This window comes from Paraburkholderia sediminicola, assembly GCF_046026675.1.
GTDB lineage: Bacteria > Pseudomonadota > Gammaproteobacteria > Burkholderiales > Burkholderiaceae > Paraburkholderia > Paraburkholderia sediminicola_F.
Genome location: NZ_JAQQEY010000003.1, coordinates 1 through 57,671, shown reverse-complemented (window position 1 = coordinate 57,671; position 57,671 = coordinate 1). Strand labels below are relative to the sequence as shown.

The following is a 57,671-nucleotide window of genomic DNA, read 5'->3' as shown; positions in this document are numbered from 1 at the left end:
TCAATTTCATAGACGGTTCGGCGCGCGGCCTACCGCCCGCCCACAACGTCTTCTTTCAGGCCAAGTCACGCGACACCTTTGCGCCTGTTGGGCCATACATTGTGACGGCAGACGAGATTGCCGACCCGCAGAAACTTCAAGTCCAGCTGTGGGTGAACGAAATGCTCAAGCAGGACTTCAACACGGATGATATGGCGCACGACATCGCGCGCTGCATCGAGTGGGTCAGCGCCATCCATGCCCTCGAACCCGGAGACATCGTCGCGACCGGCACAAACCATCGAGGCTTGAGCGCCCTCCACGACGGCGACCGGGTCGAACTCGAAATCGAGGGGCTGGGGCGTCTGCGAATTCACGTCCGGGACGATCTGAAGCGCACCTGGTCCAGAGACACGCGGCTCGAATGCAGCATGAAGTACGTCGCCGAGACGGGCCAGAAGGCGCCGCCTACCGGCGTCATCGCGAGGCAACTGAGTGGCAGGTATGCGCAGACCTGATCCGGCGCCCGAGACAAGCACGTCGGTCGACGGTCGGGGGTCTTACTCATCAACACCGCGCAGTGTAATATCTCCACCCTGTGGTCCGGACGGCCTGACATCCCAGCTGGCTCCCGGGGCTATGGTGCAAATCCCGGCTCGCAGCCATTCACGCCGGAAATCCCGTACATGACGTACCCAGCAATTTGCGGCACTGCCAGATGTCAGAACTCTATTCCGATTTTTCAGATCCGCACGAGGTGAATGGTTGACAGACAATGACCGCCATTTTGTCACGGCGCTGGCGCGGGGCCTGGCAGTGTTACGCTGCTTCACTACCGCCAAGCGGGAACTGGGAACCTCGGAGATCGCCAGGCTTTTGAAGTTGCCGCAGCCTACCGTCTGGCGTCTTTGCAGAACGCTGCAGGACGAAGGGTATTTGCTAACTGGCCAGAACGGCGACAAACTGCAGTTGAGTCCATCGGTGCTAGGCTTGGGCTATAGCGCGCTCGCGGCAGCACCGCTGTCCGATATCGCCAGGCCCGCGATGCAGGAAATCGCCAATCGCTTTGGCGCCGCGTGCAGCATGGGCATGCGCCATGGGCTGCAAATCGTCCTGACACAACGCTGCCAGGGGCAATCGGAGCTTGTCCTCAATCTTCACGTCGGTTCGCAGCTTCCTCTGGCGAACACTGCGATGGGCGCGGCCCACATTGCTCGCATGCGTGAAGAGGATCGCACGATGCTGCTCGAGCAGATACGCGTAGCCGATCCGGACAACTGGCCAGCACGCGAAGCCGTGATTTCCGGAGCACTCAGGCAGTTTGCGGAACAAGGGTTCATAGTCGACTCTGGAGACTTCCATCCTCGCATCAATGCGGCTGCCATCGCATTCGTCGCAAGCGACGGACAGATCTATTCGCTCAGTTGCGGCGCGCCATCGGAACAGATCAAAGTGGACACGCTGCGCAATGAGATTGGACCGGCTCTGGCAGTGCTTGCGAAAGCTCTCTCTCCACAGCGTTAAGAAGTGCCCTCCACCGCATTGACGTAGGCCGCAGCCAAGTTATCAATCTGCTGACACCCGCGAAAGCCCCGTGGTGGCGGAAGCGTCTCGTCTGCGCTCATTTCCATAACTCCGCGACGGCGATCTGGTATTTCACTTGCGGCGGGGCCCCATGAGCTTCGAGGTGCCTCTTCGTAAAATGAGCCTACGGTACCCTTCGCCGGTTCGCCCGGCTTGCGGAGGATCCGCGCGACGCGTCCAGCACGTGCATCGACGTCGGCCAGCAGGACGACGTCCATATTCGAAGTGCTGCGGAAAAAAATGGGCCTCCAGTCGGCGCCGCAGACTAGGACCAGTTACCGGTCGGCTAACCTGAATTACAATGAACGCGCGCCTTCTGCGCCGAACGTATGCGAGTTACGGGCGTTGCCCCACTGATTGTTTGGCCGTCTGTCACGCCTCGACGGTAATCTCCATCGAGTTCAAAGAATGCTCCCGGGCATTGATCCTGGCACGTCCGAACTGCACGTCCCGCTGCTCTCCAGCGAAGGCCTTATTGTCGGGACCGCAAGTCATCCGTTGGACATATCCAGGCCAGGAGCCGATTGTCTGAAAAGGATCGAGCGAATTGGTGACGAGCCATGCGTACTGCGCTATCGGCGCTGCGTGAGAAATGGTCCGACAGGCCATTGGCCCCTCCGCTCAGACGCACGACGCTGTTCTCCTTGGTGCCATTCACCGGCCGCTGCGCCCCCCGCAATTGTGTGGAACGACATGCGTAGCGTCAGCGAGTGCGATGAACTAACCGCGCGGGCGTCCAGGCTCTGCGTTTGCGTAGGCCGTATTTAATTTGTCCCTATTGCAAGGGTAAATCACCCGCGCGCTATGCATGACCCGGTTCGTCGCTAAACCTTGTCCAGTAGGCTTCTGGAACCGGGCGAAATGAACTGGTCACAAGCGGGACGGACGGTCAACTATGTTCACCGTACACGCCTCTCGGGGTTTTCCCCTTCAGAAATCATCTTGACAGCGTTCCTACCGTATTCGATCATTTGCTCAATTAAAGATCAAATGATCTAACTCTGAAGGTTCGCTCATTTTTTCAACGGAAGCGGCAGAAATAGAGAAAGGCATAAAACCGCTGCAAAGGCGCAATTATCACGGGAACCGGGCTCCGGCAGCAGTATGCGACGCATCCGATATGGGAACGGCGCACAGATGGTGATCGGTAGATGATCATCGTTTCGACTCCGTTCGGCAGGTTGCATCCAGGATCAGTTCCGGCAAGAACGGCCAACCAGGAAGGACAGAGAACATGGCACGAGAATTGGAAGGCAAGGTTGCCGTTGTAACCGGGGCTGCGTCGGGCATTGGGCTGGCCAGCACCGAGGCGCTGCTGACGGCCGGCGCTCGCGTGGTTCTGGTCGACCGCGACGACGCAGCGCTGGCGGCAATTTGCAGCGGACGCGGCGATGGAGCGATTCCGCTGGTCATCGATCTGCTCGACCCGAAAGCCTGCGCGACGCTTGCGCCGCGCGTCCTGGAGATGGCGGGGCAGATCGACATCCTGCATGCCAATGCGGGCGCTTACGTCGGCGGTGATCTGGTCGATGCCGACACCGCGGCGATTGACCGGATGCTGAACCTCAATGTCAACGTCGTAATGAAGAATGTTCACGACGTTTTGCCGCACATGATCGGAAGACGGACCGGGGACATTATCGTGACCAGTTCCCTGGCTGCTCACTTTCCGACGCCCTGGGAGCCGGTCTATGCGTCGTCCAAATGGGCGATTAACTGCTTTGTTCAGACGGTGCGGCGCCAGGTTTTCAAACACGGAATTCGCGTCGGCTCCGTCTCGCCTGGCCCGGTCATTAGCGCACTGCTCGCTGACTGGCCAGAGGAGAAACTGAGAGAGGCCAAGGAGTCGGGAAGTCTGCTAGAAGCTAGCCAGGTAGCCGAGGTGATAATGTTCATGTTGACGAGGCAACGCGGCATGACCATTCGCGACGTGGTCCTGATGCCCACCAATTTCGACCTCTAGACCGGGAAGATCGGATCCGTCGGCTTCCTCATGAACGGTCGAAACGGGAAGGACGTCCCGTTGGGCGCGCCCAGGAGTTCCGGACGCAGGCGAAAGGGAGTATCCGATAAGCGCGCTCTTCGGGCATGGAATTGCGCTGCGTGCCGTACTGCGTACTTTGCCACACGCAATCACCGATGAGCCCGAACGCAGGATCGTCACCAGCGGCTGCCTTCGCGTGGCCGCTTCATTGAGATGACTTTCGGGTCGTGACCGACGCCTTCGATGCGAGCAATGCGTCGGGACGAGTCCGACCTGAACTAAAATGCCCTCTGACTTCAAGACGCGCGCCCTATCCGAAATGACCGCTGCTGCGTCACGGGTGGTTGCCACAATCCCCAGGCTTCATCGAGTTTGAAGAATGTTTCTTGGCATTGATCTTGGCACGTCCGAACTGAAAGTCCTGTTGCTGGCCAGCGACGGACTTGTTGTCGGGACCGTGCGCCATCCGTTGGACACATCCAGGCCGAGGCCTCGATGGTCTGAGCAGGATCCAGAGGATTGGTGGCGAGCCACGCGGATTGCTCTATCAACGCTGCGTAAGCATTATCCCGACGCGTTCGCACGTATCCAGTCCGTTGGCCTCTCTGGCCAGATGCACGGGGCTGTTCTCCTCGATGCCAACGACAGGCCGCTGCGCCCCGCAATTCTGTGGAACGATATGCGCAGCGTCATCGAATGCGATGAACTAACGGCGCGCGCACCAAGGCTGCATGAAGTCGCAGGCAATTGCGCGATGCCGGGGCTCACCGCGCCAAAGCTGTTATGGGTTGCACGACACGAACCGGAGCACTTCCGGAAGCTGGCGTGCGTCCTGCTGCCGAAAGACTATTTACGTCTGCGATTGACCGGCGTAAAGCTCACCGATCCATCAGATGCGTCAGGAACCCTCTGGCTCGACATTGCGCGCCGCGTGTGGTCTGACGAGCTTTTGCAGGCTTGCGCCATCACACGCGCGCAGGTGCCCCCGATTGCAGAAGGGAGTCGAGCGGCCGGCGTTGTTCGTCGTAGCGTCGCGAGCGAACTTGGCCTGCCTGCAAATGTAATCGTCGCTGCGGGCGGGGGCGACACCGCGACGAGCGCGTTGGGCGTCGGAGCAGCGGAGGCCGGGGATGGATTCCTGTCGCTCGGTACGTCGGGAGTGCTATCCGTCGTCACAGATCAGTTTCGGCCGAGCCCACACCCGGGGATTCACGCGCTGTGCCACGCGATTCCGAACAGGTGGCACCGAACGAGCGTAGTGCTGTCTGCGGCCAGTTGCGTTCGTTGGCTATGCAATCTCACTTCGACCGACGAAACAAGTTTGCTGGGTGAGGTCGCGAGTGTCAGTGCCGACCGCCGCGCGAAAGCGCCACTTTTCCTGCCATACCTTTCCGGCGTGCGAACACCGCACAATGATCCGTACGCCCAGGGAGTGTTTTGTGGACTTGTCGATTCGACCAATCGCGCGACACTCGCCTATTCGGTGCTCGAGGGCGTCACGTTTGCGGTGTGGGACGGTTTCGACGCCCTGTATGCGGACGGTACACGTGAAACCGCACTCGCTCTTATTGGTGGAGGCGCACGCAGTGCGCACTGGGCACAGTTGGTCGCTGATGCCCTCGGGATAACGATACGGCGGCAGCCAGATTCACAGTCCGTCGCTGCGCTTGGAGCCGCACGCCTCGGCTGGCTCGCGGCCGGCGGCGATTTTTCGGTTGTAGTCCGTCCCCCCCGGGTACTGGAGGAATTCTTTCCTGACGCTGAGCGGCATTCGATACTGTCGGAGCGACTGGCATCGTTCCAGGCCTTGTACAGGCAGTTACGCCCGCTTTTCCCGCAATCGTAGACAGGATTAACTCCGTTACCTCGTGCGATCCGACTGTCCCGTGGATCTCGAGCCGTCCCAGACAAACGTTTGAGCGGTGCGAACCAGATTTCATCACAGACCGCGTCAGTAGGGGTGCGCGGTCCGGTGGCCACGGCAGCAGCCGACCCAAGGAAAGTAATATAACCACGCCAACCTGCCCACCGACATGTGCGCGTCAAATATCGCAGGCGTCGAAAAAAATCTGACCGCAATCTTGACTCTCGGGGGCCCATGGCAAACACAATTGGCCATAATGCGTCATTCGGTTACAGCGTCACCGGTGCATTCCAACGCCGGTTTGCGGTCAGATAACGGACCTCGACGGATCTGACGAGTTATATATCCAGATTCGCAGGACGGTCAGGAGCGCTTGCTGAAGTTTCGTAGAGGAGAACTACAACCGAAGGTGGCTGCATTCGTCGTTCGGCTACATACATTTGCCCGAGTCATCCGAAGTCTGCGCCGAATGTGGCGCTTCGATGAAGCTTCGTGGCGAGAACGTCTCCGAATAACTCGAGTATGGGCCGGCGAGTTTCCGGGCCCTGCCCTCTGCCACATTCGTCCGGGTTTTGCCTATTCATGTCGTGGACCACATCGCTCAGGCAGCCGCGCCCAGCCAGTCCATCGAACGTGGATCCAGCGACGCATTGAACCGTTACGCCCGATCACCAGCCGCACAAGTCACGCTGACTCGTCCTCGACGTGACCATACGGGCGACGGAGATTCGACCGAGGTCGGCACCGCGTCTGCGTAAGTGTCGCTTATGAAGCCGTGCGATTGCGCCCTGAGGTTCTCGTCAATTCCAGAATCTGAGGAAGGCCAGCGCACACAAAATTGTACCCATCCCGCCAATCCGGGTGGCGATCTGCGCGAACGGCATCAAGGTCATGCGGTTGGCAGCGGTCAGGATCGCGACATCACCGCCGCCACCGAGCCCGCTATGGCACGCATTGATGATCGCGGCCTCGACGGGATACATGCCGAGCCAACGGCCGCAAAAAAAACCCACCACAACAAGCGTGATGACGGTAGCTACGATCGTCGCGATGTTCGCCAGGGTAATCGCCGCCATCAGTTTGTCCCACGGCGTCCAGAATGCGCCGATCGCGAAAAGCAGTGGGAATGTGGTCATCCGCACAAAGAAACGATGCAACTGATGGGCGCCCGTATGCAGCGTCCCGGACACCCCGTTGAGCAGCTTGAGGGCAAGCGCCAGCAACAGCATTGCCACCGCGCCTGGAAAATCGGTCCACCGCTGGATCAGCATGCCGACGAGATAGAGCGCGATAGCCGTATAGCCTGCGTAACAGAGGCTGCGAATATCGAAGGTGTCGGTTTCCATCTTTGCTGACGTCGGGGGTTCTTCCGCCGAAGAGGCATCGATCCGCCCGTTACCCGTTAGATGAGGTCGCTTCTTCGCATACGCATTGAGCAATCCGCAGCAGATGATTGCACACAGATTCGCGAGCATGATCACGGGGATGACTCTTGAAAGCACCTCAGCTTGCGTAGTGTGCATGAGCAATGCATAGCCGATCGAAAGCGGAATTGCACCTTCGCCGAGACCGCCAGCCATAATCGGCACGGCGATGAAGAAAATAATTTCGTGAGCATTCAGGCCAAGGGCCAATCCGACGGCAAGCGCGGCAAGTGTGGCGACGATGGAGCCGAGCAGCAGCGGCGCGAAAATCTTCCCAAACCCTTTGATCAGTTGTTGCCGATTCATGCTCAGAATGCTGCCGACCACCACCGCCAGCACGAAAAGCGAAAGAGGATTGTCATTCTTCCAGAACGCCGCGATGGGAGCCACGAGCGGCTCCGGTATGAGCTTGTGATAGACGAGATAGGAGGGAACAAATCCAGCGAGAAGGACTGGACCACCGAGCATGCGCAATAGCGGAATTCGCGATCCCAATTCCGCAAGCAGGAACCCGAATACCGAAAGGACGGCAATCACGGTGGTCAGATCGCGTGGTAGCGATTTCGCATAAACGCCAATCAGCAACGCCGCGACGATGGCGATAAACGCTGGCACCGGTACAAGCCCGATCGACGCGCCGAACATGCCTGACAACAACTGTGGCGATTTGCGCCGACGAGCCCTGGTCTCCAGGGAAGCCCCCTCCCCGGGCTTGCACACCTTGGCGTTCAACATGATGTCTCCATGAATATTTATGTTCTGGCTTTGAATCCTGACTCTTCAACTGGCAAGAACGCTGTCCACATAACGCCGCGCTCTTGCCACGATGGGGGCGTCGATCATCAGCCCATCCACCTTCGTCACCGCGTCCCCTACCTCGGTAGCGCTGCGATGCGCCTCTATAACCCGCTGGGCCCACGCTAGCTGGTCGGCGCTCGGACTGAATCCGGCATTCAGAATTGCTATCTGGTTGGGATGAATGGCGACGCTGCCCGCAAACCCCAGCGCGCGCGACGCACGCACAACCTCCCTGTAAGCCTCGACGTCTGCAAATCCCGCAACGCTTCCGGCGAGACCAATTGCTGGCAATCCATACGCGCTCGCTGCGATCACCAGTTGCTGCGCAGGCCATCGCAATGCCTCAGTTGTAGGCTCAATACCCATTGCGGCACCGAAGTCCTCCGACCCGAAAGCGATGGCTGCGAGATTGTTCGAAGACTGCGCAATCTTCGCCACCGAAAGCAGCCCTTTGGGCGTTTCGATCGTGGGTATAAATTTCACGCCGCGCAGATCGGATGACACTCGCCTCCGCCAAAGCAATTCTGCATATCGCACGTCTTCGCCAGCTTCCACTTTTGGGAGCATGATGCCGGCGACCGCCTGCACAGGAATCGACGCGATATCGAGTTCGAGCAGATCGCGAGGCGCGTTGACCCGCACGATGACCGACGCACCCTGATCGCTGAGCGCGCGCGCGGTTCTGGCGGCAAGATGGCGAGCCTCTTCCTTGCGCTCCGGCGCGACCGAATCCTCCAGGTCAAGAATCAATGCGTCAGCGCCACGTTCCACGGCTTTGACGAAATATCGCCCGCCCGTAGCGGGCAAGAAAAGCAGGGATCGAAGCCGGCTTAGCGACATTCGACGATCCCCTCGCGAATAAGCGCGTCAATTGCTTCGTCACCGACGCCAGCCGCAAGCAGAATCTCACGGGAGTGCTCCCCCAGCTTCGGTGCCACATGTCGGATCGCGCCAGGCGTGCGGCTCATCCTCGGCGTAGGTTGATGCATCAAGACGGTCCCGTCAGTCCCGCCATCCTTTTTCACGAAAACTTGACGCTCGACGATATGAGCGTCTGCCACCAGCCCGTCGACGTCGTAGATTGGACCGACCGTGATACCGCTACTCCTGAAGTAGGTCAGACAGTCGTCCTGCGACCGCTTCGACACGAAGGCGTTGATGTGGGCGTCGATCTCCGCATCGCGTTCCAGCCGCCCTGCATTCGAACGCAGGCCAGGGTCCGACTCATAAAGATCGCCGCGTCCGATCGCAACGAATATGCGTTCAGCCATCTTTTCCGTCGAACCCGACAGCGAAATCCATTTCCCGTCGCCGCACCGGAACACGCCCCGGGGCGACGCGATCTTGGTGCGCGGGTCAGGCAGCGCGCCCGTTCTCGCCCATGTCGTTACCTGGGGCCCCATGACAGCGAGCATCGGCTCGAGCAAGGAAAGATCGATGACCTGACCGCGACCATCGCCCTGCTCGACCTGCCGCAGCGCCGCCATGGTCGCGAACGCTCCGGTCAAGCCGGCGACCATGTCGGCAAGTGCCATATTGGGCAGTGTCGGCGTGCCGTCCACCGCTCTGTGGCTGTTTGCGAAACCGCACATGCCTTCGATGAGACTGCCGAAGCCGGGCAGTCCGCGATAGGGTCCGGTCTGCCCCCATCCGGATACGCGGACGACCACGAGCCGGTCATATCGATCCAGCAGGTCGCAAGGCTCCAGCCCCATGCTTTCGAGCGTGCCCGGCTTGAAGCTCTCCACCAGCACGTCAGCATGGTCGAGCAGCGCCAGAAGAATCTCGCGCGCAGAGTCGGAGCGCAAGTTCAGGGACAGGCTTCGCTTGTTGCGACCGTAGACCTGCCACCACGAGTCGAATGCCTCATCGCTGCCGGGCGCACGTGAGAGCCAATGGCGCAGCGGATCGCCAGCGCCGAGCGCCTCAACCTTGATAACTTCAGCACCGAAATCCGCCAACTGAAGCGTCAGCATGTTGCCAGCCACCAGCCGACTCAGGTCAAGGACCCGAAGACCGGCCAGCGGTGCCTGCGTGTCGCGGGGCTTTGTCTCATTCATTGATATTGTCGCTTCTCGCATTCCAGGGCCACTCTCGTGTCGACTGCTTCCTGCAGCCGAACTGGCTTTCTCGCCTCGACCTATCGTTTCGCCGATACAATGAATCCGGAAACAACGATATGGCTCGCTGCGCCACCAGAAGACCCCGGCGTCACCAGCCGTTGCAGGATAGATCGAAACAATTTGCTACGTCAAATTATTTTATTTGCTATGACAAACACGATGGAAGAATCCGTGCCGGTCGCGGAGGTAATCCCCGACGACCTTCTCACGTTCCGGGTTTCGGTGCTTTCGCAGTTGCTCGCGCGTGTCGTCGAGGCATCGGTGTCGGAAAAGCTCGGCCTGTCGGCACGCCAGTGGCGTTTTCTGATGACGCTCAATCGCATCGGAAAGTCGACCTCAGGGGAAATCGCGCAATTCTCCCATCTTGACTACAGCCAGGTCAGCCGGGCCGGCGCCGAACTGGTCGAAAAGGAACTGGTCGTGTATGCGGTCGACGCCAAGGACAAACGCAAGTCATACGTCAGTCTGAGCGCCAAAGGCAAACGGGCTGTCGCGAAAGGTCTGGGCCGTGCGCTGGAGCGTCAGGCGCGACTCAAGGGCGCACTAACGGCGGACGAATATCAGCTACTCGGCTCTATCCTCACCAAGCTTACAACTGAGGCCCGGCAGATGCTGACGAACGAGAAATCCGAAATGAAATGAGGCCGTGCGCTGTCAGCTAGGAATGAGGGTAGATAGCTGAGGAAGCATTGGTCCGAGGCAGCCGTTGCCACACAAGCGTCCCTCTTGGCCGAACACTCCTAGTTCGTCCTTCTGAAATGGCAGGAAACCTTGACCATCCGCGCAATTTCTTCGGCCACGGCGGTGGCACCGTCCGCTCGATGCAGGACGTAATAGTCGACCGATGGCGGCGCAGGTTCCGTCTTGACGACCTGCAGCGTTCCTCGTGAGATGTCCTGTTTGAAATAGTCGAGCGGCAGCGCGCTGATACCTAACCCTGCTGCGGTCAACTGACCGATGACGGGCAGACTGTTGGTCCGAAGCGCCTCTTTCGTCGAAACACCATGTTCTCTTAGCCAGTCCTCGTGGAGTTTCGAAACGGCAGACGTTGGAGACTGCATCAATAGCGGGTACGCCGCTAACGCGGCCACCTTCTGGATGCCGCGCGGCATGCCGATCAGGGGACTCGCCATCCAGACAATCTTCAGATTCGAGAGGAACGTCGCCCGGTACCGCTTGTGCCAGTTGCCGCTACCCGGCACAACAATCAGATCAAGAGAGCCATCTTCGAGTCGATCCGTCAGGTTACCGCTCGCGTCGACGTCCGGATCGAGCACGAGGCGCGGAAATTGCGCTCTCACGTTTGCTACGAACTGCGGCAGCCACGTGAGCGCACAGAGCTCCGTTACCCCAATGTGAAAGCGTCCAACGAACGGATCGCCTTTATCGATCTGCGTGCCCATCCGCTCGACAACATCAAGCATCTCTGCCGCCGTTTCAACTAACGCCCGCCCCTGAACAGTCAGCACCGGTCGCTTCTGACTGCGATCGAACAACATAACCGCAAGCGCGCCTTCCAGTTCGATCACCCGCTTGGACACCGCAGATTGAGTGGTATGCAAATGCGCTGATGCCGCGCTGAAACTACCGAGTTTCGCGGTCCAGTAGAACGCTTCCACCTGCTTGAATGTCACGTTCATCGTACATGCTCCGTCAGGATTATTCTTCGTAGATATCTCCGAAAATATATCGCTTTTTGGCGTTTTTGTGGCGACCTAGACTCCGAATCATCGACTTGCCCCATTCCCGGTCTCGAGCCGGAAAGAACCAACGGAGTTCGCCATGCTTCAAGCTGGAATACGAAATTTGCACCGCGTGGAAGGAACCTCTCAGGCACTCCGCGAGCGCCTCGCCGGCCTCCCCACCGCGATCCTGAGCGACAGTATGTTCAGATCATTCGGCACCGCCCATCTGATCGCAATTCATTCGGCTGGAAAACTCGTGGGTAACGCCGTGACGGTCAGAACCCGTCCGGGCGACAATCTGATAATCCACAAAGCCTTCGACTCACTCGAAGCAGGCGACGTACTGGTCGTGGACGCAGGTGGATCGTTGGACAACGCCATCATCGGCGAATTGATCATGCAGATGGCCATCGAGAAAGGTGTGAAGGGCATTGTCGTCGATGGCGCCGTGCGTGACGTCGCGGCTTTCCGTGCCGCTGGATTCCCGTGCTATGCGCGTGGCGTGACGCATAAAGGACCGTACAAGGACGGACCTGGTGAAGTGAACGTCCCCGTTGCAATCGACGGCATGGTTGTTCACCCTGGCGACGTGATCATCGGCGACGAAGACGGTCTCCTCGCGATCCGCCCTGACGATGCAGAAAGCGTCCTGACCAAGGCATTGACCCTGATCGAGAAAGAGAGAGAAATCATGACACGTATCCGCGCCAACTCACTCGATCGTCAGTGGATCGAACCATTACTTCAACAGCGTGGCTATAAGGTCTGAGATGTCCGTTATGTTCCTTACCCCCTCCGATCGACTCAGCCGCATCAAGCCCTCGCCCAGTTCAGTTGCCCGCGCTCGCGTTCTGGAACTCATGCAACAGGGACGCCAGATACTCGACCTGACAATCGGCGAGCCTGACTTCGATACACCAGGCCACGTAAAGGCTGCGGGCATTTCAGCGATAGAACGAGGCGACACAAAATACACGGGGGCGGCCGGCACAATCGAACTCCGTCGTGCCATCGCCGGTAAATTGGAGCGTGAAAATGGTCTTCGCTTCGAGCCCGCGCAAATTTTTGTCGGCGCCGGCGCGAAGCAGGTTCTGCACAATGCATTCGCAGCAACGCTCAATGCCGGCGACGAAGTCATCATCCCCGCGCCCTACTGGGTGTCCTATCCCGACATGGTTCTGCTCAGCGACGGCGTACCCGTCGTGGTGCCGACGAGCGTCGACAACAGCTACAAGTTGACACCCTCTGAGTTGGAAGCCGCGATCACACCACGCACACGCTGGGTGATTCTGAATTCACCGAACAATCCAACCGGTGTGTCATACACGCGCGCCGAACGACGGGCTCTTGCCGACGTTATCCTGCGCCACGATGGCGTATGGTTAATCACCGACGATATCTACGAGCACTTTCACTACGACAGCGGCAGATCCATCTCGCCCGTCGAGGCCGCGCCTGAACTTATAGACCGTACGCTGATCGTGAATGGCGTATCGAAGTCGTATGCAATGACTGGCTGGCGAATCGGTTACGGCGCAGGCCCCGCGGCACTGATCAATTTGATGGTGACGTTGCAGTCGCAAACAACCTCCTGCGTATCGTCGATCAGCCAGGCTGCCGCTGTGCAGGCCCTCAATGGCCCGCAGGACTTCGTCGCTCAGTGTGTCGCCGAGTTCAAGGAGAGGCGGGACCTAGCGATGTCGATTCTCAACACAGTGCATCTGCTTCGCTGCGTGACGCCGAGCGGCGCCTTCTACATTTTCCCCTCATGCGCAGGCGTGATCGGGAAAAGAACGCCTGCAGGCCGTGTTATCGAAACCGACTTCGATTTCTCGATGTATCTGCTGGAGGAAGTAAGTGTGGCCGTACTGGATGGTGCCGCGTATGGCATGTCGCCTTCCATCCGGCTGTCGTTCGCGACCAGCATCGATATTGTCAAGACGGCCTGCCTGCGCATCAAGGAAGCGTGCGAAGCCTTAACCTGAATCGCTCACTGGATTGCTACGAACCATGAAGAAGATACTCTCTGTACTATGCGTCACAGTGCCAATGAGCGTGCTGACTGCAAGCCCGTCTCACGCCGACGAACTGAGCACGATCAAGGAACGCGGAACGCTGGTGTGCGGCACGCTCGGCACCGTCGATCCGTTCAGCTTTCTGGACCCAGGCACACGTGAGACGGTCGGCTACGACGTTGACATGTGCCGAGCGATCGCCAACGCGCTAAAGGTCAAGCTTCAGATCAAGTTGATCTCGGTCGATGCGCGAGTTCCGGAACTGGCGCAAGGCCGAGTCGATATTCTGGCCGCCAATCTCGGCTACACAAAGCAGCGCGCGGAACAGATCGATTACAGCGACGCGTACTTCGTCGGACCTTCCAAACTGCTCGTGCGCAAAGACTCGGGTATCACGACGTTTGAACAGCTGGCCGGCAAACGCATTGCCGTCGTCAAGGGTTCATCCGCCGAGCCAATCGTCAGAAAGATGTTCCCTTCGGCATCAATCATCAGCTTTCCCGAGCCGACGAGTGGCTTTCTCGCCGTTGTTCAGGGTAAAGCCGACGCACTGTGTGCGTCCGAACTCGCTCTGATCAAGATGCAGAGGCAGGCAGCCAGTGCGACTCCATTGAGCATTATTGCTAATCCGGTCTACGTCGAGTCATGGGGTCTGGGCATCCGCAAAGGCGAACCCGCGTTCAGGAAAACCGTGAACGACGCACTCACAGACCTTGAACGTTCCGGGCGCGCGACGACGATCTTCAACACCTGGCTTGGTGACGGCAGCCCGTACAAGATCAAGCGCAGTTTCACCATTGAACCCATCCGTGACTAGCGCCGCGTCGGCGCAAAAAAATATCAGGAACGGGAGGAGACCCAATGCACTACCGATTCGATTTCGGCGCTGTACTGCAAGGCCAATATCTTGACTGGCTGCTAAGTGGACTCGGTGTGACTGTGGAGCTCTTCGTGCTCGCATGGGCATTGAGCTTTCTGCTCGCGGTGGTTCTCGCCGTTCTGCGCCTCACGGGATTCCGGCCAGCCGAATGGCTGGTTGGTGCATATGTCGAATATCACCGCAACGTCCCACTGCTGGTCCAGTTGCTCTTCTGGTATTTTGCAGCGCCTGAACTTTTCCCGGCACCGGTTCGGGAGTTTCTCCGGCTTCACGGCAGCGAGTTCCCACTTGCACTCGTCGCACTGGTGTTGTGTGCGGCGGCTTATGTTTCAGAAGATCTCCGCAGCGGCGTCCGGGCTATCCCCCGCACACAGGTCGAGGCTGGACGCGCGCTAGGGCTGTCCTACCTGCAGGCGGCTCGTCTCATTGTTATTCCTCAGGCCGTACGGATCTCGGCGCCGTCGCTCATCAATCAGGCCTTACTGCTGTTCAAGAACACGAGCCTGGCCATGGCCATCGGTGTTGCCGAGTTAACTTACCAGGCCAAAGAAGTCGACAGTAATACCTTCAAAACATTCGAAGCATTTGGCGTCGCCACCGTCGCGTACTTGCTGGTCTCGTTTTCAATCATGTACGCGGGCAGCTTTGCCTCGAAACGGTTCGCGGTTGCGGGAGCGAGGAAATGATCGACATCATTCGTACCTATTGGCAAACGCTCCTGGTCGGCCAATATCCGCAGGGGCCGCTCGGTGGCGTTGCATTGACGATTCTGATGGCGGTCGTATGCATTGCCGTGTCTTTACCACTCGCGCTTGTGCTGGCGCTATGCCGCACCAGTATGTACCGTCTTTTGCGCTGGCCGGCTTTCGCCGTCATCCAGTTCGTGCGCGGCCTGCCCCTGATCATGTTTATCTTCTGGGCCTACTTCCTCCTGCCTGCGCTCATTCACCTGACTGTTTCAGGCGTCACAACACTTCTGTGCGCATTAGTCGTCTACCAGTCGGCCTATCTCGCCGAGGTCCTCCGATCCGGAATCGAAGCCATTCCGCATGGGCAGATTCAAGCGGCCCGTTCCCTTGGGCTCGGCTACTTTCGCACGATGCGTTTCGTGGTGATCCCTCAGGCGCTATTCAACGTCATGCCTAGCATTCTGAGTGAGTTCATTTCGACCATCAAGGAAACGTCGCTCGGCTATGTGGTCGGTGTTCAGGAATTGTCGTTCGCCGCCAATCAGGTCAACAACATGCTGATGGTCAAACCGGTGGAGGTCTACACGCTACTCGCCGGAATCTATTTTGTTGTGTGCTTTTGCCTGACACGCGCCGCACGACTCGTTGAGCGCAGCGTCAATCAGCGCAGGTCGGGACAAGGTCCAGTGACGACGAACCGTTTTATCAAATTGGCGAGCGTGCAAAATGATCAAGCTTGAAAACGTGGACAAGTGGTACGGCAGTTATCACGCACTGGTCGCAGTGACGGAGACCGTCAGGAGTGGCGAAGTCGTTGTGATCTGCGGCCCTTCCGGATCTGGAAAATCGACCCTTATCCGCACCGTCAACGGGCTGGACAATATCGACCGCGGATCGATCAGCCTGAACGGGCAAGCTGTCCATGCGAAGCAAACCAATCTGAATGCGCTACGCGCTCAGGTGGGTTTCGTATTCCAGCAGTTCAATCTTTTTCCTCACATGACGGTACTCAACAATCTTCTGCTTGCACCGACGACGCTGCGCAAAATGTCGCGTAAAGAGGCCGAAGCACATGCACACGGCCTCCTGGGCAAGGTCGGCCTCGGACACAAGGCAAATGTTTTTCCGGGCACGTTATCCGGCGGCCAGCAACAACGTGTGGCGATCGCGCGTGCATTGATGATGCGACCCAAAGTCATGTTGTTCGATGAACCGACCAGCGCACTGGATCCGGAAATGGTGGGCGGAGTGTTGCAGGTGATGAAGGGGCTGGCAAAGGAAGGGATGACAATGATGTGCGTCACTCACGAAATGGGCTTCGCGCGCGAGGTCGCGGATCGCGTCATTTTCATGGATGCGGGAGAAATACTCGAACGAGCATCGCCCCATGCTTTTTTCTCTTCGCCACAGCATCCACGCGCAAAGCGGTTTTTACAGGATGTTGCCGCGCATTGACCATCTCATACGCCGAGAATCGTCACGCGGGCGGCGTCCAAAGAAGATTCTCTGCACGACGGTGTATCGAGTCTACAAAATGCACCCGGCATCGGATTGCATTCGACCGTAATACACGGGTCCACCTGCGGGTGGAGCGTGACGCTGCATACCGTGCTGTCGTCGCCCCGCGAATTTCCGGGCGGCCAGGACGGTTTGTGCAGCGGGCTCGACGCGGGACAACCGTATTTGATTCTTGTGCGTGCGGGCTTCGAGGTCAATCGCCGGCATCCGAGTTCAGACGGCTGAACCGATCAGACGCAGAGCGCGGCAGCGTCAAGATTCGCATTCGGCTTCGCGTCTACGTCGACGACAGAATCGGACAGGATAATTATCAATTCCTGTCAATCAGGATAACGCACGCAGAAGTCCGGCGGCATGACGTCGTCGCGCGGGCGCAGTGGTTGCCGTCACTTCGGACACGGACAAATGCCGCATCTCAGTCGCTGTTCCATCGACGTTCAACGAGGCACCAAGCGGAAACAAAATTGCCAGATCCTCTATTCCGAATCCGATGCTGCGAAGACCGCAAGCACCATCGCCGTCACACCGACGCTTCCTTTGCGATCCACGAACAACGGGTCAGTCGATTTACGGGCGACTTGTAAATTCGTCGCGCGTCTGCGCCCTGCGGGCACCGCCAGCCACTCTGTCGGAGCTACATTCAGATTCAGGATATTCGAATGCTGCTCGTAATGTTTCTCACAGACCTTTAGTTTTCCTGTTCTTACAGTCAGGCAGACTGGAGCCGGGGCAATCACAAGCCGAAGCCAGTTTTCTTCCGGATGCCCAGCCAGCACCACCCATTCACGTTCCGGAAAGTCCACCACCGGAAAGGGCATCCATACCGGTCCCGATAAGGATGTCGCATCCGCGGCCTCGTTCAGAAAGCAGGCAAAGCTGTCGAGACACGCCTGAGCGAAGACGTGCAGAATCACCCAGCGGTCCGTCGCCCTGCTCCACTGGGGCAGGCCAACTGGCGCGAACAGCGAAAGCCAGACAAGGACGCCGAGGAATCCATGGTCGCCTTTGACCAGCAGATGGGAAGGGACGCCGATCCCCTCCCATTTGGACCGCCACCGAAGCAGGGCCTGCGCTGCCGGACAGAAAGGGGGCGTTGAGCGTGCATCGAGCCGCCACGTTAGATAACGGGCCGCTGTGACCACACAGGCGCGATGCCGGTTTCCGATGTGGTGCATGACATATCGTTTGATAGCCTTGTAACACGCGACGGCATCCGTCAGTATTTCGTCGGCGGTTTTTACCCGGGACGCGTGGATCCACGCCGCAGTGTCGGTTCGTAATTCGTCATCCGGTCGCTGAACTGCCCAGCTACGGTCACGGTGGCGAATCGACGCGTACTGATCGGCCTCAGTATGTCCCCGCACGATGCGGTGACAGAATGCGTCTGCCGCATCAGTGTCGCTTCCGCGGCGCGGTGCCGAAGCCAACCATGCACCGTGATCAGCGGTCCGGTCGAACGGACGCAGAAGTCGCCCCACGTTGGGAGGTCTGCGCCCAAACCAGCCACGGGCAAGAGATTGCGCCACGCTATACCGGTAGGTGGGGGACAGCCGCAATGCGCGATCATCGATGCTGCGAAGCGCTGGCGCCCAGTCATGCCCGCATGCCGGACAACTGAACGGCGACCGGAAAATGCTCGCCCGCAGGCGATAGCCGACCATCGTCCGGCCACATTGCGCACAGCGGTCGCGAAGCCTGCAACCGTGAACCGGACACGTGTCGCAGCCTGCAAACTGGAATGCGGTAAGGTGAACGCCTCGCGCCGCACACTGCGGGCACCAGCGTAGCGTCGGATCGCTTTCGACTTCAGACAGATCCCACCGTGCCAGAAAGGCGGCGGCGACATCGGGCAGCGACATGCGCAGGAGGTACGTCATGCGGAGCAGGTCGAACTGCCGCGCGTCGCGTAAGTCGATGTCCCGCCGTAATGCCCACGGACCTGGCTTGCGCAGGAATATCTCCGCCAGCGCGGTACACGAAAGAGCATTGAGTTGCTGGAACTTGGCAAGCAGCATGAACGCTGATTGCCCAGGTACATTCCAGTCGTCGCGCCAGCAGGATTCACTCTGCGGTAAGTCGTCATCCAGAGGAAGCAGGATTTCGAAGCGGCGTTTCATGATCCGGCAGGCAAGTCGTCGACAAAGACGATACGCAGATCTTCGAGCGCCGCGACGTAATCCGATTCCTCCACCGCCTGCGCCCACAATGCCGGGCTGAGCTCGAATCCCGGTGCATCATGCTTCATGTTCTCACCCAACGCGATTTCCACCGCGCGAGCCGCGTATTCCATCGGAATCTCCATCGTGAAGTCAAAGCGCGCCCGTCGATGAACCTGGCTGAATGCGTTCCAGACCAGCTCATTCTGCTGGCCGAGCCGGAATCCTGCGTCGTATGCCCGCTGGAAGAAGAAGCGCGTAAAGGTCCAGTCGCTTCCTTCCGGAAATACCGACTCGTCGTACGCGCTAAGCGATATCTCCAGATCCGCTGCAGACCGGAAACCCTCGAAGCGCATTTCCTCAATCATGAACCGCGACACGATCTGCGAGGTGTCGATGCTTTGTCTGAACGACGTCTTGCGGTTCAGGATGCCCGGTTGACCGACCAGAAACGTATACATCCGGACGCCGCGACGTTCCATCTCGTCCTGCACATCGCGCAGCCATTCATAGTGTTCGAGCTCGAGACGCTGTGCTTCATCGACAAACACGATCAGCGATTTTCCAGACGCGCGCTCCACCATCTCCGCCAGCCTGTTATACAGACGGAAGCGCCTCTGCAAGGCCGAGCCGCTATCGGGCCGATCATGCCTCGCGGCTGCCAGCAGCATGCCGAAGAAGAGGCTTTCCGAGCGGGACGGATTTTGCGGCATGCCGAGGTGAAGGATGGCGGTACGGGGCAGTTCCTCCCGGAGCAGGCGAACGCAATAGCGGATCGCGTACGTCTTCCCCCAGCGCGTATGACCATAGATGATCGCCCCTGATACGCCGCGCCGGACGCACCGGAGAACCCGCATGTACATCGCGCCAATCGAGGGTGTGGGCACCATGTACCCCTTGTTCAGCAGGGGATGGGTATCAGGCGCCAGCGGACGCGTCATCGAGCGGAGCATCGCGTCAGGAAAACGTGAAGATCCGCGTCAGCCGGATCGACGGCCGCGGACTGCGTGGTTGCGCCCCGGTCTCGGCCGCGGGTTGTGATTGCGCTTGGGGTGACATCCGTCCGGGTACCGCGGGTGGGCTCTCGTGGGACTTCGCCCGATCCGTCAGCATGCGGGCGAGATCGTTCGCACTACGCTGGTGTCTCGCGGCTTCGGACTTCTTGTACGCAAACCATGCCTCGACCGGATCTTCGCCGTCCCGATACGTAATCTTGCGCTGGTGAATGAGTCTGAAGATCTCCTGCCGCACCCGCAATGAGTGCTGGGAAAAACACCACGGCCGTACGGCGGTCAGCACGCCGAGTTCACAGCCATCCATCAAAAAGCCATGCACGTGCCGGATGTCCTTGACATTGAAGTAGAGGCGCAGCTGCTGGCCAATCAGCGACGCGTTGCTCGACAGGATGCGGCTGGTGTACCGCACATATTCGAAGTTGATGTGGGGCCGCACACCGCGTTTTACGCTGCCGCGTACTGTCACCACCCGCGCCTCCTGCAACAGGCACAATGTGCCGCGTCGCGCGGCGGGCAGTGTCCGGATGAGACTCGACTCGCGCGCAAGGAGAAAGTGCATCGCTTCGAGTGGGGTGCGCCCGCCCAGTCCAGTATGCGGTTCACCGTTGTAATCGGCGAGCACCACGTCAACCACGTCTTCAAGCTCATCGAGGGTCATCAGCAGCGATAGATTTCCACCCACATCGTTGAGCGTGCGTTCCACTGCCTGCGGCGCACGGCCTGTCGTCCCGGGCAGGCGATGGGCAAAGTGCGCGGCGAGCTGGTCAAAGAACCTTTCGATGAACGCCCGTTCATTTTTTTCACACAGCGGTCCGTTATCGGCCCAGCAGCCGACGATGCCGGTCAGGCGCTCGAGCGTTGCCTTCGCGAAGTGCGCCTTTGCGGCGTCGAAGCGCAGCGTATTCCAGCACGCCCACGCGGTCTCCGGTATGACCTCTGACGGGAACCCGCCGCCCGAACGCACGCGCAGTCCGGGAATCCGGAAAGCGCGCGGCGCGTGCGGCGTCAGTGCCGCCTGTAATGCTTCAGCGATGTCGTCCTTGTTGTATTCCCGGCCCAAAGCCAGGCGGTAGCCGATCACTGCGCGCGTCGCAACATCCAGCAGCACCAGTATCCAGATCCGGTGCAGCGCGAGCAGCGTTTCGAAGCCAAGCGGATCGTCGACCCTGAGCGTGACGCGCAGATCGATCTTGTGACCGTCGAACTCGATGACGTCAAATGGATCGACGGCAGGCTTGCGGACATGTCCGCCGGCGTCTTCCCACGCGTGAGCGATTTGCGTGGCCCCGGCCGCCTGCGCCGCCGCATCAAAGTGCCGGTTTGCAAGATGGCGCACATGCGTCGCCAGCGACCGTTCACCCAGATGCTGCTGGTTGAACGGATAGTCGTGCGCCTCGACGCCGGCCCGCCGGCATTGTTCGAGGAAGTCGCGATGCAGGCGTCGCAGGCCGCGCAATACCTCACGTTCTCCGCCGTTTTTTCGCCGCCGTTCGTCAACCTTTCGTTCGATCCAGTGCGCGATCTCGGGGTAGCGGCGCAGAAGCTGGGTGAACGCACCGCTTGTCCCACCCTTGACGCCGTCACGGGAAAGCGTGACGGCAGCGCTACGACGATACGCGCGCGTATGCCTGTACGGTATCAGCGCACGCACGCCGAAGATCCGACCGTCATCGTGCATCGTGACGCACCGCTCGAACAGCCTGTACAGATCGTTGAGCCGCAGTCCTGTCACGCGACCGATTTCGCGCAAGGAGGTGTGTCCGTCAACAAACAGCGCCATGGCCTGAATACGTCGCTGCAACACATCACGAGCCTCGCCCGACAACGCACCGTCATCGGCGGCCGGCCAGCTAGCGACATCGCGCAGTTCGGCCGGAATCGATTTCCGGTCGAACCGGAGGTCGCCGAAGGCCATCATCTTCATGCGCACACCAGTTGGGTCTGTCGGCTGAGTGGCTCGCGGGCAAGTGTCGGACACCGCAGGCTGCCTTCCAGCACCAGCATGAAGGCGGCAGACCGGACCAGAGTCCCGTCCACGGGCAATAACCGGCTTTCGAGTTCGCCCACCGTTGCGCCCTCCCCGCATGCGGCCAGCGCGCGTTGCTTGATTTCGTCGGTTACGAAAGTGTGATCGGCTGCAACGTGGTGAATTATGGTCGCCTGATTCCGCTGCAGGATATCCACTGGCGCACGTTCGTCCGCACCAATCACGCAAACCTGTATCCCGGTTTTCCGTGCCCACGCGTCGAATGCCGCGAATCGCAGAGGTTGCGCCGCGGGCGACTGCAGTTCGGAACCGCGCAATACGATCAGAAAGTGTTCGCTGTCACGCCCGCGCACCCAGAAATCGACCATCCGGGCGGGCCGGATGTCGGGAACGCGAAGCGGGCGTTCGCAGTATGCGACGACATCGGGATTGAACTCGAGCTGCAGCCAGGCGTTCAAAGCCCGATAACCGAACAGGGTGAGCCGCCGGTCGACTTTGGGTCCATAGACATCGTAACGATGCGTCCCATAAGGGCGCACATCGTCAATCGCACGGACAAACCGCAGGTGGGCCATTGCCGCCCTCAGTTTTCCAACACAATTACCCAGTTGTAGTACAAAAACGAAAGAAACGACGCGGACAGTGACCAGGCGGGGGCCGCGCTGTTTCAGCGCCGAGAGAACATGTTGGGCTGGAGCATCCCCAGCCGCCCCCCGCTTGATGCCAAAGCCAGTAATGGGTCCAATCCGCCTCGTAGCGATCAATACGTTTTACGTTTCAATCAATACAAATTCGGTGGCAAGCTCGGTGACCGGCCTGCTGTAGACGAAAAACGCGCTCACCAAACGCGTCTCACCCGCGAAACCCGCGCGTTTTCGTGAAACATTGTCTTTTAAGTTTCCGGAAGTCCATACCACACAAGGACTTCGGGACGAGCCCCGTTCGACGCCAGATGTTTCACGGTCGTCTGGCCTCCTGCGCCAGTGCAGGCCGTTGCCAAGGCTCGAATCCAGAACTCGCAGCATGACGGCGGATCCGCCATCACCGAAGTTTCCAACATTCTGTTCAGTTCTCCGAAGTTTCAAACTTTCACTTCCTGGAGGCCGGAAGTGAATCTGGAAGCGGCCGGGCGGCGGAGCCCGAGAACTCAGGGAGTTGCGTCTCCGGCGGTGCTATCACTTTTCCTTCACTCGACGGCTGACCCATGATGTTGAAGACGTCGAGTTCCACGATCTGCCGGACACACCGGTCCAGCCGGCTGGCGCGCTGACCGGCACCCGAAGCCGGTCGCGGCGCGCCCGGCGCACACAGGCTCACGCACGCCGGATCGGGCTGCAACACCTTGCGTTCTTTCGCGGCTATATCGAAGGACTGGACCTCGGGGATCTCGCCGACCAGTACCTCGAGTTCGGCCGCGACGCGCGCAAGGCGGCGGCCGCGCGCACCTGGCTGGTCACGGCGTTCGTCGCCGCCGCGCGCAAGCGTCAGGACTTCGCGACCGCGCGGCTGCTCGCAATCCGCCCGGCGGCGCTCGCCACCCCGGCCACGGCGGAAACGGCTGCCGTCGCCGCGCCGTCGCTGGAGGAGTTCGCCGCCGAGCACGACCCGGACGGCTTCCATACGGAAAAGGACCTGCTCGAGCTGTTCACCGCGCACCACGCCAGCCCGGGCCCGGACGCCACTGCGACGCTGCGCCGACAGCAGCGCAACGCGCGCCTGCGGGTCCGGCAGATGGCGGCGCTCGACGCGCTGGCCCGCCTTGTGGTTGAGGATCCGAAACCTGAGCATCACGTGCTCGGCTGGTTCGACACTGCCGTGGCGCTGCGGCTGTCCGATGTCGGGATCACCACGATCGGCAGGCTGGTCGGGACCATCAACGCCGTTGGCTACCGCTGGTACCGGGACGTGCCGCGGCTGGGCGAGACCGGCGCCCGGCGCATCGCGGCGTGGCTGGAGCATTATCGTGACGTCGACGGCCTCCGGCTCACGGTCGACGCACAGGTACACCCATCGGCGCGCACCCTGCCGGTCCCACAGCTGCGCCGCGAGCCGGTAACGGGCATCGTGCCGCTGGAGTATTTCCTTATCCCGCCGGACCTTGACGGTTCGAGCGGTGCAAATCGCAATCTGATCAAGAACAACAGCAACGCCCGGAACGACAAACAGGCGATCGAATTCTGGCTGGCCGACTACGAGAATCCGAATACGCGCGAGAAGTACCGCGCCGAAGCCGAACGGTTGCTGCTGTGGGCGATCCTGGCGAAGGGCAAGCCGCTATCCAGCCTCGATATCAACGACGCGCGCGAGTACGTGAACCTCTTCCTCGTTGATCCCCAGCCGGCCGCGCGATGGGTGAAGGAAGGGCCGGTGCCGCGCAGCGACCCGTCCTGGCGGCCGTTTCGCGGCCCGCTGTCAGTCAAGAGCCGCCAGGACGCGCTCGCTGCGCTGAAGAAATGCTTCGGCGATCTCGTCAATGCGCAGTACCTGGACCACAACGCGTTCGCGAAGATCAGGGTGTTCCTGGGCAGCGAAACTGACGAGGCCGGCAATGAGCGGCGGGTCGCTGCAAAGCCGCGCGTTCAGGTGGAGCGAAGCCTGACGAAAGAGGCGTGGGTGTTCGCGATGCGCGTGCTAGGAGCCCAGCCCGACTCGGCTTCGGCCGCCAGAATGCGTTTTGTGCTCGCCTTCGCGTACAGCACCGGCTTGCGCCGTTCAGAACTATGCGGCGCTTTTACCGACGACATCACCGTACGCTATGCCGATGCGGACCTCGGCTCGATCCACCAGCTGCGGGTCGTGGGGAAAGGCGCGAAGGAACGCTTCATTCCGCTCGTGCCGGCCGTGCTCGAGGCGCTCGGCGACTATCTCCTAGCGCGCGGCTTGCCGCGCGATCCACTCGCCTGCCCGGTCGGCACCGCGCTCATTCCGGCCCTGCCCGACAACCGCGACATTGGCCGTGTGCGCCGCGAAGCGGCTGGGAACGGCACCGACGCGGATGAGGTAACCGCGGCGCTGGCCGCCCTCGCCCGCCAGGCGAAACCGATCCATCACGATCAGCTATACAAGGCCGTGAAACGCTTTTTCGCGACGGCGACCGCCGCGGCGTTGCGCGAGGACTCCCCCCACGCGCGAGCTTTCAGCGCGGTCAGCCCCCACTGGCTGCGGCACACGTTTGTGTCGCATGCGCTCGCCAACGGCATGAGCCTCGAAAGCGCACGGAATTTTGCGGGCCACGACTCGCTCGATACCACGTCCATCTATGCGACAGCGGAACTGGGCCGTCAGTACCGGGAAGCCGAACTGTTCCTGCGGCAGGCGGGCGCATAAGAAAGGTTCGGGAGTCGCGCTAGGCAACTGGCGGCCGCTGGCGACACTTAATCGCGACGTTCGCTGTCAGATAGCGTGCGTCGGTCCGTCAGCGGAGAGGTTCGGCGGCTGTGACGCGGCGGCCTGAGCGGTCAGCGTCGAGACCGACACGAGTCCCGCACCCACGAGAAACTCGTCGACCGGCATGGACACCACGGGTACGCCCCCTTTCAACCCGACCACGCTGTCGTTAAACCCGCGCCCTCTTCCGAGCCCCTTGCCAGCCTTGGCCACTACGACTTCCCCCGCGTACGCCTTGAAGGCCAGGTAATCGACGCCGATCTTTCTGCACATCGATTTATTCAGCGCCAAGGCGGCCGGGTGCGGTTGGTCGGGACCGGCTTTGTCGTCCGGCGCGTCGTTCGCCCAACTCCAATACTTTCGGCCTTCCAGGCTCAGCAGCGAGCCATCCGCTTTTAATTTTCCAAAGACGAGGACATGAGGCGCCTTTTCACGTCCCATCAACTCGTCAAATTTCAGCTTCGCCTGCCGGATGGTGCCGTCGCTCACTCCGTTTTCTTTCAGGTACTTCGTTCGTTCAGGGCTTGTGCTCGGGTATTTTTTCTTCTCGCCTGGACCAATGTCGTGCTCCGTCGCCTTAAACTCGATCAGCAGCCATTGGTCCGCGGCCTTCGCCATCGCATCGCCCCACTCCTCCGCCGTGCCGGCTAGAGGCGCGGCAAAATCCCACTCTGGCAGACAAGTCTGAACGAATGCCCATTCAACGGTTTTTTCGAAATGTCTCGGACCGGGGGGCGGCGATGATGATTCCGAACGGGGTTTGCTTTCGATTTTTCCGGCAACCTCCGCCGAAAGATCGATAAGCGCTTTAAGAGCAGCTATTGATGCCCTCGGTGATACGACCACTCGCTTCAGGGTGACCGGTGATCGGTCGTCGTGCGCAAGCTTGTTGACGTCGATACTGGTCGGGCGTTTGATTTCGTTCTTCATATGTTGTGACGCTCTTTCTTGGTTTCGCGATCTGACATCGCTCTGAGTGCGCCCGCCTGCGTTTGGGTTCGCAACTTCCCGTGCTACGCCCCTGCCTAGAAGCAACTGCCGCGCGGAGCGCGGCATCGGTAGAGAATGCTCAAATTCAGTATATAAGGTCCGACTTGCATCGCGGGAAGCCGCCCGCGCAACGGCAAGCTGAATCGGATCTTGGAGACTTCGTACAACGACAAGCGCGCAATGTTAAAGGAAATCGGCACCGAAGTTCGGTTGCTTCGGCGCGAGAAAAGGCTCACTAACTTTCAGGACAGCACACACCATCAGATAGCTACCAGCTACCTGATCGGTACCATTCGGTTGCTCGGCGAGATAGGAAAAATTCTGACCGCCGCATTGCATTGTGATTGCCTAGCAGCACGGTCGGGCAGGTGCACACCCGTACGCTTACGAGCCGACCTGACCGCGTCGACCTCTCCGATTGTTTAGCGTCCTGAATCAATGCAGACGCTCTCAGCATGGCATCGAGTAGCTACTGGATACCAAATTGATAGCTACCATCTAAATTCCGCCGCCGTGCCCTCTTCTACAGGCAGAAAGTAAGCTCGGCGTTTCTCGTTGTTACTCCCGAGCTATCTGATAGCTACCATGTCGCCGTTTTGGGAGCCTGCGAACATCAGCCGTTGGGGATCAATCTCGTTTGCAAGTAGCTATCTGGTAGCTACGGCGCTAGCTTTCTGATAGCTGCGAAGCCCAATGGCGGACGCCCCCTCAGTTTCCTCACGTGGCCGATCCAGAGACCTCCGCGCTGTCATGAATAGATAGCTACTGAATAGCGCTCTAGTAGCTATCCAGTAGCTACTCGTATAGGTTGCGATTGTGCGTCACGCGACCTCGCCCTGCGCGGCTGCGGGTTGCAACTAGATAGCTTTCTTGTTAGCTACCAGATAGCTATCCGGCAGCCATTAACATGGCACCAACCGATCCCCGTGCCCTAAGCGGCGGATAGCTCCAAATGGCGATTCGGTAGCTATCCAGTAGCTACCAGTTCGAGTCAAATTTCCGTACCACCCCGTGCCGTTCCAAGCGGTCCGACGGACGAAATCAACTAGCAGGCTAGCTTTGTCGATAGCTATCTAGTAGCTATTGAGTAGCGCCCAGATAGCTACCTGAGGTAAAGTCGCAACAAATGGCTGCAATGTCTTGGCTACTATGTAGCTATCCGGTATCCTCGCGTAGCTGATAGCTTCCTGGTATCCGATAGCTACCCTCAACATATCGCGAGATAGTTTCTCTGTCTCGCTCACGACGGAGACTTGCATGCCAACAATCGTTTTTGTGAGCCCGAAGGGTGGGGCGGGGAAAACAACTTCCGCGCTCGTACTCGCAGAACAACTTGCCCGAAGCGCCGATGTGACGGTTGTAGACGCCGACCCGAATCACCCGATCCATACATGGGCGAGCGGTGAGAATACGCCGAAGAGACTGCGAGTTGTGTCCGATGCGGACGAAGAAAACATGATCGAGATCATCGAAGAGGCTGCCGCCCAGACTCCGTTCGTGATCGTCGATCTCGAAGGCACTGCGGCGAAGATCGTTCTGCTCGCCGTGAGCCAGGCCGATCTCGTCATCGTACCTACCCAAGGATCGCAACTGGATGCGAAACAAGCATCTCGTGCGCTGCGAGTGATTAAGCAACAAGAGAAGATGTCTCGGCGGCCAGTGCCCTACGGCGTCTTACTCACCCGTACAAGTCCGATCATTCGAACGCGGACCATGGCTCACATCAATACAGCTTTCGCTGACGCCGGAATCACGGTCTTTGCAACCGAACTCAACGAGCGGGAAGCTTTCAAAGCGATGTTCTCCTTCGGGGAGCCACTCGCGCACCTGGATCCCCGTGAAGTTTCCAATCTTGACAAGGCAATCGGAAATGCAGAGGCCTTCGCTACAGAGGTAGTTTCGACGCTGCGGCAGAACAAGGCGGCCTCAGCTACGGAGGCGGCATAACATGACCCGAGTAAACCCCCTTGACGATCTTGCCGATTTCGCTCCAAAGACTTCGGGGGAGCGTCAGAGTAAAGCTCTCCGGCCAGATGTTATTGACAGAATCGCCGCGGACAACAACTTTCCAAGTCGCCAACCGGTTGCACCAGTTCCTCGTGGGAAGCAACCCCGTCGGTACGTGACAGGTCGGAACCAGCAGATCAACATCAAGGCGACTGCAGAGACGATCGCCAAGCTTTATCAAGTTGCAGATGATCTTGGCGTGCCACTGGGTGAGGTATTGGCTCGAGCGTTAGAGGCGCTAGAGCAGAACGAACGAACCTAACTGGTAGCTATCAGTTAGCCAATAGCTACCAGCTTAAACGGCGATTGCCCAGTCGGCGCCGCCGTTCGTTCCTCGCAGCCCCCGCGCGAGCGCGCATCGAACCTCAGTTCACTTGATCAGATCCGGATCGCCTGGTTTCGACGGCCGCGATGCGACCGCGATTGCTTCGTAATACGTCGCGGGCATTAGCCGCCAGACGGGTGCACGACGTAACTTCTATTGGGAGAACAACAACAGGGTTGTTGTTGTGTTTAGAGAAACAACATCTTTAAAACCTTTAGCTGTCAGAAACCCGTGCTGCGTAAGGGCTACAGCCAAGCACGGTCAGGGTTTATGGGGCGATCGGTCAGGGTTTATGGGGCGCGAGCGGGCCCAGAAGTCAGGGTCTGTGGGGTAAGGTCAGGGTCCATGGGGGAACCTGATCTAAAGAACTAAAAATGCGCCGCAACGGACTGATTTATATGAGATTTATAATCTGAGCCGGACCCCGTCAGCGATACAAAGTCGTAGTTTATGGGGCGAAAAGTCAGGGTCTGTGGGGAACGTACAGCCGGTACGGCTGGCAGAGCGTTAGGATCTCCCCACACACCCTGACTTTTCCGTTCAACTACCATTGGAAGTGAGTACTTGCATACCCATAACGCCAGCTAAATTGCGCCTTTCATCCGTGTGGTCGACCGTTTCCGTGCCGTATCTAGCCGCAAAAGCGCCCCAGCAAGCAGGATGCAGAGGAAAGGTCAGGGTTTGTGGGGCTGCGGGAGCATTGAACTACCGCTTCGTCGGGAAGTGGCTTTTGCAGCGAAAGGTCAGGGTCTATGGGGCGAGTGCTCCAAGCGCTTACGACGAAAGGTCATGGTTTATGGGGCGCTTTCTCGACGCCAAGCGGGGAAAGGTCAGGGTTTGTGGGGCGGGTTTGGAAAAGCGGCTTGCGTAAGGTCATGGTTTATGGGGAGCTTTTGGATTACCCGTGGAAGAAAGAGAGGATCTTTCGTCGCGGTATCTCAGCGCAGTCGTGCAAAAGTCATGGTTTGTGGGGAGGCCTTCCAGGGTCGTTCAAGTCAAGATCGTCCTGTAGTGACCGGAAAGGTCATGGTCTATGGGGCGCGCCTAGCTAAAGTCATGCTGCTCGGGTTGAAAATATGACTTTTAGCTTCTACAATCGTCTCCAATCTCGGAGACTGAATGCCGAATATCAAACCCGTTCTCCCTGCAAGCGAACTGCGAAAACACGTTGCAACTGTGCACGTGAGCGGCGAACTCTCGCTCCTCGAGCGCAAGATTGTTAACGTCTTGTTGCTCAACGCTTTCGACGAACTCCTGACGAAGAAGACGCACAAGCTACCGGTCGGCATCTTATGTACGATGCTTGGGTTCGACAGCAAGAACACCGATGCGCTGAAGCGGGCACTTCTCAAGGTAATGTCAACCCCCATCTCCTTCGACCTTCTGCACGAAGGTGGCAAGTCAGACTGGGATGCTTCTCCGTTGATCGGCTATGCGGGCATCAAGAACGGCGTCTGCTCGTATGAGTACAGCGATTGGTTGGCCCAAAAGTTAGCGAACCCCGACATCTATACGCTCATCAACATCAACGTCCAGCGACAGTTCAGCGGCGGCTATGCCCTCGCGCTTTACGAGAACTGTTTGCGCTTTAAGCGTACCGGTTCAACGGGGTGGATTTCGGTGGATACCTGGCGTCGGCTCTTAGGTGCAGACGCAAGCATGTATGACGAGTTCAAGCACTTTTCGAGCGAAGTCATAAAAAAGGCTGTGCAGGAGATCAATCAGGTTTCAAATATCATTGTTACTCCAGAATACAAACGCGAAGCTCGGCGGGTAGTACAGATTCGTTTTCTTGTTGAGGACAATGCACAGCGGTCCGTGTACGACGGCACTGAAGATGAAGACCAGAGGATAATTCGAGAGTCCGATGCATTTACGCGCCTGACTGCGTTAGGCATAGGCGACCGACTGGCGATAAGTTGGATTCAGCAGGAGCCCGAGCGGGCTCTGAAAACCGCGATCTACGTCGAGGAACGTGCTCGAAAGAAGCAGATCAAGGGCAGCGCGGGCGGTTACGCGCGGACTGTATTCGAGAAGGGCAGCGACATTGACATGGCCCAGGTTAATGGCGAGCAAGCGCAGAAGAAGAAAGAGGCATCAGCCGAGCGCGAGAAGGAGAGGGCGCGCGAAGACGCAGCGGATGCACGAGCCAAGCAGACGACGGCCGCCATCAAAGCGCTTTCCCAGGACGAGCGGCGGGAATTGGCGGAGGCATACCTCGCTGATGGGGGGAAGGGCAAGACCTATCAGAAAGAAACCGCGACGTTCAAAGACGCAGTCGAGCGCACGGCATTCACGGGCTGGTTGCGCGCTACGATTTCAGGCCGGGTGAACGCGAAGGCGTGACGACGAAGTGCCCAGTCGGCGATCGGCTGGTGAGGCGCGTTTGCTTCGATGCAGACTAGGGCAATGGTTTGCCCTGACCGAGACCGTCCAACCTAGTCCGTCCCCAGCACAACCCGGACGGCGGTGCTGACAAACCTTTCGAGCCGGGCGATGTGTGGGAACAGCCGCCGAATTTCCGGCGATTCGAGACCAATGTGTACAGACCGCTCGTCTGCTATCGATCGTACTGGCGGCGTGCCACCGTCTTTGCGCGCGTCGATTAGAGCCGATATAAAAGCGTCCACGGTCACCTTTCGCGGTCTTAGAGCCCGGCCATTCGTACGGCGAGTTTTAAAGCAGTCTCGATCTCGTGCAAGCGAAAAATCATCTCTGCGATGTCAGGCGACTCGATCCGAATGTACCGTCCCCCTCGACCGACAGACATTCTGATTGATCTCGGTACGAAGTCTGGTCGTTCTCCGCGGACTAAGGAATCTAAAATCTGTGCGACAGGCAGGTCCGATCGCTCACCGAGTTGCTCCGCATGCTTGACCAATCTTTCAGCACCCATAACCGCGGTCAACTCGTCGAGGGCTTCGACTACTCGAAACGATACACGTCGCTCCGATCCGAACGTACGAACGACCTCGATCGGTAGACGCGCAGCTTTGATAGCCTTCGACACGTGACCCTTCGAAACGGACAGTCCGGCCGACAACTCCAACTGCGTTGACCACACGCGCGATTCAAGCAAGCGCTGATAGAAACGACCATATGTGAGGGCAGACGCCTTCTGACCTCGCAATTGAATCTGATGCTCGAGTGCGTGTTTGCGTAGTTGCACCGAGTTCCTTTCTACAACGCTCATCGTTCACCTCCTGCTCTTTCATAACACGGCCCCTCTAGGCCGACATTTGCATTGTCTGTCTGGCGCGCCGTTGTCAAGTAAGTGGCACGCGCAACTATGAATGTTATTGGTAACAAAGATAGTGTTGTGCGCCATCTACCTAGAGGATTGTCTCATTGATTGCAATAAGACCGTCAACCGGTTGACGGTCTAAATCTGCTAATTCTTAGGTAACTAACTGATTATAAAGAGAACGTTTTCATGGTTTCGATTGCGAAAATGTGAAACTATGAAACCACTTGGCGCGGATAGTAGCGTGAATCGGACGTTGATTTGCCCTAAAAGCTACCGATTTAACGCAGCATTCCGCCGTGAGCCCGTCAACCGGTTGTCGGGGTTGCCGAGTCAAAAGCCAGCAAAAAGCTAGTGACCGAAAAGCCCCCAAAAATCACGGTCCTTTTGCATGACTGGCTTCCCATGCGGGCTGATTCAATTGAGTCGGCCCAATTGGATCAACCGTCATGCGTCTTTTCAGAAGCAAAAAGCAGATTGCCCTTGCCGTCGCCCCTGGCGGCTATTCCGAAGACGATCCCGAAAAGATCATCTTCGATAACGGCGCTCGTCTGCGCGTCGAGGCGAACCACTGGAAAACATTCTGCTTCATCCTGGCATTTATCGCGGGCGGGGCGGTGTACACGCGTAATCCTCCCCCCTCAGAGGTCAAGTCATATGGCGTGTCATCTGACGCAAATGGGCATCCCGTCGTGACCCAATTGACTGCCTACAAGCCCGATGACCAGGCGATCCGTACTGCTTTGCGCGAAACCGTAGAGCGCTGGTTCACGATTGAGCCAGTGCTGACCGATGACATCCAGAAGTCGCGCATGGCCCGGAATATCAATGGCGTCAAGGGCATGATGGTTGGGAACGCGCGCAACCAGTTTGGCGACTGGGTCAAGGGCGACGCGCCGTTTCAGGCGATCACGCTTAATCCAAAACTGGTCCGTGAGCCGAAGGTGACCAACGTTGCCCTGCTCGAGGATTCGACTGCCGTTGTGGAGTTCTCGACGAGCACCACGCAGTCGCCTACAGACAAGCCGGTGGTGCAGAAATACGCGCTGACGTTCCGGTACCAGATTGTTCCCCCGGCCTCCGAAGACGCACTCGGCGCGAACCCGTTCGGCCTCTTCTACCCGCTGTTCTCCATCCAGAAGACCCAATGATGATCGACTCCCGCACGTTCGCCCTGTGGGTGGCCGCCATCGCGTGCGTCGCCGCCTGTCAGCCCGCAGTTGCCGCGAAGAAGGGCGCGCCCGTGTCGGCCGCTTCGTTCGATCTGGCGAGCGCGATCAGCGATCCGATGAGTCCGGTCAATCCGTACAACGCCGGCACTGATCCGATCACGATGCCAGGCGACGCCCGTATGGCCGTATTCCCGTACAGCCGTGACCAGATCTACCGGGTCATGACGGCACCGCTCAAAACCACGACCATCGAGCTCGCGCGTGGCGAGGCGCTGGCGACGGAGCCCGCGCTCGGCGACTCAATCCAGTGGGTGGTCGATACCGATGGTGCGAACCACATCTTCATCAAGCCGATCAAGCCGGGCCTCGTCAACACGCTGCACCTGACGACCAACCAGCGCGAGTACGACATGACGCTCGTCTCGTCGCCGATAGGTGGCCTGTTCTACCAGACCGTGCGATTTAACTACCCCGGTGCGCTGATGGCCAAGGTCCGCGCGCGTGAAGATCGCACGGGTGCGGGCGGCGATACGGGCGAGGGCGCGTCACCAACTAACTCGGGGCCGATCGGCGTATCGCCGGACAAGCTCAATTTTGATTACACCGTGTCGGGCTCCGCACCGTTCCGTCCGGAGACGGTCTTCGATGACGGCAAATCGGTGTGGCTACGGTTGCCAGTCGATGCACCGTTCGCCGTGCCGATCGTCAAGGACCACGGCGACATCGTCACGCCGAACTTCATCCGCCGTGGGCAATACATCGTGGTGCAGGAGATGGCCAGCGAGATCGTTCTGCGCGCTGCAGACGACAAGGTCACCATCAAACGCGATCGACCTGGCCTGTTCGGTTTCTGAGCGCACGCTTCATGGCCCAGCAAAACAATCAACCGACCAGCGATCAGGCCGCGATCGTCAAAGGCAAATCACCGCGTAACGCGCTCATCAGCGCGGGTGTCGTGGCGGCCGTAGTTATTGCAGCGCTCGGCTTCTACTACCAGGTCAAGGAAAGCGCAAAGATCGAAGAAGAAGCGCAGCTGCAGAAAAAGGCCAGGGCCGCCGAGGTCGTCGACAAATCCAACAGCACGCAGGACGTTGACAAGATCATCGAGGATCAGCAGTCGGCAGCGCGCCGCATGGCCGCCTCAGAAGCGCGGGCTGCGGCGGCACCGAACGCGACGTCGACGCCGTCCGCGACGCCAGGTCTTACTGCGGACAACTTTGCATCCGACCAGCGGGTGCGCGAATTGAAGACGCAGGCGGATACCGATTCCGTCTATGCCTCGCCGATTTTCCGGGCGGGTCTGAAGGTCAAGGACCAGCAACCGCAGCAAATCGGTCAACTGGCAGGCGTCCTGACGCCGCAACAGATCGCCGCCCAGCAGGCCGCAGCGCAGCAGGCGGCAATGGGGTCCGCCAATGCGCAGGCTGCAGCCGCAATGGCAACTGCTGGTCTTGGCCAGCAGCCGGGACGCGCGAGCGGACTGAATACACAGGACCAGGACACCGCCTTTATCAAAAACGTCGCTGCCCAGTCGAGCAACGGGCAGGACTTCGCGCGCGCCGGCTTCGTTGGTCAGGCGCGTGGCTGTGTGCTGTCGCCGCCGCACCACATTCCGGTGCTGTCGGCTGAAGGGTTGAATTCCGATCGTCCCGGAACGGCTTCGCTCATGGTCGAGAAGGACGTGTACGACAGCATCCGTGGCGACTGCCTGATGATTCCCAAGGGCGCGATGATTACCGCGCCCTACAGCTCGGATATCAAGCCGGGACAGGAAACCATCCTCGTTGCCGCGACTGAGCTGCGTCTGCCGAACGGAAAACACGTCCCGCTTTTTGGTGGTGAGGGCGCAGATGCCGACGGCGCTGCGGGATTCTCGGGGGACGTCAACAACCATTTCCTGAAGATATTCGGCACATCGTTTCTCACCGCGATTCTCCTGCGCAAGTTCAGCGGCGGTGACGAGTCGACCACGACCGGCCCGCTCGGCGTCACCCAGGTCGGCAGCACGGGTGGACAGGTCGCAGCACAGACGGCCCAGTCGGTGCTGGACCGTTACAAGAACATCCCGCCGACCATCTCGAGCGGGCCGGGCGAGCGTCGCTTCATGATCAAGGTGAATCGCGACATCTACATGGAGCCGTATCGCGGTGATTAAGCGAGTGCTCCTCACCCTGTCGCTCGCTGCGTCCGTTTGTAGCGCTCAGGCCGCGACCATTGAAGACGTCATCAGTCCGACGAGCTTTGTGCTCGCGAGCGCCGGCACGCGCAACGTTGCGACGTTCGACGGCAAGCCGGTGTTTTATTGCGGGCTGAAGGCGTTCACGACATGGGCAACGCCGCTTGTGGGCCAACCGATCGGCAGTAGTCCCGATGCCGGGATCACCGTCTCTGTCGATGCGCACGACGTGTCGCTTGAGCGACTGCTTGTGAGCAAAGGGTGGTTGCAGCCCGCAGTCCTCGACGATGAAGCGCAGGCGGCGATTACTGAAGGCCGCGGAGGCTGGGCATGTGCGAGTGCCGCAGCGCCGTTCGAGCTGATGCATACGAGCGTCGATCCCAAGGTCCTCGCCGGCATCGCGCTCAACGAGTCGGGCCTGAACGGTCGCGCCTGGCCGTGGACACTGAACGTTGCGGGGCAGGGCTTGTTCTTCAGGACACGCACGGATGCGTTTCGCGCGATCCAGTCGCTGATCCGCGCAGGCCGAAGCGACTTCGATGTGGGGCTGATGCAGATTAACTGGCGGTACCACGCACAGCGCTTTGCTTCGCCGTGGGACGCGCTTCGGCCGTCGACGAATATCCGTGTCGCCGAAGCCATTCTCAACGAGAACTACAGCAAGACTCATTCGGTGGCAAAAGCGATTGCCTCGTACCACAGCGCCAACCCGGCACCGGGACAGGCGTACCTCGCGCGTTTCGCGCGGCACCTCAACCAGATTCAAGCAGGCCTATGAAGCGCACAGTCTCCCGAATTGCTCTTGCCTGTATCGCTGCCTTAGGTTCGATGGCGTCGCAGGCAGCGAACACGGACCCGTTCGATTTTGACTACGAGATCGCGGGCGGTATCGCCGAGCGGCCGGCCCTCATCTTCAACGATGGATCGAAGACCTATATCCAGCCGCGCGCAGGACAGGTTATCACTGCCGTCGGCGGTCATCCAGAAGGCCCGTATGTCGTCGTGGATGGCACGCCGGAGACGATCACCTATACGGTTGCGGGTCGCGCCGCGACCGCACACTGGACGAAAGCAAACTCGTTCGTCGGCGGCCGCGGCGCGCTTGCATCACTGCGCGACGATCAGCCCGCGACATTCGATGGTTTCACCAATCGCCTCATCCTAATCGGTTCGCACGGAGCACTCGAACCCGTTCGCGGCCTGAAGGCTACGATGCCTGTCGCCAATCTGGTCAAGGCACTCGTGCCGCAGGGATGGACCGGGTCTGCACAGAAGGATGTGGATCTCAACGACCAGGCGGGCTTCGCAACACGCACGGGCGAGAACTGGTTGCAGGCGCTTGACCAGTTGATGGCGCAGTCAGGGCTGTACGCCGACGTCGATTTCGGTGGGCGGCATGTGCGTCTGCACCGTGATGCGCCGAAGTCAGCCGCGCTGAACTATGCGGCGGGCGAGCAGAACACCGCCTCAACGGCGGTTCTGAAGATCGCGGCTGTTGCGCCTCAGCCGTCGTTGCTCGCACAGAACTTTGGCGCACAGGCGATTCGCGATGGAGACGACACCCATACGCAGATCCGCTTTGCAGCGAAGCCTCCGAAGGAGTTGACGTTCCGCAGCATGGACGGTCAGTCGCTGCGTCCGAAGTGGGAAGACGCGACCAACGTCATGACGATCGAGCGGGCATCGCGCTTCGTCGTATCGGACGGGGCGTCAGGTGTCGAAGTGGAACGCACTGCGGCCACTGTCTATGACTTTGACGCAACGAGTCCGGCGCACCTCGAAGCAGTGTTCGACAAGGACGGCGAGACGTACTTCAAGTTCGCAGACTCTGTCGTCCAGGTGACGGTCGCGGACGTGCATCACCTCGGTTCCGGCGCGCAGAAAGGGCGGTACTACCAGTTCAAGGGCACGTCCGAACAGTTCATCGTCACGGCCGATGGCAACACCGTCAATGTGACGCGTCGGCATGACGTGAAGTATGTAGAGCACGCGACGACCAGCAATGCGCTGGCGGCAACGGGAGAGCGCTCATGACGCGCCTGATGCCTGTCGTGCTGCTCGCGGGCGCCGCAACCGCTATTCCGTGCCACGCCGACTGCCTGGACGACGCGGCTGCATACCGTCACATCAGCACGCAACTCGTGCGCGCGATCGCGCAACACGAATCGGGCATGCGTGCGAACGCGGTGAACGTGAACGGTGATGGCTCCGAGGACATCGGCCTCATGCAGATCAATTCCTCGTGGCTGCCAAAGCTCGCGCGCTACGGTATCCGGCGCGAACATCTTTTCGATGCCTGCGTGAACGCTTACGTCGGCACGTGGATTCTCGCCTCGAACATCAAAGAGTTTGGACCTACCTGGAAAGCGGTCGGCGCTTATAACGCGCGCTCGACCAGCAAGCAGCTTGTCTACGCCAACGCAATCTACCGACGCCTGCAGCGGGCAGAGCACTGAAGAACCATGGACATGAACCTGACGATTCCAACATACCGTCGCGTGGGCGTTGTCGCGAAGGTCCTCGCGGCACTCGCGCTCGCGGGCTTCGCGACCTGGTGCTCCGCCGCGAACGAGACCGGCCAGCAAAAGGGTGCCGACGACTGGCAGATCCTCTCAGGCGCGACAGCCGTGCCGACTTCGGCATCACATGTCCCGGTGTCGTCGATGACGGCGTTGCAGAGCCCCCCGCTGAGCGGTGCTCCGACGCAGTCGCTCGCGGTCGCGCCCGTGGTATTGCCGGGGGTACCGTCCGCTCCCTCAGGGGACCTGGCGCTGGCCATCACACCTCAGGACGTCAACCTGCGCAATGCGCTTGACCGCTGGCTGCAAACGCAGGGGTGGCAACTGGCCTGGAAGATCGACGACGACCTGCCGCTTGAGTTCAATGCGACTTTCACCGGGGACTTCACCTCGGTCCTGACCCAGGTCATGCAGGCGACCAACCACATGCGCACGCCGACCCGCGTGTGCCGCCATACCAACAAGGTCATCCGCGTCGTCGCCCGCGCGGCCAACTGCAAGGACTAACACCATGTGTCATCTTCCGATGCGGCTCGCTGTGGCCGTCGCCGCAACCCTGACGATCGCGGGCTGTGCCGTAAGCCAGTCCGATGTGAATAGCGCCTATGACGCCGCGAACCGCACCATGACCGGGGCGGTGGGCGATGGCCCGCAATCGATGCCGCTGGTTGAAGACGTGCCGACTGCCTTCCTCGGCGACCGCCTTGTTCCCGTCGCCTACGAGGCGAGTCTGCCCGCCGTGTTTCGCGACAAGGTTGTGACGTTCCCGGCAAATCTTTCGATCCGGAAAATCGCGACGCTGGTTTCCAGCGCCACCGGATACCCGGTTCACCTGAGCCCTGATGTGTTTGTTCCTCGCGACTCCCTGATTCCTCGCGAAGCGTCGGGTGATGGCAAGTCGGCAACGACTGGCGGTCTCGCCGGGCCCGGTGCGAAGACCTCGGAAGAACCAGTCTATGCGCAGCCGTACAACGGTCGCGTGGGTCAGTATCTGCGCGGCGTCTCGGATGACCTTGGGCTTGACTGGTCGTTCGATGGGTCGTCTATCAACATCTCGCGGTTTGTTACCCGGATGTACCAGATCGCGGCGATCCCCGGCAAGGTGTCGATCAAGTCAGACATGTCGAAGGGAATGGATACGTCAACCGGGAACCAGTCCGGCGGGAGTTCCGGTGGCTCGGGCGGCAACACCGGTTCGTTTTCCGCTACGACTTCGACCGGGCGGACGGGCGACTTCGACCAGATGCAGATCATCGCGGATGAGTTGAATCGCGTCCGCTCGCCGATGGGCCGCGTGGTCGTCAATCCGCAGAGTCGTCTCGTAATGGTCTACGACACGAAGGAAGCGGCCGATCGAATGGGGGACATTCTCAAGCATGAAAACGCGATCTCGACGCGTCAGGTTGCGATCCGGGTGCGCACGCTGCAGATCGCGCTTAACAGGGGCAGCCAGGCCGGGATGAACGCGGATGTCGTGTTCACCAGCATCCAGGGCGGCCTCGCGAAATATGCGGTCAGCTTCGTTTCGCCGACGTCTCTGGCCTCGGGTGGTGGCTCGGTTGGCGTGTCGGTGTTGCGTCCCGACGCGCCGTTCTCGGGCACGAACGCTGTCGTGAATGCGCTGAACCAGTATGGCCGCACCGTGCAGGACAACACGGTCACGAAGATGACGCTCAACGGGCTGCCCGTTTCGATCGCGTCGTTCCAGAGTGACGACTACCTGCGATCTACGTCGCCTTCTGCTGGCTCGCTCACCGCGACTTCGGGTGGCGTTCCGGGCCTGACACCTGGCACGGTGACAACGGGGGACTTCGTGAACGTCCTGCCATCGGTCAATGACCACAACCAGATTGTGCTCGCCTACTGGAGCGACAGCTCGAAGCTTAACGGCCAGTTCACGTCGGCAACTGTCGGTTCCGGCCAGACACAGCAGCAGATCCAGCTGGCGCACACGGTGGGCCAGAAGGATGACCAGATCGTTGCGCTCGCCGACGGCCAGACGATTGTGCTGTACGGCGCGATGACCGATCAGGCGGATAGCTCGACGAATACGGGCATCGCGGGCCTCACCGGCAACTGGAGCAAGGCGCGCACGTTCCAGGTGGTCATGCTTACGGCCACCGTTGTGCCATCGATGTGAGCGCCGGCATGCACATTACAGAGTCGTTACCCGGGAACAGTAAAGCGAGGCTGATCTTCGGCCTTGACTGGCGCGCGTATCCCGTCAAGGGAGCCCGGGCCGAGCGCCGTCGATATGCTGACGATTTCGGCGCGACGCACTACGTCGAGTACAAGGTCGGCAACGAAATGATCGGCGGCTTTGCGGCGCCGGAATCGGCCGACTATCCGGGTTCGAAGCTGTTCTCGGGTGCCGCGCGCATTGCGCAGCACGCGCGCATCAAGGCGTTGCCCGCTGCCCTCGTGCTCCTGCAGGATGATGCGCAGCGCGTGCACGCGATATTTGTCGTGCGCGGTGCGGTACGTACCGATGAAGTGCTCACGCCCGCTGACGTAATCGACCGACGCGTCGCCGTCGAGCAGGAATGCCTGAAGCAGAACCTGCCGCTCGTCACGCTCGGGACTGGCGCCAACATCGGTGACGTTGACGAAAGCTTCACGGCCCTGGCGTTGCTGGCCGATAAAAAGACCGGCCGCGTCAGGAAGATGCCGCTTGCCGTTCCCACGCTCGTGCCTGTCACGGTCATCGTCGTGGCCGTGGTGCTCATCATGATGGAGATGCTCGACGCGTTCTCCCCGCCGCCGCCTCCGCCGCACCAGGAGACCCTGCAGGAGAAGTATGCGAAGGCGGTCGCACAGACGTTTTTACTTCAGGCGCCGCTCGCGTCCCGGCTTGCGCCGCTCTTGTTGTCTCAGGTCGGAGGGAACGAGAGTGTTGTGGAGGGCTGGCTTGTCGAACGAGTGCTGTGCCCTGCGACTGGATACTGTGCGAATACCTACACACGTGTGGGTGGCACCTTCGCCGGTTTCGATGCGGCGGCCCCCGCATCTATGCGCCCTATCGCTTTCGATGCGGATGGCAAGCATCTCAGCACTCGGGGAGCAGCAGTGCCAAAAGTCGCGGCAGTCCGGATCGATGCGGCGAAGCTGTGGCCGTCGGAGCAGGCACTCATCGACATGCTGCAGACCCCGGCACAGAAGTTGTCGGTCAAACCCTTCGATCTCGACAGCCACGGGTACGAGGTCAGGCTTCAGCCGGCTCACCCGCTCGTTGCAGCATCGCCCGGCACGCCAGGTGCCGGCGGTATCCCTCACATGATCCGCGAGGGTACATGGCAGATCGATGGGTATCGCTGGCAGGCGGTTCTGCTCTCCAGGCTCCCGCCGAGCATGTCGCTCGAGAGCCTCACCGTCGAGTTGCGCACCAAAGGCGAAGTCGGCATCCATTTCACTGCGAAGGGTAAATATTATGTTCAGGACTAGACATCTTGTCGGCCTCGCCTGCGCACTTGGCATCGTCACCGCACACGCTGAGACGCCCCATCTGACGCTGGACGATATCGATCAGCTGTCGCGCGACAAGGTCGTGCGCAATCTCAAGGGCGAGGGTGACGGGTCTGCGCAGGGAGCGGGCGTATCGAATCTCTCGTTGCCGGTACCGGGCCCCGTCGGAGCGGCTGCAAAACCGGTTGTCGTGCCCGCGGTCCGGGCGGAGCCCGCCCGACACGCCGAGCGCGTCTGTTTTCTTGGCGCGTACCGCGACGGGAGCGGCATGCACGTCCTCTACGAATTCCGCAACGCGATCTACCCGGCCCTCGTCGGGTCGGATCTGCTCAACGGCTGGAAGGTCACGAAGGTTGATGGCTACCTCGTCACCGTCAGCGAAGGCAAAGGGAAGCCGTGGACCGAGCCGATTGCAGGGAGCAGTGCCAGTCCAGAATCCTCATCTTCCCCCGCGCTGAGAGCACTCAGTGACCTCAGCGGCCCGTTGCCGCCCAGCGCGGCGTTTACACCAGTATCTATGCCAAGACCGGGGCAATGACATGTCGCTCTTTTCGAACTACGAAAACGCCGAGCCGGAAAGCCGCGGCATCCTTGGCCGCCTGAAGGGTTGGCGTAGCAGCTTTAGCGAGTCCAGCGCGTCATCGGTCGACAGCATGCCGATCGCGGGCGGGCACGCGCCAGTCCAGGGTGAAGAGCCACGCTTCAAAACGACGAGCAAGCCAGTCAAACCGGTGCAACCGCAGCATGTGACTCTGGGTATGCGCCTGCGTGACGGAGACATCACGGACGTCGAGGCGCGTGATGCGGCCGCACCTGAAGCCGCATCTGCATCGGTGCGCGCTGAATCGTACGAGAGTCGGTTCGCTAACGACCGGCAGGACGTCGATCAGCACGTTGAGGCTGCTACTGGTGCAGCCTCAGCAGTCGCCCCGGCTGAACCCGTTCATGTCGACGCGACGTACCACGCCGGACCGACGAGGTCTGTCGAAGGCGCCCGCGCTGACGCGACTGCTGGCCATCGGGCCACTGTCCCGGAAGAACTGGTGGCGGAACTCGCGGCGCACGACCTCGACGTTATCCCCGTTGGCCTTCCGCAACTCGTCTCATCTGAATCGCTCACGTTCAAGCGCATCCTGTGCGAACGCGGTCCGGACGCTGCCCTTCGTATCACTGATGCCGCTCGCCGTGAGTTCGTGGCCGTGGATCTGCAGGCTGGCGTTGCCATTGTTGTCGCGACCCGGGCGTTTCGCGAAATGGCGCTGTATTCGACCTATCTGAAAGATCTCGCACGCGCGGACATCGCCGTACGGGAAGAAATGGTCGCCACCGAAGACGTTATCGCCGCGATATACGGCACCGACAAAAACCGGTCCGCCGCCGTGATTCCGGAGGCATCGCGAGCAATCGGCACATTCCGCGATGTGATTGAAGCGGCCCACGGATATGGCGCGAGCGATGCCCATATCGAGTACCGCGACTTCAAGGACGAAGTCGAAATCCGCTTTCGCGTGCACGGCGACCTGTATACCTATCGTCACATGCCCAAGGCCCTGGTGCGTCGTGCGCTGTCAGCCTCCTACCAGGATCTCGTGCAGCGCAATACCAATTCAGCGGAGACGTTCCAGCCGAGCGCGCCGCAGTCCGCGATGATTCCGCTCGTTGTGCAGACCGACGTGGTCAATCTGCGTTGGCAGAGCTCGCCGCTGGTCGGGGGATTCGACGTTGGCCTGCGTCTGCTGGACGGCAATTTCAGGCACTACAAGGTGCTGATGCCAGAGCAGATGGGGCTTGAAACGAGCCAGCTGCGCATCGTGCAGGCGCTCGGCAATGTAAGCGGCGGCGTCACGATCCTCAGTGGTGAAACGGGGTCGGCCAAGTCGACGCTGCTGCGCGCGCTGTCGTACATGATGGTTTCGCGCGATCTGCGCAAGCAGTTCGCGGTCAGCGAGCCAGCGGAGTATCCGAACCCGTGGTTGTCGGAAATTTCCATTCCGCGCCGTCCGGACGAGTCCGACGCTGATGCGAGCCGCAAGGCCGCTGAAGTGATCCGCACGCTCATGCGCATGGATCCGGATGACCTGACCGTTAACGAAATTCGCGACGCCGTAATGGCGTCGCTGGTGACAGAACTTGCCCTTACAGGCCACCCGGTACGCACGACCCTCCATGCGGATAGCGCGATTGGTGTGTTCATGCGCCTTGGGGGAGGGCGGCTTCAACTGCCGATGGACGAAGTGTCGTCCGAGAAATACGTCAATGCGGTGGGTAACCAGAAGTTGATTCCACTGCTGTGTCCGCACTGCAAGGTCCCGGCGCGCGACGTGATGAGCGAGTCGGATCTCCGGTTGCTGGAGACCAGGTTTGGCCTCGATACGTCGGCGATGGCCTGCCGCGATGAAGCGGGTTGCGAGCACTGTCGCCTGAAGGGGCTTTTCACCCGCGCAGGCAAGGTCGCCGGCGGCACGAAGGGGCAGACGCTCGCTATGGAGCTGTTCCGCCCAAGCCCGGAATTCCTTGAGCACATTGCCGTGCGCGACTGGCGCGGCGCGGAAAAGGTCTGGCGCGCCACGCGTGTAACCGGCTTTGGCGACGCCGACATGACGGGAAAAACGATCTATGAGCACGCGCTGTACAAGGCATCGATCGGGATCATCGACCCGCGCTTTATCAACGATGCGATGCGCCCGTTCGAGGACTACCGGATTCTCGCCGATCGCGACGGGAGGATGCCGTCGTGATGAAGTCGCTTGTCTACCCAATTTACATGATGTTGCCGCACCGCGAGCGGCTGCGGATCGCAACACTCAGTTTCCGCAAGATGCGCGAGTCCTTTTATCGCGAGACACGCCTTGATGTCGTTGCTTCAAAAGGTTTGCGCAACCGCGAGACCCTGCTTGAGCGGCTGACCGTCCTCGAAAAACGGCATCGCGGGCGCAAGGCGTTCGCCTGGCCGGTGTTTCACGCAATCGCGAGAAGCCTGCAGCGGGGCGACGACTTCGCTGCGGCGACGAGGCCGTTCATTCCCAACGACGAGTACGCGCTGCTTGAACTCGCCGCAGCGGCGACACACAAGGATGCGGCGGTGCGCGGTCTGGAGCTTGCCGAGATGGCGGCCAACGCCAAGCGGATTCTGTCCAGCACGACGTCGACGCAGATGGCGTACCCGGCGTTCGTCATCGTCTACCTGTACGGCTTCTGCATGATGTTCGGCGGCGAGATATTCCCGTCAGTCCTGGACGTCAAGCCGCTCGATCAGTGGCTGCCGTTTGGCCGGTTTCTCTACGCTGTCGACACCTTCTGCTACCAGTACTGGTGGCTGACCGGCGCCGTCGCCGCGGGCGCTGTCTTCGGCTACTTCTGGACGATGCGTCGCTGGACTGGCGAGTTGCGCAACCGCCTCGACAGTGCCCCACTCATGTGGCGCAACCGCCGCGATCTGCGTGCGGCGTTACTGATCGTTTCGCTTTCGGGCCTGTTTGACTCGGGGCTGACGCTGCGGGCCGCGCTTGACCGTCTCACGAAGTCCGCTGATCCGTGGATGAAGTGGCACCTCAACCGGATGAGCCGGCGCCTGACCGTTTCACCGCATGAACCGATGCGCGCACTGAATACCGGGATCTTTTCTGACGAAGTGATCGACACGATCGCGGATGCGGCCGGGCGAGACCAGTTCATTCAGGCAATCAAGGATCTTGGTCGCGACTCCCTCTCGCGCGTCGTTGAAGCGGTGCGACGCAAGGCCAAGATCACCCATTACGTCCTGCTCGGCATCGCGGCCGCAGGGTTTCTGATTTTCGGCATCGGTTCCTACGTGGCGACCGGTGCTGCCAGCTTTGACACAACCGGCACGTCCGCCGTCCGATAGAAGGGGCCTTTTATGCAAAAGAACACACCGGGTCGCAGCAAGGCGACACTCATTCAGATGGCACGTCGTCGGCGGCAGTCTGGCGAGCTGTCCATTATCGAAGGCGCGGCGGTCATGGCGGGTGCGGCACTGCTTGCCCTTGCCGTGTACCAGGGGCGCGGATTTGTGATGGACCGCATCCACGCTTATCAATTCAAGAGCGAGGCACAACTGTTTCGCAGCGGTATCCAGGACGCCTCTTCCAGCGAGGTGGATTTCTCGACTGAGTCGCTGCAGACGCTGGCGACCAACCACGCGTTCGATTCGGCCGGGTCCCGGGTGAACAAGACAACAGGCACCCTCATTGGGATTTTTGGTGGGTCGGTCACCGCGGCATCAGGGATGGTGTCGACGGCCAATGACGCGATGGTCATGACGTATCCAGTGCCTGCAACGGTCTGCTCGCTGTCCGTTGGCGCGGTGGCGGGGGCATACACAATGGTCACCGTGAACGGCACGACCATTTCGGGGCCGTCGACGCAGTTCAGCGATGCGACGGCGGGGCAGGCGTGCGCGTCGGCCGGCCCGACAGCGAGCATCGGCATGTACGCGACCCACAACAACTGAAGGCTGGCATATGGGCAGCATCATCGAGATGGTGGTCGTGCTGGTCGCATCCGCGCTGCTCACTATTCAGGGCATCAAGGAGGACGTCGCGCACCGGCGCGCGACATTGCTCGCGGCAGAAGGTCAGAACGAGGCAACCATCAACCAGGCGCTCGCGTCGTGGGTGACGGACAACTATGCGGCATTGCTGGCGCAGTACAACCCCGCGAATCCGCAACCGCTGACTCCGCCCACGATCGATGCGCTTTTTACGAGTGGCAACCTGAAACAGCCGCATAGCAACGGCCCGTTCTGGGGCGGTGTGTACACCATCCAGATGACGATGGTGCCGGCGAACTGTTCGCCGAGCGCCGGTAACTGCCACGTCTCGTACGTCCTTTATCCCTCGCAGCCGATCACCCGCAACGGTCAGCCGGACGTGATCGGAGCGTCGCAGATCGCTCAGGCGGGTGGGGCAGCGTTTGGTTTTTCGAAGACCCAGAACTCAGGGACGATCACCGGTTTGAACGGCGCATGGACAGCCGCCAACCCGCTTGCCGGTTCGCCTGCTGCGGCAATCGTTGCGACCAACGCAAACGCCACGGACGGCAACTCGGTGTACATCCGGCGAGACGGCAGCCTGACATGGACGGGCAGCCAGAACGTGAACGGCGTCGACCTGCATAACGTCGGCAACATCGATGCGACCGGGACGATTGCCGGGCCGATGGTGGCCGCGTCGAATGTAGCCGTCAACAATGCGGTTCGTTCGCCGGCGACGCTGTATGTGCAGAACCAGAATGGAACAGCTCCGGCGCCGATCGACAGCGGCGCTGCCACGATCCACGGGAACGCGGTCGTCACCGGCACTATGACGTTAGGGAACATTGCGGTGGCAGGAACCGGCTGCGCTGGAACCGGTATCGCGGGCAATAGCGACGGCTCGGGCCAGGTGCTGTCCTGCCAGTTCAACGTATGGCTGCCGATTGGTGGGCGGATTCAGGGGTATGCCTATTACACGGTGCAGAGCGGGCAAGGTGTGCCCGCCCCAGTTTGCTCAAGCGGGGGTACCCCGCAAATTCTTGTTAATCCGCGGAGCATCTACGTGGACACGACCGCTACGGTTAATTACGGATTCGCTGGCACGGGACCGTGGATTGTCTACATCCTGGACGGGACAGGCACACCCATACCTGGTCAGGTTTCCGCATCAACCTATTGCGCGTATTGAGGAAACAGAATGAGATTTCTGAAAGTGTGGTTCAAAGTCGTACTGCTGGCCGGGATTCTGTCGTCTGGTCACGTGGCGTTTGCGGCCCCCGTCACATGTTCCTACGGCTACCAGGATTCGACTTGTGGGACGAACCTTTATAACGCGCCACAAGTCGCGCCAACATGCCCGGGATCCGCTGGATGGACGACGGCGGTAGCAGCCCGGTGGATTGGGTCGGGGTATTCGGCTCCGCAATGCAGTTATCAGGCCCCCCCGACGTGTCCTGCTGGGTACAACCAGACGGCAGCCCCTGCCTGGACTGGATCTGGGTGGACCGCACCAGGATGTACGCCACCGGTACCGCCGCCGTCGATTCCCGACCCGAGTACCTTCCCCGCTATGTGCATGGCGGCGCTGTCGCCGGACTATTTCCAAAGCCAAGGTGTGACCGCCGGAAATTGGACTTTCGTGCCCGTTACAACTTGGGCTGCACATGACATTCAAATTGTGCAAGCCATAACGGGTGTTAATTACGCCGGCGACTCGGTATATTCCAATCTAAGCCTCGGCCCAACGTATGCAAACGCATGTAGCTACGCTAACTCATACGAAAACCTCTGCTTTGTGAACGCAAATGGATCGGTGGACAGCGTTTTTAACCTGGCCACCGGAGGCACAAGCAGCGGCCAGTGCAATCACTGAGGAATCTGTAGAAGCAATAGAAAAAGCGCCCAAAGTGGGCGCTTGTTTTCGTCAGGAGTGGGCTTAGTTTGCGCCCGTCGTGTAAGGCCAGCTTTTGCTGATCGGCGAGCCGTCACGCGCACCACTAAACGAGGCCGTGTACGTCGTATTCGCAGTCAGGGGCGCCAGCGGGACCAGGAACGCGACGCCGCTGGGCAACTCGTTATTCACGTCAGCAGTTGCGGCTGACGTCGATCCGGTCAGCGCGGCGCGTGGCACGATGATGCGAGCGGGAACCACACTACCGTTGGCGGCCGTGAGGGTAAAGCTGGTCACGGTAAGAACGTCGCCGGGCTTGTCCGCCCTCACACGAACAAAGACGGGGCGGCCTGGAGCCGCAACGTCAGGCACTGCATTCGGGCTTTCCGCGCGCAGTGTCAACGCAACGCCAGTTTCGTTGGCAAGCGGCGAAGTGGCAATTGCGGTGGTTGGCATTTGCTGGCCCGCAGCCTGGTCCAGCCCGTTTCCTTGGGGCGTACCGCTTACGCCGCTAACCTGGCCGTAGTCCAGCACGCACGTGTAGTTCACGTAGTTGGCAGTGCTCTGCGTGAAGCCGATACCCACCGTTTCCTGGCTGCTGGTTGCGCCCTCCAAGTGATAGACCGAGTTGAGATACTGCCCGATGCAATCCGATGCATACGCGGTTGCGTTCGCCTGCGGATTGCCGGCCGCGGCTTCCTCGCCGATCCATTCCGTTACGGGAGCGCCGGCTTTCTGCGCGCGCGACAGCGGCGTTGCTTCGTAGTAGTTCGACAGGGTGGAGACCTCGTTGTGCGAGAGCGCCGTGACGGAGCCGTTGCCCAGGTTCGCATCGAGATAAAGGGCATGCGCCTGTGCTGCCGAGTCGAGAATCGTATCCTGCTTCAACTCGCCGACGCCCATCGCAAGGCGGTAAGCATTCAACTGCGAGAACGCTGCGGACTGCATAGTCGTGGCCGCGTAAGTCGAAGCAGGCACGCTCGTTTGCGGAGCGATCGCAGTGCCAACGACCGGCGTGCTGGCACCACTTGCTGGCGCTGCTGCGCCAGTGTTGCTGCTACCACCACCGCCGCCGCCGCACGCAGCAAGCATCATCGTCGCAGCAAGCGACAAAGCGGTAAGGGTGATCTTTTGGTTCTTCATTTTTATTTTCCTCGAATTTCTATTAGTGGCCGCGCCCTTTGCACGACCTTGATTTCATCTTACTGATCCGCTTCCGAAGTCAAGCTTTGGCTAGAGCTAGATTCTCGGGACTGATTTCGCATAAATTCTCAATTACAGCGCGTCGGCATTTTAGTAATAACGGAAAGATTCCGTAACTCTTGAGAGCTGCGCCCGATTTCAACAAAAAACCCGTCTGGCGACGGGTCGTGGCTGCTGCTCTGGTTCGGATGCATTCCGGTTATTTTCGCTTGCGACGTCGCCAGTGAAAAACGCGCAGGCCAACAAAGGCAACGGCAAGCATCGCGCCGGTCGCAACCGGCAACTTGCCGGCAAGAGCGGGTACGAGGCGAGATCCCATATAGACGCTGAAGAAGGCGACTGCAACCTGACCAAACCACGGGCCGCTAATTAAAGACAGCATCAGCGCAGGTTGACGGCTCGCCCATTCTCCATAGCCTTCGTTGGTCTTTTCCAGATCAAACTTCTCGGCCTGTTGCGCCCGTTCTTGATGGTAGAAGCGTTCGTACCGCTCAAACCGTCCGTCTCCACGACCATCGAGCCATGCCGCGTTGCTATCGGTTGCGAGGTAGTCGAAATCTTCCATTGAACGTCCTATCTGATCAATGAGCGCGGCCGGCGTGCCAGTCCACCGCGCCGATGGCGTTGACTATGACGCTTCCGTCAGCCTCGGCGTAAAGCTCACCAGTTTCGGGATTGCGCCATCCGAACTGAGCACGGCCGTCGGCGCTGAACACAATCAGCCCCGCAGGGAGATCCCGTTCGACGTTAGCTGGCTGCTTCATTCACTTTCCTCCGGGTGGCACGCTTTTTGGGACCGAGCTGCTGCTGACATGCCGGGCACGTGAAGCGGTTATGCATCTCGATTTTCGTATCGTTGTTCGACACGACATAGTGCGTGCTGCATTGCCGGCACGGGGCCACCGTCAGGCGCGTGTCAGCCGCCATCGAACGTGTCAGGTTCCAGCCGCGATCTGCAGAAATGAGCCGCTTGCCGCCGAACAGACGATCGTAAATGTCGTTCGTTGCAATCAGGGCCTCTGGAGCGTTGGCGCCCATCGCGATCGCCGAGCGATACAACCAGATATAGGTGGTCGCGTGGAGGCGGTTCTGCGGGGTCTCAACGAACCATGGCAGCGACGTCGGGACATTGCCGCAGGGCGAACTCTCGTCGTGAATCTTCACGTAGAGCATCCGCATGGCGTTCTGGTTCAGCCGGAAAAGCGTTGACGCCGTCGACGCACGCAGGCCGTGAGCCATCATCGCAGCCGCGTAGATTTCGTTGCGGGCGCGCTCGAGTCGCAGTTCACTCCAGCCAGCGATCAGCGGCAGGTCGCCGGATCTGATCGGGGAGGTCAGCATGATCTGATGCGCGATGGTTTCATCGGTCAACGAACTGGCCACGAACTCATACCAGAAGGTCTGGCTATTGAAGCGCCAGCGGAACAGCGGCAAGCCCTTCATCCGGCCGAGCGCAAAATGCAGTTTCCACGGCGGAATGGATGCAAGATACTGCGCCAGTTCGTTCGTGATGCCGAGGAGCGGTGCGCACAGCACGCTCATGTGGATTACCTGCGTGACGAGCGAGAGGAATAGCCTGTTCGAATTGCCGACCGCAAAGTTCCCCAGTGAATCAAGCTGGGGCGTTTTCCGTCGCAGGACATCGACCGTCAGCGTCGTGGGCGTATCGTCGACGAAGCAGCGCCAGTCTTCGACGCGCTGGAGCGTCGGCTCCACCATCAGGAACGGGGTGCGCAGCAGGTTGCGTAGCGACGACTGATTTTGTTTGAGATGCTCGATTTCCTTGCGTTCAACCTGGAACACTTCGTTGAACCGGCCGTCCTGCTGAAGCATCAGTTTCATATGGTCGACGAGCTCGAAGTTCGTGACCTGGATCTGATCAAGAAGCCAGTCCTGGATATACAGCCGCTCGACCGAGCGATATTCGTTCTTATTGTCCATCTGTTCTTTTTCTCTCTTAGCGTGTGGGGCGGCCGCCCTGATCAGGCCGCGCGTGTGGCTGCAAGCAGTTCGGTGTGAAACTTGCCCACGAGGTCCGCGAGTGCGCTGAAAAGATTCACGAAGCGGGCGGGAGAGCCGCCGGCCGTCACCATCAACTGCGCGCTGTGATACTCCTGGACGAAGGTGCCGAATCGCTGGACGAGCCCGCTCATGGTCGTTTCAAGCGTTTGACTGGCCTCGATCGCTTCGTTCTGGGCGGCAACCTGCTCTTCCAGTCGCGCCAGTTCCGCGCGCTTCTCTTCGAGTGCGCTGGTGGTCGACTTAAGCTGGGCAAGCTCAGCCTCCATTGCTTCCTGGAGGTTCTTGTATCCCTCCGGCACGGTAGGTACGTGCACTTCCTTCGTCTCTACCTTGCTCGACGCCTCGAGCAACTGGCGGCTCCGGGTTTCAAGATCGCGCTCGCGATTTGCCAGTTCCTGCTGCAACACGCTAACCTGCCGATTGACGTCGGCCAGATCGACCAGCGTGCTTTTGGCGTTTTCCTTGTCGCGCTCGATGTGCTGGCGAAGACGCTCCGCTTCCTCTGCGAGCCGCTGGTTGTCGAGTTGCGCCTGATCGAGTTGCCCCACGATATTCGCGAGCTCGTTGCTGACCAGTTCGATACGGGTGTCTTTCTCCGCAATCTGCTCGCGCGCCTGACGCATATCCTTGATCAGCTTTTCCACATCGCGCTTGCTCATGTCGGGATTGTCCCGCTTGGCCTCAATCACCGCGTCGACGATGTCATCGCCAATGTCATTGCCGACCAGCAGCGACATGTCGCTATGCGAGAGCATGGCGACTGCACCGCTGTTGGTGCTGAACTTTTCATAGCAGCGAATGTACAGCCTTACCGACGACCGCTTTCGGCGGAAAAGTCGTTCCAGAAAGTCGTACACCAGTTCCTTCGCGCGATTGCGTACCGTAGGCAAGTCGCCGAGATCTCCAACCTTCTGGTTGATTACCCGCGTCATCATGTGAGCGAAGTTCCCGCCGATACGCATGTGCTCCTGAAGGATCTTGCGCGTGGAATGCGCGACCTCTTCACTCTCCGCAACGATCGTCTTGATCAGAGCTTCGGGCAATTCTGACCCGAACATGCTGCGCGCCATCGAGCTGATTTCCCGTTCGGACGGGATGTGCGCGAATGTGGGGGGAAGTGACTCTTCGACCGCGCCATCGTCCGGCGCCGCGCCCTCCAGACGGGTCGGATCAAACAGTTCGTCAGAATTCTTCTTCAAATCTTTTTTATTGCTCATGCTACGAACTCCATTCGGTTTTTGCGTGCCCTTGGCCGCGGGCTTGTCATGAGGAAGCAATTACAGAAGGCTGACGCCGAATGGTCTAATTTCGGCTATCGCAGCCCAGAATACGCTCCGTTTCCGTCGCGGCAGGCGTAAAAGGTGCATGAAAACATGCTGCTTTCATGTAAATGCAGGAAAATATTGCAGGCGCAACCGTTTACCCATCGGCAAAATCGCGTGTAACTTTAGGAAATATTCCCCTAAAAACTAGGGTTAGCCCGGACTAGCGCGCGGTGTCTCGCCAGTGCATTTCCGTCCGGATCGACTGCGCTGACCGACTGGATCGACTGGCGGGCAGCATTGATGTTGATGTCCTTATGCCCTCGCGCGTCGTGACGGGCCTTCCTTTCCCGCAGCCATTGACCCAGGTCGGAACGGCGAATCAGGCTCGACGGCAAGGCAGCTGAAAGTGCGCAGGCGTCGTTGGCAAATACACCGACGCCTTCGACTGCCCAGATGCCCGGGAGCACCGTCCGCAGGAAGGTCACCTTCGAGCGGTTTTGCCGCAGGGGTGAGCGACGTTCTTCACGTCGACCGTCCGCGCCGATACGGATGATCGAATCAGCATCGCAGCCGGGCTCAATCACGCCCGTCCAGTTTTTGGTTTCGATGACGAAGATGCCGAAGGGCGTAATCGCGAGATGGTCCACCTCAGCGGTCGGATAGGACGTGCCTGGGGCATGGTTGAGCAGAAGCGCCGTCGGAGACAGATAGAAGTTCGTGCCACAGAGCCAGGTCAACACTCGGCGAAGCTCGTCCTGAACGAGCGCTTCGCCGGCGTCGCCCTGCAACTGGCTGCGTGCAACGGGCATTGAACTTGATACGGTCGGCTTGCGACGGCGCTGCATGCCCCGATAAACGAAAAAAGCGAGCGTCAGCAGAATCAGTAGGGTGGTCATGGTGGTCACTTCGTCGTTGAGGTGAGTCCAGTCTGACGTGCTCTACGCAAAGTCAAGTCGCGCCAATCTGTTTCCGGATGCGGTGACTTTGGGGATCGGATGGTCGGGGAGCCGTGATCGCCGGGAATGCTTACCACACGCTTTCGATGAACCTGAGAAAGCTATATGTTTTGGTGGAGCATTTCGGGTTAAGACCGTCAACCGGTTGACGGGGTAACCTCGGACTGGGGTCGCGTTGGCCGCGCGGCGGTTCTTCAAAGCTGCACGCGTTTGTTGAGCATTCAGTCTGCAAGAGCGTTGTGCCAGCGTTAACCTTTGGCTATCCCGGCGTCGTTCTGACGCATCGACTACACGTGACGAATCGCGTCACGCCATCTCGCGGTGCCAGCCGCTCATTTCTCTCACCAGCCGCGCAAAGCATTCCCGTACGTGCCCACACGGACATGAACGAAAGCGCTTCGCGCCGGCTTTCCCTGCTCTTCTGAGCATCGAAACCCCCGGACATCGTCCGGACATTCCCTTGTGCGTGAATTTTTCTGGAGAGAAAAATGCTGAAAGTCCTGTTGAAAGATGCGATCAAGGTGCCGGGCAAGCTGCTCGCCCTGTGCCTCGTGATGTATCTCGCCAGTCTGTCGCTGTTCGTTGCCGGTTTCCTGCTGCTGCTGGCTGCACGCTGGCTTCACAAAGCCATGCAACAGAAGGCCAAGGCGATTGAAGCTGCCGAGGCTGAAGCTGAAGTCGCACGCGTTGAAGCTGAAAGGCTCGCCGCTGCGTCAAGGGCTGCCGAGGCCGCAAAGGCAACCGTCGCGACCGCATCAGTTGCTTCGGCAGCGAGTGCGGCGAACGATACGACCGCTGCCGCACCGACGTCCACCAGGCGCTATGCCAAGTCGGCCGTCGTTATTCCGTTCAAGACCGGCACCCTGTAACAGGGTCGCCGTCAGTTCTACCGTCTCCGTGGATTTCCATGGAGACGGCCCTCTACCCCAGCCGGGAATCCATTCCCGGTCACGGGCTATGAGATTGCCGGCGTTCCCGGAGCAATCTCATGGAACCACATGTGGCTGCCTGGCAGCTCGACATGTTTGGCGACTCGTCGCCAGTCTTCAAACCCGTCATCAAACCCGACCCCCTGCCTGACCCCCATCTCTGGAGCGAGACCGTTCGCGACAAGATGGTTGACGCGTTGATCTCGCTCGCGAGAGATAGTCGCCGCGGCGACAAGATGCCGGAATCGCTGATGGACTGTGCGTACATGATTTCCGACCGTCTTCGCAACCGGAAGCTTGATGTCGAGGACTATCGCGCGACGCTCGGCTGGATCATGGGCTACTGGGATGGGGCGCTCCCGTACCAGCATGTGTGCGAGGTAAGTGGGACCGACCCGGAGTTCCTTCGCGACTTCATCCTGAACACGCCGCTGCTCGCCTGTGATCTAAGCGAACTTCAGCGCATGTCTTTCGGTACGTTGCTCTAGGAGCTTTCATGGCACGTAATGCAGCTTTCTTTTCTCGCGTCCTTGCGGACATTTTCCCCGGCAAGCCTGCCGCGCCAACTTCCACTCCAACCCCCGCGACATCATCGACTCAGTCGACGGTCCCCGCTGATGCACCAGCCGCAGATCCCTCTCCCCGTGTGATCGGACAGGGTGCTGCCGATGAAACCCTCATCACGATCGCGGACGAGCCGAATCTCTTCGTGGAGGAAGCTAGATGCGTCGTCCAGTTCAAACCCGCTTTCGACGAGCAGGCCAGTCAGACGCAGTTCGGGCTGAAGATCCTCCCGGAACTCGCCCCTCACTGGTCGCAGTTTCATATCCATCGCTGTTCGCTGAAAGAAGCGATCGCGACGGCGATACGATCCGCCGGAAAGCCGCTCCCAACGGGCCCGGCTGCTGCACCAGCGGCGTCCGATTCGATGGAAGTCTCGCAACCGCTACCGATCGATAGCTCGTCGGACGGCTCCACAGCGCGCCGGGCGCCACCTCGTCGTGAACACACTTATGACATGGCTGCAGTCGAGGGGCGTGTCGTGTCGTGGGGCGAGGAAAAATTCCCTGATCGGAAGTCAGTCGGAGCGTCGCGCTTCTACACGTCGTTTGCAATGCATATCGACACCGTAGCGGGCGAGCGCACGCTGCAGGGCGAAGGTCTGAAGGAGGCCATCGCCGAGTCAGGCTGCATGGTTGGCGATTACGTATCGGTGCGTCGCCTGAGAAAGATCAAGGTGCCCGCTATCCGACGCGACGGCAGCCCGAAGATTGTCGATGGAAAGCAGGTCATGTGGGACAAGTGGCTCTGGTCAATTTCTAAATAAGGAGTTTTTTATGGCATCTGTGAACAAGGTCATCCTCGTCGGCAATCTCGGCGCAGACCCCGAAGTGCGTTATTTGCCCAGCGGCGATGCTTTAGCCAACATCCGCCTCGCCACAACCGACCGCTACAAGGACAAGGCGTCGGGCGAAATGAAAGAAGCAACCGAATGGCATCGCGTGACGTTCTTTGGTCGGCTTGCGGAGATCGTTTCGGAATATCTGAAGAAAGGCTCGTCGGTGTACATCGAAGGCCGTATCCGCACGCGCAAGTGGCAGGCGCAAGACGGTACCGATCGTTACTCGACGGAGATCGTTGCTGAGCAGATGCAGATGCTTGGCGGACGCGGTGGCAATAGTCAACGCGAGCAGTCCGACGATGATGGCGGGTTTGAACAGCAAGGTCGAAGTCGCGCTCCTGCACAACAGGCGGGTGCACGGCAAGCCCCTCCTCGCACCGCGAATCAGCCGGTGTCGACGCCGCAAGGCAGCTATGCCGGCGGCGGTGCGCCGCGCGGTGGTGGTTTCGATGACATTGACGAAGATATACCGTTCCATGGCTTTCACACGCGCGCAGCGTGGTCGATCATCTGATCCCGTAAAGCCTCACCTCAATGATTTTCTTCCTCCTGTAAAGACTCACCTTGATGCCACGACACACCGCCCGGTGTGTCGTGCGGCATCTTCCTTGCATCAACCGCCTCTTTCCGACGACTCAACTGCCTGCTGAAACAAGCTGCCCGCCATCGCCGCGCGGACCGCTTTTTTGAGCACGCGTTTTCGCGCCTGACTCAGGCATCGACCACAACCCACTTCCATATAGGAGAGTGACCCATGAATGTGAAGGACCTAAAGCTCACGCCGGCACAGTGGCTCTCGCTGCTCCAGCGTTATGGAGTGCCCGAGAGCGCGCTGACCGGACAGGCTGCACCGTGTCCAATATGCGGCGGTACCGACCGCTTCACCTATGACAACAAACGCGGCCGAGGCGACTGGGTGTGCCGTAAGTGTGATAACGGCGACCCGATGGCTGGAGACGGCCTGAAACTGATCTGCGGTGTAACTGGCATGTCGTTCTGCGAACTGATGGTCGAACTCGAAGGAGGATCGCTCAACGACGCCCGGGCCGCGGCGCACAAGGTTCGTGCTGCTGCACCTGCCGCGAGGCGTAAGGCAGATCCGGTGTTCGTGGAGCGACGACTAACCTCGATGTGGGGGAGCGCTCTCGAACAGACGGACGGTGACCTCACGAGGCGATACCTGCAGGCGCGAGTACCCGGCCTCACAGCACCGCCGTCTAAAGCGTTGCGCCTCGGCATGCTCGAGTACCGGCATGAAAAGAAGGTGATCGGCACCTGGCCGGGCATCCTTGCGCGGTTCGAGTTACCTGACGGGCGACTGGGGACCCTGCATCGGACCTTCCTCGAACGATCGAGGCCTGAGAAGGCAAAGATCATTTCGGTGGCCGGCGAGATTCTTGATAACAAGCTGAACGATATGACGCTCAATCCTCTCCGTGGTGGAGCGGTGCGCCTGATGAATCCGGTCAACGGTGAAATTGGCGTTGCGGAAGGGCTGGAGTCCGCATACGGCGGGTACATGGAGTCTGGTGTCCCGGTATGGAATTGCCTGAACCGGATTCTGCTTAGCCAGTTTGTCGTTCCGGAAGGTCTTGGCATCCGCGTCGTGCACATCTTCGTCGACTTCGACCAGGTCGATCCCAAAACTGGCAAATCGCCGGGTGTCGCAGCGGGGGTTGAGTTGGCTAGTCGTTTGAAGAAAGAAGGCTACGTGGTTTTCCTACATCGTCCGAAGGTGCGCGGTACGGATTTCTGTAATCAGTGGTTCGACCGATTCGTCTCGGGCGGCGGTTCGGGAATCGTTCCGCGTAAATCCGCGGGCGGAGTGAGGCAGGCGCTGGCAGCCTGATTTGAATAGGCTGCAACGACGGCTTGCCGTTTTCTTTAATTCGCCCGGTGGGGATATATCCCCACCGGGAATATCGCATCGGGCTTTTTTCATTGGAGATGGAAATGAGCTCTTTCCGTGTACTCGTCGGTGATTTTGCGATCGTTGGCACTACCGGTGCTGCAGGTGGCAGGCAGCCGGCGATGAAGTCCGATGCGGTGGCCTATGACGTGATCGACCGGACGTCGGCGGGCAACAAGCAGTACGCGTGCCGCGACCAGACCTTTGACGCGGCGTGGGATTTCTGCACGCGTCGCATAGCAATCGTTGCAGCCAGCCGGCCGCATTGATACCCCTGAAAAGACAGCGGCACCCGAAAGGGTGCCGTTTTTTTTCGTCCATCGAATTCGCGTCTCAGTAAAAAATTCGCAGGCAAATGACAAGAACGACAGCGATTGGCTTCCAGAGCCGCCACGCTCCAGTAGCCCAAACAATGCCCACCTGCGAGGTCAGGAGGAAGATGAAGGCGAGATTCTCAGAGTGGGGCAGCAGCTTTACGCCGACAACGAAGCAGGCTAGGAACATCGCGATCAGCGCCGTGCGTTGGACGACAAACGGCAGCGCGTTGAATTTCCGGTAGTACGGCACGAGCCGATCGAGTATGTCCATCGCTCACTCTCCTTTCAGTTTTTCAGATAC

Annotated in this window: 52 protein-coding genes and 1 pseudogene (1 of these 53 running past the window's edge); 36 read left to right on the top strand and 17 right to left on the bottom strand. The window is 59.8% G+C overall.

Annotated features, from left to right (window positions below):
* The 5 genes and pseudogenes from PQQ86_RS38430 to xylB form a co-directional block, all read left to right on the top strand.
* Positions 1-497, top strand: partial view of a fumarylacetoacetate hydrolase family protein gene (locus PQQ86_RS38430; RefSeq protein WP_408279511.1) — the 3' portion only. Its footprint begins 463 nt before the window's first position; the window shows 497 of its 960 coding nt (coding positions 464-960); the start codon falls outside the window, past its left edge; its stop codon occupies positions 495-497.
* Positions 498-744: 247 nt separating this feature from the next.
* Positions 745-1,503, top strand: a complete 759-nt coding sequence (locus PQQ86_RS38425) for an IclR family transcriptional regulator (protein ID WP_408279510.1) — start codon at positions 745-747, stop codon at positions 1,501-1,503.
* A 1,294-nt stretch (positions 1,504-2,797) separates the two neighbouring features.
* Complete coding sequence (locus PQQ86_RS38420) at positions 2,798-3,526, top strand: SDR family oxidoreductase (RefSeq protein ID WP_408279509.1); 729 nt, start codon at positions 2,798-2,800, stop codon at positions 3,524-3,526.
* An 11-nt stretch (positions 3,527-3,537) separates the two neighbouring features.
* Positions 3,538-3,636, top strand: a pseudogene (locus tag PQQ86_RS38415) (hypothetical protein); the annotation flags it as partial.
* Between the two features lie 290 nt (positions 3,637-3,926).
* Complete coding sequence (gene xylB / locus PQQ86_RS38410; RefSeq protein ID WP_408279508.1) at positions 3,927-5,393, top strand: xylulokinase; 1,467 nt, start codon at positions 3,927-3,929, stop codon at positions 5,391-5,393.
* An 818-nt stretch (positions 5,394-6,211) separates the two neighbouring features.
* Here xylB and PQQ86_RS38405 read toward each other — a convergent pair.
* Genes PQQ86_RS38405 through PQQ86_RS38395 form a run of 3 tightly spaced genes read right to left on the bottom strand, consistent with a single transcriptional unit; the run spans position 6,212 to position 9,693 of the window.
* On the bottom strand, positions 6,212-7,570 hold the full coding sequence (locus PQQ86_RS38405) for a 2-hydroxycarboxylate transporter family protein (protein WP_408279507.1): 1,359 nt from the start codon (positions 7,568-7,570) through the stop codon (positions 6,212-6,214).
* Between the two features lie 45 nt (positions 7,571-7,615).
* On the bottom strand, positions 7,616-8,473 hold the full coding sequence (locus tag PQQ86_RS38400) for an HpcH/HpaI aldolase/citrate lyase family protein (protein ID WP_408279506.1): 858 nt from the start codon (positions 8,471-8,473) through the stop codon (positions 7,616-7,618).
* Complete coding sequence (locus tag PQQ86_RS38395) at positions 8,464-9,693, bottom strand: CaiB/BaiF CoA transferase family protein (RefSeq protein ID WP_408279505.1); 1,230 nt, start codon at positions 9,691-9,693, stop codon at positions 8,464-8,466. The genes PQQ86_RS38400 and PQQ86_RS38395 overlap by 10 nt, the downstream gene beginning before the upstream one ends.
* A 36-nt stretch (positions 9,694-9,729) precedes the next feature.
* Between PQQ86_RS38395 and PQQ86_RS38390 the strand changes: the two genes are divergently transcribed.
* Positions 9,730-10,398, top strand: a complete 669-nt coding sequence (locus PQQ86_RS38390; protein ID WP_408279504.1) for a MarR family winged helix-turn-helix transcriptional regulator — start codon at positions 9,730-9,732, stop codon at positions 10,396-10,398.
* A 98-nt stretch (positions 10,399-10,496) separates the two neighbouring features.
* Here PQQ86_RS38390 and PQQ86_RS38385 read toward each other — a convergent pair whose 3' ends face one another.
* Positions 10,497-11,375, bottom strand: coding sequence for a LysR family transcriptional regulator (locus PQQ86_RS38385; RefSeq protein WP_408279503.1), 879 nt, complete (start codon positions 11,373-11,375; stop codon positions 10,497-10,499).
* A gap of 196 nt (positions 11,376-11,571) precedes the next feature.
* Here PQQ86_RS38385 and PQQ86_RS38380 point away from each other — a divergent pair, with 196 nt between their 5' ends.
* From PQQ86_RS38380 to PQQ86_RS38350, 7 genes are all read left to right on the top strand, one after another.
* A complete protein-coding gene (locus tag PQQ86_RS38380) occupies positions 11,572-12,210 on the top strand; it encodes an RraA family protein (protein WP_408279502.1) in 639 nt (212 codons plus the stop codon).
* A gap of 10 nt (positions 12,211-12,220) precedes the next feature.
* Positions 12,221-13,426 (top strand): aminotransferase class I/II-fold pyridoxal phosphate-dependent enzyme, encoded by a 1,206-nt coding sequence (locus PQQ86_RS38375; protein ID WP_408279501.1) that lies wholly within the window; start codon positions 12,221-12,223, stop codon positions 13,424-13,426.
* Positions 13,427-13,451: 25 nt separating this feature from the next.
* Positions 13,452-14,273: an ABC transporter substrate-binding protein gene (locus PQQ86_RS38370; RefSeq protein WP_408279500.1), complete on the top strand. Its 822-nt coding sequence runs from the start codon at positions 13,452-13,454 to the stop codon at positions 14,271-14,273.
* Positions 14,274-14,317: 44 nt separating this feature from the next.
* Positions 14,318-15,022 carry an amino acid ABC transporter permease gene (locus PQQ86_RS38365; RefSeq protein WP_408279499.1) on the top strand — a complete coding sequence of 235 codons (705 nt, stop codon included), beginning with the start codon at positions 14,318-14,320 and terminating at the stop codon, positions 15,020-15,022.
* Positions 15,019-15,765 carry an amino acid ABC transporter permease gene (locus PQQ86_RS38360; protein WP_408279498.1) on the top strand — a complete coding sequence of 249 codons (747 nt, stop codon included), beginning with the start codon at positions 15,019-15,021 and terminating at the stop codon, positions 15,763-15,765. The genes PQQ86_RS38365 and PQQ86_RS38360 overlap by 4 nt, the downstream gene beginning before the upstream one ends.
* Positions 15,752-16,480, top strand: coding sequence for an amino acid ABC transporter ATP-binding protein (locus PQQ86_RS38355; RefSeq protein ID WP_408279497.1), 729 nt, complete (start codon positions 15,752-15,754; stop codon positions 16,478-16,480). The genes PQQ86_RS38360 and PQQ86_RS38355 overlap by 14 nt, the downstream gene beginning before the upstream one ends.
* A gap of 138 nt (positions 16,481-16,618) precedes the next feature.
* Positions 16,619-16,768 carry a hypothetical protein gene (locus tag PQQ86_RS38350; protein ID WP_408279496.1) on the top strand — a complete coding sequence of 50 codons (150 nt, stop codon included), beginning with the start codon at positions 16,619-16,621 and terminating at the stop codon, positions 16,766-16,768.
* A 251-nt stretch (positions 16,769-17,019) separates the two neighbouring features.
* Here the strand turns inward: PQQ86_RS38350 and PQQ86_RS38345 are convergent, their stop codons facing one another.
* Genes PQQ86_RS38345 through PQQ86_RS38325 form a run of 5 tightly spaced genes read right to left on the bottom strand, consistent with a single transcriptional unit; the run spans position 17,020 to position 22,727 of the window.
* Positions 17,020-18,660 carry a TniQ family protein gene (locus PQQ86_RS38345; RefSeq protein ID WP_408279495.1) on the bottom strand — a complete coding sequence of 547 codons (1,641 nt, stop codon included), beginning with the start codon at positions 18,658-18,660 and terminating at the stop codon, positions 17,020-17,022.
* The gene (locus PQQ86_RS38340; RefSeq protein ID WP_408279494.1) at positions 18,657-19,640 is read right to left on the bottom strand and encodes an AAA family ATPase; all 984 of its coding nucleotides are present in this window, start codon (positions 19,638-19,640) and stop codon (positions 18,657-18,659) included. Before PQQ86_RS38340 ends, PQQ86_RS38345 begins: the two co-directional genes overlap by 4 nt.
* Before the next feature lie 16 nt (positions 19,641-19,656).
* The gene (locus tag PQQ86_RS38335) at positions 19,657-21,630 is read right to left on the bottom strand and encodes an integrase core domain-containing protein (protein ID WP_408279734.1); all 1,974 of its coding nucleotides are present in this window, start codon (positions 21,628-21,630) and stop codon (positions 19,657-19,659) included.
* Positions 21,631-21,635: 5 nt separating this feature from the next.
* Positions 21,636-22,466 carry a hypothetical protein gene (locus tag PQQ86_RS38330; protein ID WP_408279493.1) on the bottom strand — a complete coding sequence of 277 codons (831 nt, stop codon included), beginning with the start codon at positions 22,464-22,466 and terminating at the stop codon, positions 21,636-21,638.
* A 6-nt stretch (positions 22,467-22,472) separates the two neighbouring features.
* Positions 22,473-22,727 carry a hypothetical protein gene (locus tag PQQ86_RS38325; protein ID WP_408279492.1) on the bottom strand — a complete coding sequence of 85 codons (255 nt, stop codon included), beginning with the start codon at positions 22,725-22,727 and terminating at the stop codon, positions 22,473-22,475.
* Positions 22,728-22,857: 130 nt separating this feature from the next.
* Between PQQ86_RS38325 and PQQ86_RS38320 the strand changes: the two genes are divergently transcribed.
* Positions 22,858-25,029 carry a site-specific integrase gene (locus tag PQQ86_RS38320; protein ID WP_408279491.1) on the top strand — a complete coding sequence of 724 codons (2,172 nt, stop codon included), beginning with the start codon at positions 22,858-22,860 and terminating at the stop codon, positions 25,027-25,029.
* 66 nt (positions 25,030-25,095) lie between these two features.
* Here the strand turns inward: PQQ86_RS38320 and PQQ86_RS38315 are convergent, their stop codons facing one another.
* Positions 25,096-26,019 (bottom strand): hypothetical protein, encoded by a 924-nt coding sequence (locus PQQ86_RS38315; RefSeq protein ID WP_408279490.1) that lies wholly within the window; start codon positions 26,017-26,019, stop codon positions 25,096-25,098.
* 1,317 nt (positions 26,020-27,336) lie between these two features.
* Here PQQ86_RS38315 and PQQ86_RS38310 point away from each other — a divergent pair.
* The 16 genes from PQQ86_RS38310 to PQQ86_RS38235 all read left to right on the top strand — a co-directional run bounded on the left by PQQ86_RS38310 (position 27,337) and on the right by PQQ86_RS38235 (position 46,665).
* Positions 27,337-28,026 (top strand): ParA family protein, encoded by a 690-nt coding sequence (locus PQQ86_RS38310; protein WP_408279489.1) that lies wholly within the window; start codon positions 27,337-27,339, stop codon positions 28,024-28,026.
* Between the two features lie 1,504 nt (positions 28,027-29,530).
* The gene (locus PQQ86_RS38305) at positions 29,531-30,757 is read left to right on the top strand and encodes a replication initiation protein (RefSeq protein WP_408279488.1); all 1,227 of its coding nucleotides are present in this window, start codon (positions 29,531-29,533) and stop codon (positions 30,755-30,757) included.
* 1,347 nt (positions 30,758-32,104) lie between these two features.
* Positions 32,105-32,806 carry a VirB8 family type IV secretion system protein gene (locus PQQ86_RS38300; RefSeq protein ID WP_408279487.1) on the top strand — a complete coding sequence of 234 codons (702 nt, stop codon included), beginning with the start codon at positions 32,105-32,107 and terminating at the stop codon, positions 32,804-32,806.
* Entirely contained in the window at positions 32,803-33,681 is an 879-nt protein-coding gene (locus tag PQQ86_RS38295; RefSeq protein WP_408279486.1) for a TrbG/VirB9 family P-type conjugative transfer protein, read from the top strand. Before PQQ86_RS38300 ends, PQQ86_RS38295 begins: the two co-directional genes overlap by 4 nt.
* A gap of 11 nt (positions 33,682-33,692) precedes the next feature.
* Positions 33,693-34,982 (top strand): TraB/TrbI/VirB10 family type IV secretion system protein, encoded by a 1,290-nt coding sequence (locus PQQ86_RS38290; RefSeq protein WP_408279485.1) that lies wholly within the window; start codon positions 33,693-33,695, stop codon positions 34,980-34,982.
* Positions 34,975-35,781 (top strand): transglycosylase SLT domain-containing protein, encoded by an 807-nt coding sequence (locus PQQ86_RS38285; RefSeq protein ID WP_408279484.1) that lies wholly within the window; start codon positions 34,975-34,977, stop codon positions 35,779-35,781. The genes PQQ86_RS38290 and PQQ86_RS38285 overlap by 8 nt, the downstream gene beginning before the upstream one ends.
* Positions 35,778-37,037 carry a TrbG/VirB9 family P-type conjugative transfer protein gene (locus PQQ86_RS38280; RefSeq protein ID WP_408279483.1) on the top strand — a complete coding sequence of 420 codons (1,260 nt, stop codon included), beginning with the start codon at positions 35,778-35,780 and terminating at the stop codon, positions 37,035-37,037. The genes PQQ86_RS38285 and PQQ86_RS38280 overlap by 4 nt, the downstream gene beginning before the upstream one ends.
* Entirely contained in the window at positions 37,034-37,459 is a 426-nt protein-coding gene (locus PQQ86_RS38275; protein ID WP_408279482.1) for a lytic transglycosylase domain-containing protein, read from the top strand. The genes PQQ86_RS38280 and PQQ86_RS38275 overlap by 4 nt, the downstream gene beginning before the upstream one ends.
* A 12-nt stretch (positions 37,460-37,471) precedes the next feature.
* Positions 37,472-38,029: a toxin co-regulated pilus biosynthesis Q family protein gene (locus tag PQQ86_RS38270; RefSeq protein ID WP_408279481.1), complete on the top strand. Its 558-nt coding sequence runs from the start codon at positions 37,472-37,474 to the stop codon at positions 38,027-38,029.
* A gap of 4 nt (positions 38,030-38,033) precedes the next feature.
* On the top strand, positions 38,034-39,662 hold the full coding sequence (locus PQQ86_RS38265) for a secretin N-terminal domain-containing protein (RefSeq protein ID WP_408279480.1): 1,629 nt from the start codon (positions 38,034-38,036) through the stop codon (positions 39,660-39,662).
* Between the two features lie 8 nt (positions 39,663-39,670).
* A complete protein-coding gene (locus tag PQQ86_RS38260; protein ID WP_408279479.1) occupies positions 39,671-40,963 on the top strand; it encodes a type IV pilus inner membrane component PilO in 1,293 nt (430 codons plus the stop codon).
* Entirely contained in the window at positions 40,950-41,522 is a 573-nt protein-coding gene (locus PQQ86_RS38255) for a hypothetical protein (protein WP_408279478.1), read from the top strand. Before PQQ86_RS38260 ends, PQQ86_RS38255 begins: the two co-directional genes overlap by 14 nt.
* A 1-nt stretch (position 41,523) precedes the next feature.
* Positions 41,524-43,722: an ATPase, T2SS/T4P/T4SS family gene (locus tag PQQ86_RS38250; RefSeq protein ID WP_408279477.1), complete on the top strand. Its 2,199-nt coding sequence runs from the start codon at positions 41,524-41,526 to the stop codon at positions 43,720-43,722.
* A gap of 26 nt (positions 43,723-43,748) precedes the next feature.
* The gene (locus PQQ86_RS38245) at positions 43,749-44,849 is read left to right on the top strand and encodes a type II secretion system protein (protein WP_408279733.1); all 1,101 of its coding nucleotides are present in this window, start codon (positions 43,749-43,751) and stop codon (positions 44,847-44,849) included.
* Positions 44,850-44,861: 12 nt separating this feature from the next.
* Positions 44,862-45,455 carry a type 4 pilus major pilin gene (locus PQQ86_RS38240; protein WP_408279476.1) on the top strand — a complete coding sequence of 198 codons (594 nt, stop codon included), beginning with the start codon at positions 44,862-44,864 and terminating at the stop codon, positions 45,453-45,455.
* Positions 45,456-45,465: 10 nt separating this feature from the next.
* The gene (locus tag PQQ86_RS38235; protein WP_408279475.1) at positions 45,466-46,665 is read left to right on the top strand and encodes a hypothetical protein; all 1,200 of its coding nucleotides are present in this window, start codon (positions 45,466-45,468) and stop codon (positions 46,663-46,665) included.
* Positions 46,666-47,412: 747 nt separating this feature from the next.
* Here the strand turns inward: PQQ86_RS38235 and PQQ86_RS38230 are convergent.
* The 6 genes from PQQ86_RS38230 to PQQ86_RS38205 all read right to left on the bottom strand — a co-directional run bounded on the left by PQQ86_RS38230 (position 47,413) and on the right by PQQ86_RS38205 (position 52,753).
* Entirely contained in the window at positions 47,413-48,510 is a 1,098-nt protein-coding gene (locus tag PQQ86_RS38230; RefSeq protein ID WP_408279474.1) for a CAP domain-containing protein, read from the bottom strand.
* A gap of 259 nt (positions 48,511-48,769) precedes the next feature.
* Complete coding sequence (locus PQQ86_RS38225) at positions 48,770-49,135, bottom strand: hypothetical protein (RefSeq protein WP_408279473.1); 366 nt, start codon at positions 49,133-49,135, stop codon at positions 48,770-48,772.
* Positions 49,136-49,151: 16 nt separating this feature from the next.
* Positions 49,152-49,334, bottom strand: a complete 183-nt coding sequence (locus PQQ86_RS38220; protein ID WP_408279472.1) for a hypothetical protein — start codon at positions 49,332-49,334, stop codon at positions 49,152-49,154.
* Positions 49,318-50,511 (bottom strand): FlhC family transcriptional regulator, encoded by a 1,194-nt coding sequence (locus PQQ86_RS38215; protein ID WP_408279471.1) that lies wholly within the window; start codon positions 50,509-50,511, stop codon positions 49,318-49,320. The genes PQQ86_RS38220 and PQQ86_RS38215 overlap by 17 nt, the downstream gene beginning before the upstream one ends.
* A gap of 41 nt (positions 50,512-50,552) precedes the next feature.
* Complete coding sequence (locus PQQ86_RS38210; protein WP_408279470.1) at positions 50,553-51,809, bottom strand: hypothetical protein; 1,257 nt, start codon at positions 51,807-51,809, stop codon at positions 50,553-50,555.
* Positions 51,810-52,054: 245 nt separating this feature from the next.
* The gene (locus PQQ86_RS38205; RefSeq protein ID WP_408279732.1) at positions 52,055-52,753 is read right to left on the bottom strand and encodes a nuclease-related domain-containing protein; all 699 of its coding nucleotides are present in this window, start codon (positions 52,751-52,753) and stop codon (positions 52,055-52,057) included.
* 548 nt (positions 52,754-53,301) lie between these two features.
* Between PQQ86_RS38205 and PQQ86_RS38200 the strand changes: the two genes are divergently transcribed.
* The 6 genes from PQQ86_RS38200 to PQQ86_RS38175 all read left to right on the top strand — a co-directional run bounded on the left by PQQ86_RS38200 (position 53,302) and on the right by PQQ86_RS38175 (position 57,322).
* The gene (locus PQQ86_RS38200; RefSeq protein ID WP_408279469.1) at positions 53,302-53,682 is read left to right on the top strand and encodes a hypothetical protein; all 381 of its coding nucleotides are present in this window, start codon (positions 53,302-53,304) and stop codon (positions 53,680-53,682) included.
* 119 nt (positions 53,683-53,801) lie between these two features.
* Entirely contained in the window at positions 53,802-54,230 is a 429-nt protein-coding gene (locus PQQ86_RS38195; protein WP_408279468.1) for a hypothetical protein, read from the top strand.
* An 8-nt stretch (positions 54,231-54,238) separates the two neighbouring features.
* Positions 54,239-55,069, top strand: a complete 831-nt coding sequence (locus PQQ86_RS38190) for a hypothetical protein (protein ID WP_408279467.1) — start codon at positions 54,239-54,241, stop codon at positions 55,067-55,069.
* Positions 55,070-55,079: 10 nt separating this feature from the next.
* Entirely contained in the window at positions 55,080-55,658 is a 579-nt protein-coding gene (locus tag PQQ86_RS38185) for a single-stranded DNA-binding protein (protein ID WP_408279466.1), read from the top strand.
* 240 nt (positions 55,659-55,898) lie between these two features.
* Positions 55,899-56,993: a primase-helicase zinc-binding domain-containing protein gene (locus tag PQQ86_RS38180; protein ID WP_408279465.1), complete on the top strand. Its 1,095-nt coding sequence runs from the start codon at positions 55,899-55,901 to the stop codon at positions 56,991-56,993.
* A gap of 104 nt (positions 56,994-57,097) precedes the next feature.
* Positions 57,098-57,322 (top strand): hypothetical protein, encoded by a 225-nt coding sequence (locus PQQ86_RS38175; protein WP_408279464.1) that lies wholly within the window; start codon positions 57,098-57,100, stop codon positions 57,320-57,322.
* A gap of 64 nt (positions 57,323-57,386) precedes the next feature.
* Here PQQ86_RS38175 and PQQ86_RS38170 read toward each other — a convergent pair whose 3' ends face one another.
* Positions 57,387-57,641 carry a hypothetical protein gene (locus PQQ86_RS38170; protein WP_408279463.1) on the bottom strand — a complete coding sequence of 85 codons (255 nt, stop codon included), beginning with the start codon at positions 57,639-57,641 and terminating at the stop codon, positions 57,387-57,389.
* Positions 57,642-57,671: the final 30 nt, after the last annotated feature.

Bases quoted from the DNA above. Each gene is read 5' to 3' on its own strand.
- PQQ86_RS38250 (WP_408279477.1), top strand. From the start codon at position 41,524: ATGTCGCTCTTTTCGAACTACGAAAACGCCGAGCCGGAAAGCCGCGGC.
- PQQ86_RS38345 (WP_408279495.1), bottom strand. From the start codon at position 18,660: ATGAAACGCCGCTTCGAAATCCTGCTTCCTCTGGATGACGACTTACCG.
- PQQ86_RS38265 (WP_408279480.1), top strand. From the start codon at position 38,034: ATGTGTCATCTTCCGATGCGGCTCGCTGTGGCCGTCGCCGCAACCCTG.
- PQQ86_RS38190 (WP_408279467.1), top strand. From the start codon at position 54,239: ATGGCACGTAATGCAGCTTTCTTTTCTCGCGTCCTTGCGGACATTTTC.
- PQQ86_RS38210 (WP_408279470.1), bottom strand. From the start codon at position 51,809: ATGAGCAATAAAAAAGATTTGAAGAAGAATTCTGACGAACTGTTTGAT.
- PQQ86_RS38205 (WP_408279732.1), bottom strand. From the start codon at position 52,753: ATGACCACCCTACTGATTCTGCTGACGCTCGCTTTTTTCGTTTATCGG.
- PQQ86_RS38275 (WP_408279482.1), top strand. From the start codon at position 37,034: ATGACGCGCCTGATGCCTGTCGTGCTGCTCGCGGGCGCCGCAACCGCT.
- PQQ86_RS38185 (WP_408279466.1), top strand. From the start codon at position 55,080: ATGGCATCTGTGAACAAGGTCATCCTCGTCGGCAATCTCGGCGCAGAC.
- PQQ86_RS38220 (WP_408279472.1), bottom strand. From the start codon at position 49,334: ATGAAGCAGCCAGCTAACGTCGAACGGGATCTCCCTGCGGGGCTGATT.
- PQQ86_RS38230 (WP_408279474.1), bottom strand. From the start codon at position 48,510: ATGAAGAACCAAAAGATCACCCTTACCGCTTTGTCGCTTGCTGCGACG.
- PQQ86_RS38340 (WP_408279494.1), bottom strand. From the start codon at position 19,640: ATGACGCGTCCGCTGGCGCCTGATACCCATCCCCTGCTGAACAAGGGG.
- PQQ86_RS38255 (WP_408279478.1), top strand. From the start codon at position 40,950: ATGTTCAGGACTAGACATCTTGTCGGCCTCGCCTGCGCACTTGGCATC.
- PQQ86_RS38245 (WP_408279733.1), top strand. From the start codon at position 43,749: ATGATGTTGCCGCACCGCGAGCGGCTGCGGATCGCAACACTCAGTTTC.
- PQQ86_RS38335 (WP_408279734.1), bottom strand. From the start codon at position 21,630: ATGGCCTTCGGCGACCTCCGGTTCGACCGGAAATCGATTCCGGCCGAA.
- PQQ86_RS38235 (WP_408279475.1), top strand. From the start codon at position 45,466: ATGGGCAGCATCATCGAGATGGTGGTCGTGCTGGTCGCATCCGCGCTG.
- PQQ86_RS38360 (WP_408279498.1), top strand. From the start codon at position 15,019: ATGATCGACATCATTCGTACCTATTGGCAAACGCTCCTGGTCGGCCAA.
- PQQ86_RS38420 (WP_408279509.1), top strand. From the start codon at position 2,798: ATGGCACGAGAATTGGAAGGCAAGGTTGCCGTTGTAACCGGGGCTGCG.
- PQQ86_RS38260 (WP_408279479.1), top strand. From the start codon at position 39,671: ATGCACATTACAGAGTCGTTACCCGGGAACAGTAAAGCGAGGCTGATC.
- PQQ86_RS38325 (WP_408279492.1), bottom strand. From the start codon at position 22,727: ATGCTGCGAGTTCTGGATTCGAGCCTTGGCAACGGCCTGCACTGGCGC.
- PQQ86_RS38370 (WP_408279500.1), top strand. From the start codon at position 13,452: ATGAAGAAGATACTCTCTGTACTATGCGTCACAGTGCCAATGAGCGTG.
- PQQ86_RS38300 (WP_408279487.1), top strand. From the start codon at position 32,105: ATGCGTCTTTTCAGAAGCAAAAAGCAGATTGCCCTTGCCGTCGCCCCT.
- PQQ86_RS38305 (WP_408279488.1), top strand. From the start codon at position 29,531: ATGCCGAATATCAAACCCGTTCTCCCTGCAAGCGAACTGCGAAAACAC.
- PQQ86_RS38395 (WP_408279505.1), bottom strand. From the start codon at position 9,693: ATGAATGAGACAAAGCCCCGCGACACGCAGGCACCGCTGGCCGGTCTT.
- PQQ86_RS38240 (WP_408279476.1), top strand. From the start codon at position 44,862: ATGCAAAAGAACACACCGGGTCGCAGCAAGGCGACACTCATTCAGATG.
- PQQ86_RS38310 (WP_408279489.1), top strand. From the start codon at position 27,337: ATGCCAACAATCGTTTTTGTGAGCCCGAAGGGTGGGGCGGGGAAAACA.
- PQQ86_RS38195 (WP_408279468.1), top strand. From the start codon at position 53,802: ATGGAACCACATGTGGCTGCCTGGCAGCTCGACATGTTTGGCGACTCG.
- xylB (WP_408279508.1), top strand. From the start codon at position 3,927: ATGTTTCTTGGCATTGATCTTGGCACGTCCGAACTGAAAGTCCTGTTG.
- PQQ86_RS38175 (WP_408279464.1), top strand. From the start codon at position 57,098: ATGAGCTCTTTCCGTGTACTCGTCGGTGATTTTGCGATCGTTGGCACT.
- PQQ86_RS38400 (WP_408279506.1), bottom strand. From the start codon at position 8,473: ATGTCGCTAAGCCGGCTTCGATCCCTGCTTTTCTTGCCCGCTACGGGC.
- PQQ86_RS38270 (WP_408279481.1), top strand. From the start codon at position 37,472: ATGAACCTGACGATTCCAACATACCGTCGCGTGGGCGTTGTCGCGAAG.
- PQQ86_RS38170 (WP_408279463.1), bottom strand. From the start codon at position 57,641: ATGGACATACTCGATCGGCTCGTGCCGTACTACCGGAAATTCAACGCG.
- PQQ86_RS38295 (WP_408279486.1), top strand. From the start codon at position 32,803: ATGATGATCGACTCCCGCACGTTCGCCCTGTGGGTGGCCGCCATCGCG.
- PQQ86_RS38355 (WP_408279497.1), top strand. From the start codon at position 15,752: ATGATCAAGCTTGAAAACGTGGACAAGTGGTACGGCAGTTATCACGCA.
- PQQ86_RS38405 (WP_408279507.1), bottom strand. From the start codon at position 7,570: ATGTTGAACGCCAAGGTGTGCAAGCCCGGGGAGGGGGCTTCCCTGGAG.
- PQQ86_RS38375 (WP_408279501.1), top strand. From the start codon at position 12,221: ATGTTCCTTACCCCCTCCGATCGACTCAGCCGCATCAAGCCCTCGCCC.
- PQQ86_RS38290 (WP_408279485.1), top strand. From the start codon at position 33,693: ATGGCCCAGCAAAACAATCAACCGACCAGCGATCAGGCCGCGATCGTC.
- PQQ86_RS38365 (WP_408279499.1), top strand. From the start codon at position 14,318: ATGCACTACCGATTCGATTTCGGCGCTGTACTGCAAGGCCAATATCTT.
- PQQ86_RS38180 (WP_408279465.1), top strand. From the start codon at position 55,899: ATGAATGTGAAGGACCTAAAGCTCACGCCGGCACAGTGGCTCTCGCTG.
- PQQ86_RS38280 (WP_408279483.1), top strand. From the start codon at position 35,778: ATGAAGCGCACAGTCTCCCGAATTGCTCTTGCCTGTATCGCTGCCTTA.
- PQQ86_RS38315 (WP_408279490.1), bottom strand. From the start codon at position 26,019: ATGAAGAACGAAATCAAACGCCCGACCAGTATCGACGTCAACAAGCTT.
- PQQ86_RS38200 (WP_408279469.1), top strand. From the start codon at position 53,302: ATGCTGAAAGTCCTGTTGAAAGATGCGATCAAGGTGCCGGGCAAGCTG.
- PQQ86_RS38215 (WP_408279471.1), bottom strand. From the start codon at position 50,511: ATGGACAATAAGAACGAATATCGCTCGGTCGAGCGGCTGTATATCCAG.
- PQQ86_RS38225 (WP_408279473.1), bottom strand. From the start codon at position 49,135: ATGGAAGATTTCGACTACCTCGCAACCGATAGCAACGCGGCATGGCTC.